The sequence below is a fragment of the Actinomycetota bacterium genome (assembly GCA_030776625.1).
Classification (GTDB): domain Bacteria; phylum Actinomycetota; class CADDZG01; order CADDZG01; family WHSQ01; genus MB1-2.
Window position 1 is genome coordinate 1 of sequence record JALYHL010000004.1, and the last position, 57,671, is coordinate 57,671.

Below are 57,671 nucleotides of genomic sequence, written 5' to 3' on the forward strand. Positions count from 1 at the left end.
ACGTCGCCCTCCGAACGGTCCGCTCAAACCCGTACACGCCACCGCCTCCGTTGTTGCACGGTTGCGCCGCCGGCAGCCCCTCCGCTCGTTGCACAGCTCTGCGCCCGGGCGGGGTGATCTCTATGGGCAAGAGGAGCGGGTCGGGTTCCGGAGGGCGCCTCGGTTTTGCGCCCGGAGTGTCCCGGCCCGGTCCTCCACCCCGGCCTGCGCGAGCGCTCCGGAGCGGGGGCCAAGAAGAAGGGGCCCCCGGAGGGGCCCCTTCTTGGAACTGTGGTGCTCGGCGTTTAGAGCTTGCCGGTGTAGCGGATGATGTCGATGCCTCGGGTGTAGTCGACCGCGTAGACGAGGCGGTCTTCCTTGTCGGTCGGCACCCAGTAAGACGCCGAGGTCGAGCCGCCGAAAGGCACGAAGTAGCCGGCCTCGCTGATCTTGCCGTTCGAGGCGACGTCGAGGAACCGGGTCCCGTGCTCGTAGAAACCAACCGTCACGAGGCCGCCGTTCTTGAAAGAGCTGTGCGCCTCGAACCAGTGGGCGGAGCAGCCGAGCGCGTTCACCGCAGGCCGCCCGTCCTGATAGGTCCCGTTCTCGACCGCGTACGTGTCCAGCAGCTTGAAGCTGTTGCCGGAAGGAGTCCAGGTCTGGAACGGGCCGTTGTTCTTGGGATCGCAACGAGGCTTGAAGTTCTTCTCGCCTTGCAGCAAGACGAACTTGTCCTTACCGCCGCGGGGCCACTCGCCGGAGTGGAACAGCCACGCGGGGTTCGGGTGAGCGGAGCGCGCCACCAGCTCGGGACTCGTCGGCTTGCGAACGTCCAGGATCTGGAAGCCCTCGCTGATCGTGGAAACGAGGATGAACCCGTTGCGGAACTCGGTCACGTCGTGGCCGCCGCCCGTGATGCCCACCTGGGCGTGCCAGTTGTTCTTGTCAGAACGCGCCACCGCCAGCCTCGGCTTCGTGGGATTGCGCAGGTCGACGATCGTGCCGTCGGAGCCGTAGACCCACTTGCACTTCAACACGCAGGAGGCGGTGTGGTCACCGGCGCCCTCCAGCGAGGCGATGAGCCTGATGTTCGTCTTGTCCTCGACGTCCCATACGTGAAGGGCGTCGCCGGGCAACGACTCCGAGAACAGCATGGTGTTGCCGTCGGGAGAGACCGGCACGTCTTCGTTCTCGAACCAGAACCCGAAGTGCTCGATGTCGAGGAGCTTCGGGTTGACCGGGTCCGAGATGTCGTAGACGGAGACGTTCTTCCAGCTCGTGAGGTACATGTACTTTCCGTCGATCGTGACGCCGGTCGAGGTGCTCGACTCGAACGGGACGTGGCCCACGAACTCAACGGTGTCGCTGGCGAAGCCGCCCGCGGTCGGACCCGCAGATGCGGAAGACAACAGGCCGACCAGCAGCGCCGGCACAGCGAGTAGAGATAGAAGCCGTTTCATGGTTTTCCTCCCTGAATGTGTGGTCTGGGAGGGATTCGCCACGGGACGCGGCGCTCCTGCTCGCCCGGTTGGCCGAAAACGCTTCAGCGGGCGCGGCGGACGCGTGAGCGGCTGCGTTGCATCACAACAGTGGCGCCGTAGGCCAATGACATCAGAAGCGTTGCACCGGCGAGAACGAAACCGTGCGACGGCTCCTCCCGGCGGTCGCGCAGGCTCGACATCGCGTATTCCTCTTGGGCCTTCTGTCGCATCGCGTGCAGGGCGTGCACGAACGCGAGCTGTGGTTGCTCCTGCTCCTGGGCAGCCATCGACGCCTGTGCCTGAGCTTGCGCCTGCGACTGGGCTTGCGCCTGCGTGGACGAAGCGAGCTCCGTGATCGGCGGCGGGGGCCCCAGCGGCACCAGCGGGATCAGACCCAGAACCCGCTCGAACGGGAACGGTAGGGGCAGCTCGTCGTCGTCTGCCTGCGACTCGACGAGGGAGCGACAGACGACCGTGGCGGTGGTGGACAGCGCCGGTGCGATGCCCTGCGTCGTCAGCTTGACGTCGAACCTCTCCCCCGCCTGCGACAGCGGGCACCGGAACGTGACGTCGAAGGTGAGCCGGTTCGAGGACTGCAGGACCATGCTCGCGTACACCTCCGGCGTCACCTTCTGGGTCACCTCCTCGCCTCGCGCGACGGCGAGACCCACCGAGGCACGGGTCCTGATGGACTCGACGAGGTTGACGATCGAGGGGACGAGGCTGGCGCCGTTATCGAGAGACTCGTTGTCTACGGTGCAGACGAGGGGCGCACCGCCCGCGACGTCCGCCTGGCCGTCGCCGTCACAGTCCACCCCTCCCTTCGGAGCCCTCGCACCGGTGGCGCGGGCCATCGCCTGCATGTCGCCGGTCGCTTGCGCCGTGCCCTTGTATGCCAGCGAGATCCCGACCTGCTTGATGTTCTGTGCATTCAAAGCGGCGGCGACCTCGTCGAACTTCGGCAGATCCGGCGGCGTGTTGTCTCCCGGATAGGGCTGGTCCATGAACTCCTCGTCGGAGACCAAGAGCGCGACGCGCAAGGCCTCCTTCCTGAAGGTGGCGTTCGTCCCCGCCGGTACATCGGGGCCTGCCGGGCCTGCGGGCTCGATGTCGGCTCCCGCCGCGCTCGCGGTGTGGAAGAGCGCCCCCAGCTGCGCGTTGTAGTAGCCGCCGCCGTCGGGCTCGACGTTGTCCAGCGCCGCCTCGATCCCCGTCGTGCTCGAAGCGATGTCCTGGCGTTGGCGGTAGACGAAGTTCGGCTCGTAGAGGTCGGTCCCGCGCGGGCCGACTCTCGGCGGCTCTGCGTCGGGGTAGGCGCGGTACTCCGCCATCCCGAACTGCACGTCAACACCGGACTGGCCAAGCCGAGTGATGATGTCTTCCAACGCCTGGCTCATGCCCGCGAGGAACCTCGCCATGCTCGAAGAGGTGTCGAACACGAAGTAGACGTCCAGCGGAGTCTTCGTCCGCGGCACCGTCAAGCGGTACGGCACCGTCTTCGAGTCGCCTGCATCGATCTTGATGACGCGTTCGCTCGGCGTGAGCTCGCCGGGTCGAGGGTCGGGCGGATCGAGAGGATCCAGCAGCGAGATGTCCGGAAGCACCAGCGTGTCGGGGGGCGTCCGGACGTCGGCTCCTAGGGGGCCAGAGTAGATCTCGATCGTCGAAGGCGTGAACCCGTAGAACGCAGGCGTCGCCGTGCGAGCGGCGATCAGCCCCGTGATCTCCGGGGTCAACGCGTTCGCATCGACCCACGAGAACAGGTTCGGCGCGTACACCCAGACCCGTCCGACCGAGCTGATCAGACGGCTCTCTTTGACGTGACCGTGCGCGATCGAGGTGGGGGTTCCCGGCGAGCTGATCTTCAACCAGTTCTTGCCGCCGTCGTCGGAGATCAATCCGCTCCCTTGGCCCTGCTTGAACGCGATGATGCTGGCGTCGCCAGCTTGGTGGAACACGTCGACGGGCCCCGTGGCCTCCCCCGCGAACTCCTGCTCGGGCGAGAAGGTGCGCCCTCCGTCTTTCGAGCGATAGAGGCCGTCGACCGCTCCTACCCACAGCTCTTGGGCATCCATGGGGTCGACCTTCACGTCGTTGATCCCGCCCTCGATCCTGCGGGTGAAGTTGTTCCGCGGCGTCCAGGACCCGCCCCCGTTCTCGCTGCCGTAGAGGAGCTCGGTTACCCCCTGGACCGCGACGGCCAGGTAGAGCGTGTCGGGTGCACTGGGGGCCACCCGCAAGAACGCGGGGTCCCCCGCGGGAGGAAGCCCGGCGGATGCGTCGGTCCACGTCGTCCCCGCGTCGTCGCTGCGCAGCACCTTCGGACGCACCAAGGGCCCCGCTTGCTCGCGGATCATGAGGTAAAGGCGCGCCGCTGACGCCTCGGCGACAACGATCGCCTCGATCGTGTTCTCGCCCGCCCCTCCGAGGGCTCCGGCGTCGCCGGGCGCGTACGTCTCTTTCCAGCTACAACCCCCGTCCGTCGAACGCATGACGACGGTGCCGTTCGTCGCGAACATCTGAGACGGCCGAGCAGGGGTGATCGTGAAACCGATCAGGCTGCTGCCGCCATCGCTGAAGCTGGGGGCATCCAGCGTCGTCCAGCTACCGCGGACGAGCCCGCACGAGGTCTGCGCGCTGGCGGTTCCCAGGGCGAAGGGCGCGACGAGGACGAGGCTCGCCAGGAGCCCGACACCGATCCTCTTGACGCTGTGGCCCATATAGCTGCCCAACACGCTCATCTCGTCTGCGATTTCCTACGGGTAAGGTTCTCCGGGCGGGGGGGCGTCCCTCCGGGGGGAAGGAGGTGGCCAGCTTGAGAGCTACTGACGGTGCGGACGGGGCCGGGGACCAGCGACAGGAAGGCGTCGTGATCGACCTCGAGCGGCTGGAAGCGCATGCGAACGCGCTCTACCTCAACCGGTTCGTGGAGTACGTGAAGAAGGTCCGGGGCGAACACGGCCGCTTCCTGACGCTGCGAGCGGGCGACGAGATCGCCATCAAAGCCGCCGGAGATGGCAGCGCAGAGTCCCTCCACCACATCACCGCCGCCAGCGAAGAGGTCTAACAGCTCGGCTACTTCTTGCCAGCCGTCCGCGCCGCGGTAGCTGCGGTGGCGCGGCCATTGCCGTCGCGCGAGGTGAAGATCGTTCCCAACGCGACGTCGCTGCGCGGGACCTTGTGCAGGATCTCCTCCAGGGGAGCCCCCTCCAGCGTCTCGTCCACCTCGAGTCGCTCCGCCATCTCGTTCAAGGCGCTTCTGTTGGCGTCCAACAGGCGCCGCGCCTGGGTCTCCGCCTCCGACAGCAGCCGCCGAACCTCGTTGTCGAACTCGACATGGGTTTGGTCGGACAGATTCGCGAAGGCCGACTCGCCGCCGAGGTACTGGTCGACGTCCCCGATAAGCAGGCGAGCGCGGCCCAGGGCGGGGCTCATCCCATAGCGCCCGACGATGTCCCGGACCAGGTCCGTCGCCTGCTCGAGATCGTTCTCCGCGCCGGTCGACGGTTCCCCGAGCACCAGCTCCTCTGCCGCCATCCCGGCCATCGCCACGACCACGCGAGCGAAGATCTGATCGCGCGTGAGGAGAAGCGTCTCGTCCTGCCTCTCCAGCCCGGTGCCGCCGATCCCTCGCGCCCTGGCGAGGATGCTCACACGGTGGAGGTCGTCCGCACGACCTAGGGCGGCCGCAACGATCGCGTGCCCGCTCTCGTGGTAGGCCGCCCGGCGCTCTTCCTCCGGCGTCAGGACGCGGCCGCGTCGCTTCGGTCCGTGCAGCACGCGCTGGATCGCCTCCTCCAGCTCCGGCGTCTCGACCGTCGGCTTCCCCTCGCGCAGCGTCAGGAGAGCGGCTTCGTTGATCACGTTGGCGAGGTCGGCGCCCGAGAACCCCGGCGTTCGTTTGGCGATGTAGCCCAGATCGACCGCGACCGCCATCGGCTTGCCCTTCGCATGCAGCTCCAGGATCGCTTTCCGGCCCGCTGCATCCGGTTGGTCGACCGTGATGTGGCGGTCGAAGCGGCCCGGGCGCAGGAGCGCCGGGTCGAGGATGTCGGGGCGGTTGGTCGCACCGATCACGACCAGGCCGGCGCTGACCTCGAAGCCGTCCATCTCGACCAGCATCTGGTTCAGCGTCTGCTCGCGCTCGTCCGACCCGCCACCCTCACCGTGACCACGCTTGCGTCCGGCGGCGTCGAGCTCGTCGATGAAGACGATCGCCGGCGCAACCGCCCGGACCCGCGCGAAGAGGTCGCGAACACGGGCGGCCCCGACGCCCACCAGCGACTCGACGAACTCGGCCCCCGCTACAGAGAAGAAGGGAACGCCGGCCTCTCCGGCCACCGCCTTCGCCAGCAGGGTCTTGCCACACCCGGGGGGGCCGAACAGCAGCACGCCCTTCGGCGGCACTGCGCCGATCTCCTCGTACCGCTTTGGGTTCGTGAGGTAGTCGACGACCTCTTTCAGCTCGATCACGGCTTCCTCGGCACCGCCGACGTCGGCGAACGTGGTCGCACTCGCCTTGCCACCCTTCTTGCCCTTCTTGTCCATCGAGCCGAAGGTCATCACCTCGCCGATGGCTGAGCCGCCACCCTTTCCGGCGGTGAACAGCAGCCCGAAGAAGCTGGCCAGGATGAGCAACGGAAGGAGGTAGGTCGAAACCGCCCTCACGATCGTCTTGGACGTCTGTGGGTCGACCGTCACGGTCGCGCCCGCCGCCGTGACGACCTCGGCCAGCACACCGAAAGCTGCGTCGCTGGATGGATAGGCGAGCCAGTAAGTGCCCTCGCCGATGGGCGCAACCGACGGCTCCTCCTCGACAGCATCCGCGCGAGCGCCACCGTCGTTGCCACCCGCGGCTTTCCCCTTGCCGCCAGCAGCGCTGCCCGCTCCTCCGGCACCGTTACCCTCACCGCCCTTGGCTCCGGCGCCCTTGTCCCCGTCACCCTTCGCCTTCCCCGGCTCCTCCGGCTCGAGGGACTCCGCCAGGAAGGTCCCGACGAGGTGGTTGTCCTCGTCGCGGAACTCCGCCGTCTCGATCCGCTTCTCGTCCGCGAGCGCGCTCAGCTGGTCGATCGAGATCTCGAGCCCCTCCGGCTTCGGGGTGAGGTACCTGAGGGAGGCGGCGAACGCAGCAAACAGAAGGAGCACGATGACCGACAACGCGATCGTCGTCCGGCGGCCCGTCGACTTCCGCTTCGCGGAGTTGCGCCGGCGCCGGCGCAGGTTCCAGTCGTCGAAGCGCTTCTTCAGACCCGCGAGCGGTTGAGTTCCCGCCGTGGTCGTGGACCGTTCAGCCATCAGCTCCGACCTTCCGTTCCAGATGTTGGTCTCAAGAGGCTACTGCCTTCGCCTCTACTATCGGGATAGTTGAAGGGCCAGATTAGGCATCGGACGGCGTCCCCCTCTTCGGCCGCCTGACCGCTATCAGCCTGCTACCGCAGCTCGGAGGCGTGCGAACTCGGCCGCGAGATCGTCTGGCTGGTAATGCGCGTTCAACCCGCTCGGGTTCGGCAACAGCCACACTCGCGTAGCCCCGATGCGAGCCTCCTGAGGCCCGACCCGCGCGCTCGCATCGCCGAAGCCGATCCGGTACGCCGTGAGCCCCAGCGGCGCGAGCCAACGCGGGCGACGATTCAGGACCTTGCGCCGAAGGCGCGCCGCACCTCGCCGCAGCTCGTCCGCCTCCAGCTCGTCGGCGCGAGCAGTGGTGCGCGCGACGATGTTGGTGATCCCGAGGCCGAGCGTGAGGAGGTCCCGTTCCTCGAACGGGCTCAGGAGACGAGGGGTGAAGCCGCCCCTGTGCAGCGCCGGCCAGAATCGGTTCCCCGGCCGCGCGAAGTGGTGCCCGACGGCCCCGGAATAGAGGCCGGGATTGATCCCGCAGAACAGAACGTCTAGATCGTCCGCGATGACGTCGCGGATCTTCTTGCCGTAGGCGGCCGCGAGCTGTTCCTTGGTCGGCCGCCACGCCTGTCCGACGGTTACGCCTCGGCCCCCGCTTCCACCGCCTCGAGCTTCTCGCTCGCGTGCTGCCACGCCTCCTCTAGCGAGGTGACGCGGTCGCGGGAGGCCTCGTACTCGCGCGAGAGCTTCGTGATGTCGACATCGGTCGAGTACACGTTCGGGTCGGCCAATATGGCCCCGATCCGATCTATCTCGGCGCTCGCACGCTCGAGCTTCTTCTCGATCGTGGCGACCTCCTTGCGAAGAGCGCGGGTCCGCTCCCGGGCCTGTGCATTCTGCCGTCGTCGCTCCTTCGCCGCGGTCGCGTCGGGCGGTGCGCCGGTCCTGGGCGGCGGCGATATCGCGAGCTCTCTCTGCCGCTTGGAGAGGTAGTAGTCGTAGTCGCCGTCGTACACGGCGATCGTCCCCTCCACCACTTCGACGATGTGGTCCGCAACGCTTCTGATCAGGTGACGGTCGTGCGTGATCAGCACCAGCGCGCCTTCGTAATCCTCGAGCGCATCTTCTAAGACGTCGCGGCTCGCGATGTCGAGGTGGTTCGTCGGCTCGTCGAGACACAGGAGGTTCAAGGGTGACACGAGCATCTTCGCCAGCGCTACACGCGTCCGCTCGCCGCCCGACAAGACGCTGATCGGCTTGTCCACGTCGTCGCCCGAGAACAGGAAGCGTCCCAAGAGGTCGCGCGGCTTCACGTTCGCGTCCCGGGGGATCGACGCCTGGAGCTCCTCGATGATCCGCTTGCTCGGATCGAGCGCCTCGATCTGGTGCTGCGCGAAGTAGCCGAGCCTCGTCTTCGGGCTGACGCGTCGCTCGCCTCCGGTTGGTTCGAGCACGCCGGCGATCAGCTTGAGGAGCGTTGATTTCCCGGCGCCGTTCGGACCTACGATCGCGATCTTGTGGTGTCGCTCGATCGCGAGCGAGAGCTTCTCGTAGACGTTCTTGTCTCCATAAGAGAACGCGACGCCGTCGAGCTCCAGCACCACCCGCGACGCGGGCGGAGGCTTCGGGAACGTGAGCTTCATGTTGCGTCGTGATCTCGCGACGGGTTCCACCTTCTCGGTTCGCTCCAACGCCTTGATCCGGCTCTGCACCTGACGCGCCTTCGACGCCTTGTAGCGGAACCGGCTGATGAACTGCTCGGTCTGAGCGCGCTCTCGCGCCTGGTGCTTCGCGGCCGCTTCCCGCTGCAGCGCCACCTGCTCCCGTTGTTGGACGAAGGCCTCGTAGTCGCCGGTATAGGTGATCAGCTGCTGACGGTCTATCTCGACGACCTTCGTCGCGATCGTGTTCATGAAGTCACGGTCGTGAGAGATCAACAGGATGGCGCCTTCATAGGCCACGAGGAATCGCTCCAGCCACTCCACCGACTCCACGTCTAGATGGTTCGTCGGCTCATCGAGCATCAACAGATCCGGCTTCGACAGCAGCAGCTTGGCGAGCGCGATCCTCATCAGCCAGCCACCGGAGAACGTTTCGGTCCGCCGCGCCAGATCGTTGTCGCTGAAGGCGAGCCCGCCGAGGATCTTCTTCGCCTCGGCCTCCAAGCTGTAACCACCAAGAGCGGTGAACCGATCTTGCATCGCGCCGTACTCGCGCACGAGCTTGTCGCGCTCCTCACCTGGCGGCAGATCGGCCATCTCGTGCTCCAACACCTTCATCCGGTGCCCCGCATCCGTCACCTGCGATCCCACCGAAAGGACCTCTTCCAACACCGTGCGGCCACGGAGGTCGTCTGTCTCTTGTGGGAGGTATCCCATGACCACATCGGAGGCGATCGAGATGTCGCCGCGGTCGGGCGCCTGCAGGCCCATCAGCATCTCGACCAGCGTGGTCTTGCCGGAGCCGTTCGGCCCCACCAACGCCACGCGGTCGCGCGCCCTCAGCTGCAGGTCCGCCCCGCGGAAGAGGTCACGCGCGCCGAACGACTTCCAGACTCCTGAGAGGGTGATGATCATGACCGGCTCGACTGTAGCCTTCGTGTCCTCCGGAGGAGGTCATCTTGGATCACGTGGTCATCAGGCAGCTTGCACATCTCACCGGGAGCGGTCGATCGCCTCAGATCGGTTACGCGGTCGAGACGCGCGACAGGCCGGGCCCCGCGCACAAGAACGGGGCTTTTCCGAACGACGGGGTATGGGTGCAGCTCCGCGGCGGGCTGATGGTCGCGAAGGCGCGGGTGCAGCTTTGCTGGATCGGCGAGTACTCGCACATCAACGAGGTGCGCAGCCGGACCAGGGGGGCCGCGATCCATGACGTGGCCGCGTTCTGGAGTGGCCGCCCCCGCTACGGCTACGCCGCGGTCGCCTCGCTGCAGCATGAGGCGTGGGTGGAGCCCTTCTGGGCCGGCCCTCGGACCTACGGATACGAGTGGGTGCTGTTGGAGGATGACAAGAAGCGGGCGAGCTGGCTGGACAAGAAGCCGGCGCCCCGATCGAGCACGGACCTGATGCGCGAGTTCACCGAATGGAAGGCAGCTAGGAGCTAGCGGTGCCCTTTCTCGAGGCCTGTCGCTCCAGCTCCGCGTTCAGCTCGCCACCGATGAGAACGGACACCGACGTCAAGAACAGCCACAGGATCAAGACAACGACGCCCGCCATGCTCCCGTAGGTCTTGCCGTAAGAGTCGAACTCGGTGACGTAGAAGCCGAACCCGATCGAGACGATCAACCACAGGAGCGCCCCGACGATCCCTCCGGTGCTCACCCACGTCCACCTCGGAGACTCGCGATTCGGGCCCAAGTAGTAGTAGAGGCTGAACATGACCATCACCGCGACGACCGTCAGGATCCACCCGATCACGATGAACACCGTCGACTCGCCGAACGTGAAGATCGGAGACGGAACGCCGCCCAGAAGCCCGGTCGCGAGGATCAGGGCGAACCCCACCAGGCGTGCCTTTACGAACTTCCTCTCCTCCGCCACGTCGTAAGCAACGTTCAGCCCTTTCTGCAACGCGACCATCCCCGACGAGGCGCTCCAAAGCGCGACCGCGATACCGACCAGAGCCGCAACCAAAGAGGCCGAGCCGGCGGGGCCGCGGGCGTTCTCGATAGCCGTTGCGATGATGTCACCTGCGCCCGACGGAAGCGTGTTCCGGACCGACGCCTCGATCGACTCGTACATCGACTCAGGGGCGCTGATCAACCCGAGGACGCCGATCGCGGCGATCACCGCGGGAAACAGCGCAAGGAACCAGTAGTAGGCCATGCCCGCAGCGATCAAAGTCACCCTGTCGTCCTTGATCTCCTTCAAGGTCCGCTTCGCGGTGGCTTTCCAGTCGAGTGGATCGAGGTCGAGCGGTGAATCCGGGCCGGGGCTCCCTTCCGCCTGCACCGGGATCCCGCGCCCGGCCCCGGCGGAGCGGTTCTGCTCCGCGCGCGCGGAGGGCGACCGCGAGGAGGGTCCGGCGAACGCCGCACGAGCCCGCGGACCCGATGGCGGTGCTCCACCCTGGCGCGACCGCAGGCCCGAGATGACGAACTTGAAGGTCAACAGGCGGGCTATGAGTTTGATCATGGGTGCTCATTACCCGCGGCGCCCGCGGGTAAGCGCGCAGCATCCCGATCGATCGGACGGGGCGGTGCGAAGTGACCAGAGCTCGGCCGTGAAGTCCCCATCCGGCCATCGCGGCCCCGTGCGTAGACGAGGCCGGAACGGGGAAAGGCATCGGGGACAGACGATCTAGACAAGGAGGAGCGGAGTGGCCAAAACGGCGCGCGACATCATGACCCCCTCGGTGGAGTGCATCGGCGAGAACGACACCGTCCTCGACGCCGCGAAGATGCTGGCGAAGCTGAACGTCGGCTCGATGCCCATCTGCGGCGAGGACAACCGCCTCAAGGGCATGCTGACCGACCGCGACATCGTGGTGAAGGTCCTCGCCGAAGGACGTGACCCGGCGACCACGAAGGCCGGCGAGCTGGGACAGGGCAAGCCGGTCACGATCGGGGCGGACGACTCGATCCAGCTCGCGATCCAGACCATGGCCGATCACAAGGTCCGGCGGCTGCCGGTCATCGACGGTCACGACCTGGTCGGCATCGTCAGCCAGGCCGACGTCGCGAAGAATGCCGAGGACGATGACATCGGCCGGCTCGTCGAGGTGATCTCGACGGGCGGTTAGGCAGTCGCGCAGACGCGCTTCCAGAGGCCCCGGCATTCTCCCGGGCCTCTGACGCGTCCGGCTGTGTCGCGGGTTTGATCGGCAAACATCCCGAAAATCGGGACATTTGCCGAGCAAAAGGCTAGGTGGGGGTGGGCTCCGCCTCGAGTTCTTCGGTCACAAGCCGCCGCTCGAAATGCGCCGCGAGATCGCGCCCCGACAGGTTCTCCCTCTCCAGGAGCAACCTCGCGAGCTGGTCCAGGTCGTCGCGGTGCTCGCCGAGGATCCCGCGCGCCCGCTGCTGGGCTTGGATCAAGATGCTCTTTACCTCGCGGTCGATGGCCACCTCGGTCTCGTCCGAGACCTCCTCGGTGCGTCGGAAGGCGGGAGACAGGAAGCGTGGTCCGTTGTCGGCGATGTTGATCGGGCCGACGCGCGGCGACATCCCGAACTCCATCACCATCCGCCGCGCGATCTCTGTTGCCTTCTTCAGATCGTCCTGCGCTCCGGTCGTGGCAAAGCCGAAGACGGTCTCCTCCGCAGCCCGGCCCCCGAGAAGGACGGCGATCCGGTCGTGCAGCTCCGGCTCCGACATCAGGTATCGCTCCTCTTCCGGCAACTGCTGCGTGTAGCCGAGCGCGCCGATCCCGCGCGGGATGATCGAGATGCGGTGCACGGGGTCAGAGTGGTCGACGAAGTAGGCAACCAGCGCGTGCCCCAGCTCGTGGAACGCGACGAGCTTGCGCTCCTCATCCGTCAGCACTTGTGACCGCCGTTCCAGTCCCGCCACGACGCGGTCGATCGCTTCCTCCAGCTCGAGCATCCCGACGGTCGTCTTGCCGCGCCGCGCAGCCAGCAGCGCGCCCTCGTTGATGACGTTGGCCAACTGCGCCCCGGAGAAACCCGGCGTCCGCCGGGCCAGCACCTTCAGGTCGACCCCGGGCTCCAGCGGTACATCGCGGGCGTGGATCTCCAGGATCTGCTCGCGCCCCTTCACCTCTGGAAGGTTCACCTGGATCTGGCGATCGAAGCGGCCCGGACGGAGCAACGCGGGGTCGAGGACCTCGGGACGGTTCGAAGCGGCGACGATGATCACGCCCGTGTTGGCCTCGAAGCCGTCCATCTCCGTCAAGAGCTGTTGCAGCGTTTGCTCCTGCTCCTGGTTCGAGCCCATCTGATAACCCGCGGCCCCTGAACGGGACTGCCCGATGGCGTCGATCTCGTCGATGAACACGATCGCCGGCGCGCGGTCACGCGCTTGTTGGAACAGGTCGCGCATCCGTGCCGCGCCGAGGCCGACGAACAGCTCGATGAACTCCGATGCAGAGATGTAGAAGAAAGGAACCTGGGCTTCGCCCGCAACGGCTCGCGCCAACAGCGTCTTGCCCGTGCCGGGCGGACCGACGAGCAGGACCCCCTTCGGGATGCGCGCCCCGACCTTCTTGAACTTGTCGGAGTTTCGCAGGTAGTCGACCAGCTCGGCCAGCTCGGTCTCGACCTCGTCCACGCCTGCGACGTCATCGAAGGTCGTCTTCATGTCCGTTCGGTCGTAGAGCTTGGCCTTGTTCTTACCGAGCGACAGCGGACCGCCCGCTCCCCCACCGAGATTGCGCAGCCGCCTGAAGATGAAGAAGTAGTACAGGAGGCCGATCAAGAACAACGGCAGCAGGGACACGAGGATCCCACTGAAGGCGCTCGGCTGGGCGCCGGTCACGTCGACACCGGCTTCGTCGAGGCGCCGGAAGAGCTGATCACTCTCGAAGGTGGGAGGAAGGGTCGTGGTGAACTCCTCTTCCGCGGCGCCGTCGCCCTCAGGTTGCAGCACGCCTTCCACCGTTCTCTCGGAGATCGTGGCCTCCTTGACCTGGCCCGCTTCGACGCGGTCGAACAGCTCGGAGAGAGACAGCTCGGTGCGCTCCGCAGACCCGAGTCCGCCCTGCAGGAAAGAGAACAGGAGGAGGCTCCCAAGGATCCACGCGAGGGTCGTCCATCGTTGGCGCGCCGGATCCGGCCCGGGCGGCCCCTTTGGGCTGGCCTTCTCGCCCTTGGGCGGCTGGCTCTCTTGTTGCTTGCGGAATCGGTCCCTCAGGGAGTCCATCTCGGGACCGAGCTTAGTGCCGGTGCGAGCCTTAGCTCTCCCCCACCAGATCGTCTGGCCGCGGCGTCCGCCGTCCCCCCGCGCCAGGTGTGGCGACGAGCCGGGGCTTCTGCTCGAGGCCCTTCAAGCCGTTCCACGCGAGGTTCACGAGATGCGCCGCCACGACATCGCGGCGCGGCTTGGCGGTGTCCAGCCACCACTGCCCCACCAGCCCGACCATCCCGACCAGCGCCCGCGAGTAGAGGGGCGCGAGCTTGACGTCGAACCCACGGCGCTTGAACTCGTTCACCAATACGTATTCCACCTGCGACGCGATGTCGCCGATGACGCTCGCCAGCGTTCCCGTTGAAGACGGCAGAGGCGAGTCGCGAACGAGGATCGTGAAGCCGTCGGGTTCCTCCTCTATATAGGTGAGGAACGCGAGCGCTGCCTGCTCCAGCAGCTCGCGCGGCGTCGTCCCGTCCAGCGCCTCCGTGATGCGACCCAGCAGGTGTTGGACCTCGCGATCCACGATGACCGCGTACATGCCCTCTTTGCCGCCGAAGTGCTCGTAGACGACCGGCTTCGACACGCCCGCGGTCTGAGCTATCTCCTCGATGGACGTGGCGTCGAAGCCCTTGGATGCGAAGCGGGAGCGCGCCACGTCCAGCAACTGAGCGCGCCGCTGTTGGCCGGTCATCCGCACCCGCTTGCCCTCTTCAGCCACGGCGCCTGTCTACTCGACGGCCGGCCTCACCGCCTCCAGCTGCTTCTCGGTCACCGTTCTGACGTCCCACACAACCCCCGCCTTCTCGAGAGCGCGGATCACGCCGGCGGTCAGGTCGACCTGGCGCCGACCTATGCCATGGACGGCCGAGACCGGGAAGGCGTGGTGGTTGTTGTGCCAGGACTCGCCGAAGCTGATGAGTGCCAGAGGCCAGTTGTTGGTGCTGTGGTCGGTCGTGTCGTGCGGCCGCTTGCCATAGAAGTGACAGATCGAGTTGACGCTCCAGGTGACGTGGTGCAGCAAGAAGATCCGGACGAGGCCGCCCCACACGAAGGCGGTGAGCGCACCCGACCAACTTCGGGTCACGACGAGTCCGATGATCCCGGGTCCGACGAACGACAGCGTCGCCCACAGCGGGAACAGCGAGTCGATCCTGCGGATGGGCGACTCCTTCATGAGATCGGGCGCCCACCTCTTCAGCTCGGTCACCTCTTCGTCCCAGAACCAGCCCATGTGCGCGTGCCACAGCCCCTTCAGAACCCCCCGGAGGCCGGGTCCCTCATCCAGGTGCGGCGAATGCGGGTCGCCGGGTTGATCCGCGAAGGCATGGTGGCGGCGATGGTCGGCCACCCACTTGATGATCGGACCCTGGATCGCCATCGAGCCCGCCACCGCGAGCAGCGCCCGCAGCGCCGGCGTGGTCTTGAAGCTCCGATGCGTGAACAGCCGGTGGAAGCCGACGGTTACCCCGAGACCGGTGAAGACGTAGGTGAGAAGGAACAAGGCTGCGTCCAGCAGGGACAGCCCCCGGCCCCACAGCGTCCAGGCCGCGAACGCGACCCCGAGGAGGGGGACGACGGTCACGAGCAAGACCAGGCGTCGCTGGAGCTTCAGGGCGGGACCCTGTAGCTCCACCACCCCCGGGATCACGTAGGGCGGCCGCGCTGGCGGCGCCTCTTCGTCGAGCATGGCGTTCGTCACGGGACCTCCTAGGCGTCGCTTGTTACCTACGGTTCCGTAACTTACGGTACCGTAGGTTTAGCGTCAAGCGGAGGTGCCGGCGATCAACCCAGGCGCGACTTAGCCTCTCTCTTCGAGGTGCGGGCGCGCTGACTCGCGTCGAGAACGACCTTGCGCAGCCGGACGCGGCCCGGCGTCACCTCGACGCATTCGTCCTCGCGGATGAACTCCAGCGCCTGCTCCAGCGACATCTCCTTGTGTGGGATCAACCGCACGAGCTCCTCGCTCGTCGACGAGCGCATGTTCGTGAGCTTCTTCTCTTTGGTGGGATTGACGTCCATGTCGTCGGAGCGGGCGTTCTCGCCGACGATCATCCCCTCGTACACGTCGGTCCCGGGCGCCACGAACATCGTCCCCCGCTCCTGCAGGTTGAGCAGCGCGTACGAGGTGGTCGGCCCGGATCGATCGGCGACGAGGCTCCCGGTCGGGCGCGTTCGGAGGTCGCCGTGCCACGGCTCGTACCGCTCGAACACGTGATGCAACAGCCCGGTTCCGCGGGTCTCGGTCATGAACTCGGTGCGGAAGCCGATCAGGCCGCGGGCCGGGACCAGGTACTCCATCCGCACCCATCCGGTCCCGTGGTTGACCATGTTCTCGAGGCGGCCCTTGCGTAGCGCCAGCAACTGCGTGACGACGCCCATGAAGTCCTCGGGCGCGTCGATCGTTAGTCGCTCTACGGGCTCACACAGCTTTCCGTCGATCTCCTTCGTGACCACCTGCGGTTTGCCAACGGTCAGCTCGAACCCTTCCCGGCGCATCATCTCGACGAGGACCGCGAGCTGCAGCTCGCCGCGGCCCTGTACCTCCCACGCATCCGGACGCTCCGTCTCAAGGACACGTATCGAAACGTTTCCGACCAGCTCTTGGTCGAGCCTGTTCTTTACTAGCCGCGCGGTCAGCTTGTCTCCGTCGCGGCCGGAAAGCGGCGACGTGTTGATGCCTATGGTCATCGAAAGACTCGGGTCGTCGAAGTGACTGACCGGCAGGGGGCGCGGGTCCTCCGGGTCCGACAAGGTCTCACCGATGGTTACGTCGGCCAGCCCGGCTATCGCGAAGATGTCACCGGGCCCGACCGTGTCCGCGTCGACGCGATCCAGCGCCTCGGTCACGTATAGCTCCGTGATCTTCACGTTCTGGATGCTTTCGTCGGCGCGGCACCAGGCCACCTGCTGCCCGCGCACGAGCTTGCCGTGGAACATCCGGCACAGCGCGAGGCGACCGACGTAAGGAGAAGCGTCGAGGTTCGTCACCAGGGCCTGCATCGGGTGGTTCTCTTCGTAGGAGGGGGCCGGGATGGTCTCGAGCAACAGCTCGAACAGGGGCTTCAGATCGCTGCCCTCGATCCCCTCCTCCAGCGAGGCCCAACCCGCCCTGGCGTTGCAGTAGACGATCGGGAACTCGATGTGATGCTCGGCGGCGTCGAGATCGAGGAACAGCTCGTACACCTCGTTGACGACATCTTTGATGCGAGCGTCGGGACGGTCGACCTTGTTCACGACGAGGATGACCGGGAGATGACCCTCCAGCGCCTTGCGCAGCACGAACCTCGTCTGGGGAAGGGGGCCTTCACTCGCGTCGACGAGCAGCAAGACCCCGTCGACCATCGTCAGCCCTCGCTCTACCTCGCCCCCGAAGTCCGCGTGACCTGGGGTGTCGATGATGTTGATCTTCACGTCCCCGTACCGGACAGCAGTGTTCTTGGCGAGGATGGTGATGCCCTTCTCTCGCTCCAGATCCATCGAGTCCATCACGCGCTCGTTGACGTCTTGGTGCGCGCCGAAGACGCCGGACTGCCACAACATGGCATCGACCAGCGTCGTCTTGCCGTGATCTACGTGGGCGACGATCGCAACGTTGCGAACGTCATCGCGTGTGGGCATAACCACAGCTCCTTGCAGGGGTTGTAGCGAGTGTAAAGGCCGCTGAACCGCAGCTGCGTCGGGAAGGAAGTGCCGGCGGGGACGTTGACGCTTCTATGGACGATGCCCGGACGACCTTCGAGCAACTGGTTTCAGAGGCTCTCGACTCACTCCCGGAAGACATCGTCGAGATGATCGAGAACGTCGACGTCGTTGTCGAAGCCGAGCCGCCCGTCGCCTACCTCCAAGACCTCCCTCGGGGGCACACCCTCTTCGGGCTGTACCACGGCGTGCCTCTGACGAAGCGCGGCGACTACGACCGCGTCCTTCCGGACAAGATCTCGATCTACGAGGGTCCGATCACGAGAAGCGCCCGGTCCGACGACGAGATCCGCGAGCAGGTTCGTCGCACGGTCATCCACGAGATCGGCCATCACTTCGGCATCGAAGAGGAGCGTCTGCACCAGCTCGGTTGGGGCTGACCGGGACCATCTCACGCAGCGCGCCCGCGCCGCGCGGGGCTTAGAACTGGAAGTAGATGAACGGCTGCGCCGCGCCGCCGCTCCAGATCACGACGCTGATGATCAACACCGCGTAGGCCAGGCCGCGCAGCGCGGGATGCCACCGCAGTACGGCCTCGTGATCGTGCGTGACGCGCTGTGACAGATCCAGGATCAGGATCGCCAGCGCCGAGAAGCCGACGATGATGACGTCGCCGAGATTGACCGGCCCGGGACGGAAGCTGAACATGCCGTAGATGTAGTCGGCGGCCTGCGTGAAGGTGGCGGCGCGGAAGAACACCCACACGACGCAGACCAGCGCGAAGGTCCCGGCGATCTTCGGGATCTGCCGCCACTGCAGTCGCTCCAGCTGTCCTCGTGGCACATAGCCGCCCATCGCTCGGTGGATCGACAGCAGCAGACCGTGAAGGCCACCCCAGATGATGAAGTTGTACGAGGCGCCGTGCCACAATCCCCCCAGGAGCATCGTGATCATGAGGTTGCGGTATGTCACGAGGTTGCCCTTCTTGTTGCCGCCGAGTGGCACGTAGAGGTAGTCGTGCAACCAGCTCGACAGCGAGATGTGCCAGGTCCGCCAGAACTCGGTGATGTTGCGCGATAGGTACGGCTGTTCGAAGTTCCGCGTCAGCTCGATCCCGAGGAGCCGCGACAGCCCACGCGCCATATCCGAATAGCCCGCGAAGTCGCCGTAGATCTGCAGGGCGAACGCGACCGCGCCGATCATCAACGTGACGCTTCCGGCCTCGGCCGCGGAGTCGAACGCGAGATTGGCGACCAGGGCGACCGCGTCCGCGACCGCGACCTTCTTGAAGAACCCCATGAGGATCAGAAAGAGCGCAGAGCGCACCTTGTCGAAGCTGGGCCGAGTGCGCGGCCTCTCGATCTGTGGAAGCAGGTGCTTCGCCTGTTGGATCGGACCGGCAACCATGTGCGGGAAGTACGCAACGAAGACCGCGTAATCGATGATGTCTCTAGTCGGTTCGACCCGCCGGCGATACACGTCGAACGAATACGTGATCGACTGGAACGTATAGAAGCTGATCCCGATCGGCAGGATGATCTCCAGCAGAGGCGGGTGTGGCCTCATCCCGATCAGGTTGAACAGGTCGACCGCGGATTCGACGAAGAACCCGTAGTACTTGAACACCGCGAGGATCGTGAGGTTGATGCTGATGGCGCCGATGAGGTAGCGCTTCCGCATCGCCTCGTCATCGTGCCGCCCGATGCCCAGTCCCGCCACGTAATCGACCAGCGTCTGGAACACGAGCAACGACAGGAAACGCCAGTCGAACGCCATGTAGAAGATGTAGGAGGCGACGAGCAGCAGGATGTTCTGCCCCCGCAGGCGCAGCGTCCAGTAGAGGATCAGCACCGCGGGGAAGAAGATGGCGAACTCTATGGAGTTGAACAGCACCACGACCTCCGCTGAAGATCCGCCCCGGCGAAGTACGCGCCGACGAGCGGGAGTCTAGTCATCGTCGCGACCCGCTCGGCAGGAAGATCGGGTCTCCCTCTTGACGCTCGAAGGCAGCGAAACGCTGAGTGGGGCGGTCAGCGGGACCAGCGGGGGCTAGGCGTCTACCGTTCGAGCGAGATGCGTAGCAGGTCGAGCGTGTGACGGAACAGCGACCGCCTAGAGCTCGAGAAACTGAGATCGATCTCGCCCTTGGAATTCACGAAGCCGGCCGGGTTCAGCAAGGTGATGTGGACGTTCTTGCTGTTAGCGATGCTAAAGGTCAGAGCCTGCCCCGACCTGCGCACGACCTTCAGTCGTCCCGATATCGGGCTCGCCGCCGCGATCTCGATCGTCAGAGCCCGCGCCGAGCGCGCGTCGCTCTTTGTGACGGGGATCCTCATCCCGTAGCGCGCCCTGTAGACGCTCCGGTCACGGTCCGCTTTGATCGACAACCGCGCCCCGTCGGTGGACCTGAGCGACGCGACCGAACCCGACGTCTTCCGTCCAACGTCGATGCGCAGGGAGCGAGGGGCGTAGCTTGGCCCGAGGTCCCCGTCGGGCGCATCGTCCGATGATCCATCCCCGGATGCGGCTGCGAACGCGGTGTTGGAATCGACAGATTCGAATCGGTTGAAAGCGCGCACTCGGTAGTAGTAGGAGGCGCTCGTCGCGCCCGCATCCACGTACGAGCTCGATGCGGCGTCGACCTGACCGATCAGGGCGAACGCATCGCTCGGCGACATCGAGCGATAGACCCGATAGGCGGTGGGATCCGCCGACGGCGACGCCTTCCAGTTCAGGGTGACGTCACTGCCGGCGCTGTTCGCGACCAGGTCGCTCGGCGGCGCCGGTGGAGCGTCTGGGGCCGGCGTGACGTAGAGATCCGCGGTCGTTACTTCTCCGGGGTCTCCGACCATCTCCACGGCGACACCGCTGGCGGCGCCCGAATGCATCTTCGTGTCGGGGTTCGTAGTGTCGTTGACGCCACGCGCGCCGAGAGCACCGGGGAAAAGATCCCCCTGGTCAGCGAACACTCGCTGAGCTCCGACGGCTCCGAGCTCGTCGAGACCGTCCGCCTGCACGAGCTCGACCGCCCGCCGTGACTCATCGTCGTTATGACCATGTGTCTCGTCGACGTGCCACACCGCTAGACCGCCACCGGGGAAGTCGGCCGCCCATCCGGTCGGCTCCCGGTTCTCGACCAGGAAGTACTCGGTGGCCTGCGCCGCGCCGCCCGGCGCCAGGCGGTAGACGCCGTCGAACTTGCCGGAGCGCGCGCGGTCGCTTGACGGGATGGCGACATCGGTCATATCCGTCTCGACGTTGCGCGCGGTCGCCCATCCCAGCTGCAATTTCGACCACGCCGACAGCGGCGTCGGGCGCCATGGACGCGCGCCGGTGAAGCCCCACGCTCCGGTACCCATCACGTCCCACTGCCCCACGCCACCGGCGCTGGACATATCGGTGTCGTAGAGGTCCGGCAGCCCCAGTGCATGGCCGAACTCGTGCGTCCACATCCCGATCGATATCAGGCGCTCCGCTGCCCCCGGCGCGCCCAAAACCTTGTTCATGTGCTCCTCGGGACCGACGACGAAGTCCTTCACGGCTACTCGCATGCCGTTGGCGCAGGTGTCGTCCGTGGCGAATGCGGAGGGTAGCTGCCAGCGGATCGACCAGATACCCGATCCCGCCTCCTCCGCACCCGCTCCCGCGTGTGCAACGAACACGGTGTCCACGAGGCCGTCGCCGTCGGTGTCGCTGTCGCAGAAGTCCATCTGAGCATCGGCGGCCGCGACCGCGTCCGTCACGAGCGTCCAGTCGTTCGGCTGCGTCAGCTGGTAGCCGTGACTCGACCCGACGTAGTCGGAGTAAGGGCGCGGCATCCGCAGCCATGAGGTGACCTCTCCGGTCACGTCGAACAGTCCACCGGATTGGTCCCGGTAGTAGTCGCGCATCGATCCCGCGCCGTGCGGCCAGTCTGGCTCGAAGAACATCGACTGGTAAGCCGCCGGGCTATGCAGCGAAGCTTCGGCCGGGTTGTCGGTGAAGTCGGCCAGGATCACCGGAACATGAGCAGCCGTCCCCACGGCCGCAGCGGTGAACGACTGGCCGTCGGTCGCACTACGCGAGTGACCGTAGGACGCTCGGTGGCCGCCTTCGGCACCCTCGGGAAGATCCAACGGGTGCATCCCGCGCGACTCCTGGGTCGACGAGTCCGAGCTCTCGGAGGCAACGGCATCCTGTCGACCCCCGAGCGGCGCGATGAGAAGAACCAGCGCGGTTGTGGAGGCGATGAAGCCGGAGGATCGCATTTGGGATGTATCGGCAGGGTGCACCCGGTGGTGTAGTCCCGGGTGCCCGGCCCCCCTCTGCCGGGGGGCAGAAATACCCAAAAGTGGCGTTTAGTGGCAGGATTGCGACGGACGGTAGCGAACCAGGTGAAGGACCGCGGCCCTCGTTCGGGGGAAGTAAATACTCGAAAAGGGGCTTTGGTGGGAGGAATTGGCAAAGCGGCAGCGAAACAAGAGCGAAACAGGTTCGTCACGCGGGCGTTCCACGGGCGATCGGTACCAGACCAAGGAGGTTGGATGTGAGAGGGAAGAGAACCCATCTGCGGCTGGCGCTGGTCACCGCGGCCGCGCTGCTTACAGGACTGGTGGCGATCACCTCGTCATCGGCGGGCCATAACGACACGACGCTTTCCGCCGAGGTGCTGCGCGCCCGGGGATACGCGTTTGGCGTAAGCACCCTTGACGACCGGGAACAACCCGTTAACCCGCTCCCAGAGGTCGAGGCAGAGGTTCCGCCCTCCGAGGATCAGGAGCAGGTCCGAGCCGAAAGCGACCAGGACACGGGGGCCAGCACCGCCTCCCCGCTCCCCTCCGTGGTCGTCGGGAACGTGGAGGCGGATGCCTGCTTGGACCCCGGCGTGTCCGCGAGGTTGCAAAAACGGATCAACGAAGCGCAGATCCGCTCGCATCCTGGTCTGACGCCTGAGGCCGACACGGACGACGAATTCAACGATGACGTGGAACCCGCCCCCGGCCCGCAAAGGCCCGAAGAGGACCCCCGGCGGGAGGAGGTCCGGTATCCCGAAGGCTTCCCGGCGACCGCTCGCTGTGTGAGGCCGGTCACCGCGCCGCAGGCAACTCCAACCGGCACGGCGACCGCGAGTCCGACCGCGAGTCCGACTGCGACTCCGACCGCGACTCCGACCGCGACTCCGACGCGGACTCCGCCTCCCAACTGCGAGAGCCTCACCACGGCCCAGAGAGACCCGGCCAACCCCGCATTCAGCCCGACCTGCCGCGCCACGCTGCCCCTGTGGAACGGACGCGGCTACGCCCGAACGAACGCGCCCGCATTCGGGGACGTGCAGGCCGAGGCCGTTGCCCGTTGCAACGAGACGAACGAGCTCGAGGTGGCGGCGGCGGTCACCTACGGCGCCATTGCACCTGCTAACACGACCCAGCCGAACCAGCCACTAACGACCCCCGTCGGGTCATTCGCCTCCGGGACCTTCTTTGAGACCAACTGGGACCCCAGGACGAACACGACCACCGACGGGTCCGACACGGTCTGGGTCAACGCGCTGCACCTGATCACCTCGACCGGCGAGGACGTCATCATCGGCCACGCCGAGGCAACCGCCGACTGTCTAGAGGATCCCGACGACGACGGCGTGCTCACCACGCCCGGCGTCGGCTCGACGAACGCACCGGACAACTGCCCGAACACGAACAACCCCGACCAGACGGACACGGACGGCGACGGCCTGGGCAACGCGTGTGATCCCGACGATGACAACGACACGGTGCCGGACCCGCAGGACAACTGCCCGCTCGTGCACAACGAGGACCAGGAGGACCTTGACGGCGACGGGATCGGAGATCGCTGTGACACGGACGACGACGGCGACGGCGTGCCCGACGATCAGGACAACTGCCCGAGGGTGTTCAACCCCGACCAGAAGGACTCGGACAACGACGGCATCGGCGATGCGTGCGACACCACGGCGCTGCCCGATCGTGACGGCGACGGCGTGCCCGACAGCCAGGACAACTGTCCGACGGTGTTCAACCCCGACCAGAAGGACACCGACAACGACGGCATCGGTGATGCCTGTGACCCGAACCCGGGACCGGCGGGGCCGACCCAATGCAGCGACGGCGTCGACAATGATGGCGACGGTGTGATCGACCTCCAGGACCCGAACTGCACCGGACCCGATGACAACGACGAGAGCGGCTTCATCCCGGCGGCCTGCCGTGTCCAGGCGGGTCAGGAGCCGAGCGGGCGGGTGATCGTCGGCACCAACGACGCCGACCTGATCACCGGTACCGATCAGGACGACCTCATCTGCTCCCGAGGCGGCAACGACATCGTGGAAGCGGGTGATGGGGCGGACCTCGTTGTTCTGGGCAAGGGTGATGACACAGCGGACGGCGGCCTCGCCAAGGACTCGATCCAGGGTGGCCTCGGCTCCGACACCATCAACGGCGGTGGCGGCCAGGACATCATCACCGGCGGCGCCGACAGCGACCAGCTGAAGGGGAACAAGGGAATCGACACCCTGCGCGGCGGCAAGGATCGCGACACGCTGCAGGGCGGCAGGCAAGACGACGTCCTGCGCGGCGGGCCCGGGAACGACTCGCTCCGCGGCTACGAAGGTGACGACATCATCAACGGCGACCAGGGCAAAGACAGCTGCATCGGCAGCAAGGGCCGCGATTCCTTCCGCAGCTGCGAGCAGAGCGACCAGAACCGCCGCGACAGACGCAGGAGGTAAGCAGTAGTCGGACTTGAGCTACAGGTCCGCTAGGTAAGGAGTTTGGAGGAGGGGCTGGATCGACCAGCCCCTCCTCTGCGCGCCAGCCTCAGCTGCCGCTCACAGGCGGCCGAGATGTCAGCCTCGGCCTCGTCCAGGACGACCTGGCGGCTCTCCGGCAGACGGAGGTCGATCTCGATCGCGATGTTGTCGCTGACGAGCCGCCGCCGATTGGGCGGAGACGTGGGCTAAGGAGCCAGAGCGTCGCGGGGCTCAGCTTCCTCCGCAGCATCTCCCGGGCGGCGGCGCCCAACGTCCGGTCAGGCCCCGGCGGCCCCACCCAGCGCGGAGAAGGCGGACTTGACCGCAGCGAGGTCTTCCCGCAGCGGGTCGAGGGCGGCCGGATCCAGGTCCGCCTCACCTGAGGCGATGGCTTCCTCGAGCTCCCGGCACCGGTAGGCCACCCGAGCCGCTCCAAGCGTGCCGCTTACGCCCTTCAAGGCGTGCACCTCTTGCTTGAGCGTTGCAACATCCCCCTGGGCGATCGCCGTTTGCAGCACTTCCAGTCGTCGCGCGCTTTCGGTCAGGAACAGCTCCGCCATGCGGGTGAAGAGGTCCGATCCGTGATCTTCGCCCAGAGCGCGGAGCTGGAGCACTATCTGCGGGTCGAGGGTCGGCGGCTCGCCGGGAACGTCTACATCATCGGCTCCTTGACCATCTGCCGGATCAGCGGCGTTCGATGGCACCCACCGCGCGAGCACGGAACTGAGTTCGTCCAGTTTCACCGGCTTTGAGACGTAGTCGTCCATCCCCACGGCCAGGCACTTCTCGCGCTCACCTGCCATAGCCGCCGCGGTCATCGCGATGATGGGGGTACGGGTCTTGCCGCGTTCGGCGTTCCGGATCTCTAGCGTGGCCTCGTAACCATCCATCTCGGGCATCTGACAATCCATCAATACGGCCCCATACGGGATGCGCGACAGTGCCTCGACCGCCTCTGCTCCGTTCGCGACGATGTCTGTGCGGTAGCCAAGCTTCGCCAACATCGCGGCCGCAACCTTCTGGTTGACCTGGTTGTCCTCTGCAACGAGGACCCGAGGACGCGATTCCGCTCTCGCTTGCGTCAGCGTTTGTCGCGTGATCAGCCGAGGCGGGACGGGGACGCCGGCACCGATCACCGTGGCGACGCAGTCATAGAGGTGCGATTGCCGCACCGGCTTGGTGAGGTAAGCGGCAAAACCCGCGTCGCGCGCCGACTCCGCGGACCCCCTGACTCCTGACGAGGTCAGGAGAACCAGCGGGAGCGCGCCGATCAGCCGATCGGCGCGGATCGCTTCGGCGAGCGCCAGTCCATCCGTGCCGGGCATCTCCATGTCGAGAAGAGCGATATCGAACGGCCTGCCGGTCGCCGCGGCCTCCCTCAGCAGCGCGAGGGCGGAGTCGGCGTCGGGAGCGGTAGCAGAGCTCATCCCCCACGACGCCACCTGGTGTTCCAGGATCTCGCGGTTCGTACGGTTGTCGTCCACGACCAACACGCGCAACCCGTGCAGGTGACGCGCAGCCCGCTCCTTCGGAGCCCGCTCGGATCGTTTCGCCAAGCGAACGGTGAAGGTGAACGTGCTTCCCTCCCCCGGCTGGCTGTCGACCTCTATGGTCCCGCCCATCATCTCGACGAGCTGTTTAGAGATCGCGAGCCCGAGTCCCGTCCCGCCGTGGGTACGGGTGGTAGACGAGTCGGCTTGGGAAAACGGCGTGAAGAGTCGAGGCAGAAGGTTCGGAGCTATCCCGATCCCGGTGTCGGTCACGTTGAAGCGCACGAGGACCTCCTCGGGACCTTCCTCCGCGACGTCGGCGTCGACCACGACCTCTCCGGTCTCGGTGAACTTGATCGCGTTTCCGACAAGGTTAGTGAGGACCTGCCGGACGCGGCCGGGATCACCTCGTACAGCGCGTGGCACAGCCGGCCGAAGGCGCGTCACCAGTTCCAGACCCTTGCTATGAGCCTGTTCGGCCAGGAGGTCTGCGACCTCCTCGACAACCGTTCGGAGGTCGAAGTCGAGGATCTCGAGGTCGAGCTTGCCGGCTTCGATCTTCGAGAAATCCAGGATGTCGTTGATGATGGTCAACAACCCCTCACCCGAACGCCGGACCGTCTCCGCGTACTGGCGCTGCTGCGGGTCGAGCTCCGTGTCGAGGAGGACGCCGGTCATCCCGATCACACCGTTCATCGGCGTACGGATCTCATGGCTCATGGTGGCGAGGAAATCCGACTTCAGGCGGCTCGCCTCCAGTGCCTGGTCCCGCGCCTCTTGAAGTTCCCGCTCCAGGCGTTTGCGCTCGCTGATGTCCCGCGCAATCGTCGATGCCCCCGCGATGTTGCCTGCGGCATCCCTGATCGGAGAGATCGTCAGCGACACCGGGATCCGGGTGCCGTTCTTGTGGACCCGGACGGTTTCGAAGTGCTCAACAGCCCGGCCTTGCCGGATGCGTTCGAGGATCTTGTCCACTTCACCCGCCCGATCGTCCGGCACCAGCGTGGCGATCGACTTGCCGACGATCTCGTCCGGGCGATAGCCGTAGAGCCGTTCGGCAGCGGGATTCCAGCTCAGCACGATGCCGTCCAGTGACTTACTCAGGATGGCGTCGTCACTGGAATCGACGATCGCCGCTAGGTGAGCGCGCAGGGTCTCACCGTCTAGATACTTCACTGCGGCCTACCTAAGAGCAACTGCCGTCTATTTACAAGAGGCGGAGCGGGCGATGTCTGCACGTCGGACCTAGCTTCGCTCAGCCCCGTAGCTGGGTGGATCCCCGTTGACCGACGATCACACCAGGTCTTCGTCGCCGTCGTCGCCGTCGTCATCTGAGCTCTCCTCGATGCTCCACTTGAGCTGGAACTCGATCTCTTCCTCATCCGAGCCACGCTCGTGCTCGATGCTGAACTCCGCGCGCGCGGGCACACGGATCCGCTCCCCCGCGACCTGGATCCGGAACGGCTCGCCCGATTCCAACGCGTCAGCCAGCCGCCGGAGCTTCGCGACCACCTCCGGCATCGAATACATCTTCTCTACATCGCGGTCCTCGGCCACATTCGTCTCCTCTCATCGCCGCCCGCCCCGACCACACAAGAAGGTGATGCTTCGGATGGTCGCACGGTGGGCGGTGCTGGGATCGAACCAGCGACCCCTGCGTTGTAAGCGCAGTGCTCTCCCGCTGAGCTAACCGCCCGGGAACCTTCTAGCAGCGATAGTAGAGGCGTCGCGGCGAACGGTGCTGCGTCCAACTACGGGATCAACCGAGCCGCGCCCGCTCCCGCTCCACAAGCACCCGCCGCAGGATCTTGCCCGATGGTGACTTGGGGATCTCCTCCACCACCTCGACCTGGCGGATCTTCTTGTGTGCCGCCACGCGCTCCGCCACCCACGCCATCAGCGCGTCAGGATCGATATCACCGCTCGCGACGACGAACGCCTTCGGGATCTCACCGGCTTCTTCGTCCGGCACCGGGATGACGGCGGCATCGGCAACGGCCTCGTGCCCCAGCAACAAAGCCTCCAGCTCCGCAGGGGGAACCTGGAACCCTTTGTATTTGATGAGCTCTTTGAGTCGGTCGACGATGAAGAAGTAGCCGTCGTCGTCGACGTAGCCGATGTCACCCGTGTGCAGGAAGGCATCGGCATCGATCGTGTGAGCCGTCGCCTCCTTGTTGTTGAGATAGCCCTTCATGATCTGGGGGCCTCTCACCCAGAGCTCGCCGCGCTCGTTCGGCCCCAGCTCTTCACCACTCTCCACGTCCACCAACTTGGCCTCGGTGTTGGGAACGAGGTGTCCTATCGATCCCGCCTTGGCCGTCGCGTCGTCGTCCGCGGTGACGTGCGTGACCGGCGACGTTTCCGTCAGTCCGTACCCCTGGACGGCGCGGCATCCGAGCCGGTTCTCGACCGCCTGTTGGAGCTCCTCCCCAAGAGGCGCCGCGCCCGAAAGGATGAGCTGCAGCTCAGAGAGATCGAACTTGTCGACCAGCGGGTGCTTCGCCAGCGCCAGCACGATCGGTGGGACCAGGTAGGCGCGCGTGATCTTGTGCTCCTGCATGATCTGGAGGAACTGCTCGAGATCGAAGCGCGGCATCGTGACGATCGTGGCGCCGCGAAACAGTCCCGCGTTCATGATCACCTGCTGCCCGTAGATGTGGAAGAACGGCAGCACGCCCATCAGGCGATCGCTCTCGGTTGTGCGGTGCAGCTCGAGCGTCTGACAGATGTTCCCGACGAGGTTCCTGTGCGTGAGCATCACGCCCTTGGGCAATCCCGTCGTCCCGCTCGAGTACGGGAGCGCGACGAGGTCGTTGTGCACGTCGATCTCGACTGCGGGAGCTTCGCCGCCGCCCTGCATCAGAGACGCGAAGGGCGTCGCGCCCTCTGCTTCGCCGAGCACGAACACCTCTCGCACGTTGGACTGGGCGGCGGCCTTCAGCGCGACCTCCAGTAGCTGCGGGATCGTCAAGAGGTACTTCGCGTCCGCGTCGTTCAGCTGGAACGTGAGTTCGTCCGCCGTGTACAGCGGGCTGGCTGTGGTGTTGATGCCGCCGATGCTGGCAACTGCGAGATAAGCGACGACGTATTCCGGGACGTTCGGCGAGTAGATAGCGAAGACGTCGCCCTTGCGGAAACCGCGCTCGTGCAGACCGGCCGCCACCATCTTCACGCCGGCGACGAGCTGCCCGTACGTGAGGGTCCGCCCGCTGGGGCCGTCGATCAACGCAGCTTTTTCGCCGAGTTCGGCCCCCTTCTTCAACACGAACTCGCCGAGAGGAACCTCGTCGATCGCGGCGTCGGGGTATGGGCTCGTGAAGATCATGTCGCCTCCTGTGCCGGGGATAGCGACGACAGTACCCGCATGACGGACCTAGCTCGGTATGTAGTGCGACTGCATCTATCACCACGCGACAGGAGCCCGCCGAAGCGGGCTCCTGTGTGAAACGAAGGTTGGCTCTAGCGACCCGCGATCGTCAGCGGGCGGGACGTGCCTTGGCGGTGGTCGTCGTCCTGCTTCGGCCACACCGCCTTGTACGTAGCCTTGCCCCTGAACCCGACGACCTGCTTGATGACGGCGGAGCAAGCCTGGCTGAGCTTCGCCATCGCGACCTCGACGAACTTGTCTTCCCCCTCGAGCTTGCGCATCAGCTTGATGTTGGTCCCGCCATGCCCCTTGCAGCGACGCAGGCTGGTGCGGAACTTGATCGTCTGCCCCTTGTTCGCCGTCTTGTCGTTGACGCCGAGGCGAACGCGGGGCCCGGGGATCTCCTTGTATCTCAGGATGTCGATCCCTCGGGTGTAGTCGACCGCGTAGACGATCTCGTCGTTCACCCAGTAGGTGGCCGAGGTCGATCCTCCGTAGGGGTAGAAGAACGCCTTCTTCGTGATCTTCCCGGTCACCTTGTCGACGTTCAGGAACCTCGTCCCGTGCTCGTAGAAAGCGATCACCACGAGGCCCCCGTCGTTAAAGCTCGAGTGCTCCTCGAACCAGTGGGCAGAGCAGCCGAGGGCGTTCGCGGGCGGGTCACCGTCCGCGATAACGCCGTTCGTCACCTTGTAGGTGTCGGTGAGCTTGAAGGTCTTGCTCGTCTGCCAGCCGCGGGTGTCGTAGGTCGCGAACGGTCCGATCTTCTCCTGACACTCGGGGTTGAAGTTGTCCTCTCCCTGCATCAGGATCCAGCGGTCCTCCCCGCCCCGCGGCCACTCGCCCGAGTGCCATAGGTAGCCGCGCTCGCCTCTCGGCAGGTTGTCGTTGCCGCGGGCGACCACCTTCGGGTTAGCCGGGTCCGTCACGTCCACGTACAGGGGCGGGCCGTCGATCGGCGACACCAGGATGAAGCCGTTCTTCACCTCCGTGACGTCGTGACCACCGCCCTGCAGGCCGATCTTGGCGTGCCAGTTGTTGTCGTCGGTGTCGAGCGCGATGACCTTGGGGTTGGCCGGGTCACGCATGTCGACGATGCTGCCGTCGGAGCCGTAGGTGTAGGTGCACTGCAGGACGCAAGAGGTGGTGTGGTCACCAGCACCCTCTACCGCTGCGATCTCCTGGATGTTGCTCTTGTCTTCGACGTCGTAGACGTGCAACACATCGTTCGGAAGCGATTCCGAGAAGAGCAAGAAGGTCTGGTTCGGCGACACCGCTACGTCCTCGTTCTCGAACATGAAGCCGACCGGCAACTGGTCCAGGAGCTTCGGGCTCTCCGGGTTCGAGATGTCGTAGGTCGAGATGTTCTTCCAGCTCGTCGTGTACATGAACTTGCCGCGGATCGTGGCACCGGTCGAGGTGGATTGCTCGAACGGGACAAAGCCGACGTACTGAACCTCGTCGCCGGAGGTGATGCCTCCAGGCGTGGGTCCCGCTACTGCTACCGCACCGCCGCCGCCGGCGGTCAGCCCGGACAGAGACAGCGCCAGCGCCATTGAGCCGATCAGGAGTCTCTTCACAGACGTTCCGCCCTTCTTGGATAAGCCATTGCCAGGTTGTCAATAGGGTCTAACGTCCTATTTGGCGTTTTCCTTCCTTTTCCTGCCTCTGTGGCAGGCCAGAACGACAGGTGGTAGATGCGCAGGACAAAGATCGTCTCGACCCTCGGGCCCGCAACATGGGACCGCGAGAGCTTGGCGTCGTTGCTGGAGGCCGGGGCAGACGTGGTGCGGCTGAACCTAGCTCACGCGGATCCTCCGACGCACATACGCGTCGCGGGAGCAGCGCGATCAGAAGCGGCACGGCTCGGTAAGACCATCGGGATCCTTGCGGACCTGCCCGGGCCCAAGATGCGAACGGGCCCGATCGCAGCGGACGAGGTCGCGCTGGAGCCCGGGCAGCGTTTCACGCTGTTCCACCGCTCCAAAGAAGGTGACGCCTCGGGAGTGTCGACGACGGTGCCTAACCTCGCCGAGCTGGTGGCACCGAACGACGAGATCTTCCTCGCGGACGGAGCGGTGATCCTGAAAGTGATCTCCACCGATTCGGGCGACGTCCACACCGAGGTGGTTCGTCGCGGGTTGCTGCGCTCGCGCAAGGGGATGCACGTCCCGAAAGCGGAAGCACGCATCGAGTCATTCACCCGTGACGACCAACTCTCGCTGCAGACGGCGGTGGAGGCGGGGGCGGATCTGATCGGCCTCTCGTTCATCCGGGATGCGAGAGACGTTGCCAAAGCACGTAGCGGGCTGTCCTCGGTCTCGAGCTCGACGCAGCCTCTCCTCGTCGCGAAGATCGAGACGCGCTCGGCGACCGAGAACCTCGACCAGATCGTGGCGCTGTCGGATGCGGTGATGGTCGCTCGCGGCGACCTCGGGATCCAGCTTCCGTTCAAGGACGTTCCCCTGCTGCAGAAAGAGATCATCCGGACCTGCAACCGCGCCGGCGTCCCCGTGATAACGGCCACGCAGATGCTCGAGTCCATGACGCACGGGCCCTTGCCGAGCCGGGCGGAGGTGAACGACGTCGCCAACGCGGTGCTGGACGGGACCGACGCGCTGATGCTGTCGGAAGAGACCGCGGTCGGGAGATTCCCCACGGAGACCGTTCGCACGATGGCGGACATCGCGGAAGCCGCAGAGCGCCGCGGGCGGTCGCAGCTGGCGGCGATCCAGCACGAAGAGGCTGAGGACCCCGTGTCGTGGGCGATCGCTCGCGCGGCGGTTCATGCCGCCGAGGAGCTCCAAGTCGCGACGATCGTGTGCCCTACACGCAGCGGTGCGACGGCAAGGCGGGTTGCGGCTTTCCGGCCCAGCATGCCGATCCTGGCCCTCGGTCACGAGGACCGCACCGTCAGACCACTCGCTCTGGTATGGGGAGTCGTCCCCAAGACCCTGCCGTTCCTGCCAGAGGAGCTCGCCCCTGACGAGACCGTCCCGCGCGCACTAGAAGCGGCAAGATCAAGCGGTCTTGCGCAGCCAGGTCACTTGGTCGCGGTCGTAGCGGGAGGACCCGAGCCCCGTGCTGGAAGCACCGACTTCGTCAGGATCGTCTCCGCTTGAGCTTGGAATGCTGACACGCCCCACGGGGTTGCCCCTAGATAGGGTAGAGAACCGAACTCACCCACGATTCGGAAGGAGAGGAAATGGCGTACTCACTGCCAGATCTCCCGTACGACTACTCGGCGCTCGAGCCTCACATCGACGCCAGAACGATGGAGATCCACCACACGAAGCACCACCAGACCTACGTGGACAAGCTGAACGCGGCCATCGAGGGCCACGACAACCTTCAGTACGACCACGTGGACGAGTTGCTCAAGAACTTCGACTCGGTGCCGGAGAACATCAAGGGTGCCGTTCGGAACCACGGAGGTGGGCACTCGAACCACACGCTGTTCTGGACGATCATGGGGGCCGACCGCGGCGGCGAGCCCACCGGAGAGGTAGCTGCAGCCATCTCCGACGCCTTCGGTTCCTTCAAGGAGTTCCAGGAGAAGTTCAACGCGACCGCGACCGCCCACTTCGGCAGCGGATGGGCATGGCTCGTCCTGGACGCAGGGAAAGCGGATGTGATTAGCCTGCCTAATCAAGACTCACCGCTGATCCAGGGTAAGACGCCGATCCTGGGTCTAGACGTGTGGGAGCACGCGTATTACCTCAAGTATCAGAACAAGCGTCCGGACTACATCGAGGCGTGGTGGAACGTCGTCGACTGGGATCAGGTCAACCAGAGGCTGACGCAAGCCCGATAGTCGAACAGGCGCTAATGAAAAGAGGCCGGGCAGAGCGCCCGGCCTCTTTTTCGTTCAGTAGGTACGAGCTACGCGCAGGTCTTTGCGCCCTTCACGGGGATGCACTTGAACTCGAGGGAAGAGGAGAACTCTGGGCTGTCGTAGAGGACGCGTGCGAACAGCGGAGCCAGGACAACTCCGGCCGGGTCGGGGATGTCGACGGCCACAGCGGGGCTGATCTGCACGATCACGCTTCCGACCGCCGTGAAGTTCACGCGTTTCATGACGGCTTCAACGGTGCCTTCGCCCGGCGGTAGATCGACTACGACCTCTCCGGCCGGCTTCGGGTAGTCAGCAGCACCCGTCGCGGGCGAGTTGCACAGCGACATGCTGACGTCGGGCCAAACACGCACGACCACCTGGCCGGGTGTGCCGACCGTGGAGAACGTGAACTTCATGTCGCCCTTCACCTGCCCGGCGAGCTTGCCGCTCCACACCGGGAACAGGTTGTTGCCGGCACATTCGGGGTTCGGCCCTACCACGTAGTTGGTGATCTGGCGCGACTTCGGCTGGCCGGCCGCGGGTTCCGTCGTATCCATCGGCAGGTATCCCTCCGCCAACACCGAGAAGCTGTCGTTCTCGCCGAACGCGCTCGCACCGTGGAGGAAGAGCTTCGTCGGAACAGGCTTGGCCTTCTTGGCGGTAGCCGTTCCCGCCAGCGCAGCGACGACGAGGGTCAGAGAAAGGACGATGCCGAACGCCTTGCGCATGATGGCTCCTTCTAGCGATAGAGGTTACCCGCACAGGTTCGCCCGGGGCGGATGCGTTCCTGCCCCCGTTGGACTTCCGCCGCTGCAAAACGAGAAAGAGGCCGGGGCCCTTCGGCCGCGACCTCTTTCAAAGTGGTGCGTCTGTTGTTACGGGAGGTTGGAAAGAGTCGCCTTGATCGTGCCCTGAGTGCCGAACGCTCCGGGGCAAACGACGTCGCCGAAGGCCCAGGGGAAGACGATCAGCGGGAAGCCGGGCTCGATCTGGAGCGGCTCGTCACCGGTCGTCCCGCAGAAGTCTCCGTAGGTCGTCTCGGTTCCGAAGGTCTCGGGGTCGGTGTCCTGGCCCAGCGTGAAGGCCACGGCAGTGCCGGAGGCGTCGTCGATCTCCATCTTCACCCAGCTCTCGGTCGAGCCCGTCGGGATATCGCCGCAGCTGTTGGTGGGCCGGAAGCAGACGCCCACCGTGCTCGGAGAACCGAATGCAGGTGCCTCGTAATTAACCTCGGCTACCCTCTCGACACGCTTCGGCTTCTTCTTCTTCTTCCCCGCCTGGGCGGGAGCTACGAGAGCTCCTGCTAGCAATCCCAGTGACAACGCTACAGCGATGGCCTTCTTCATCGTGTCGCTCCCCTAGTCGAGTGGTCTCTCCCAGATGCAGGATTCGTCCCTTTCCACCACTTTCCTGCGCCCCTAGATCTCTTCTTCGGTGACGACGTCGATTCCCGCCTGAATGAGCAGGGCCGCGGTTACGCCGTCGCCCGCCGTGGCAGTGCGAGAGAAGGTCCCGTCATAGATGCAGCCCTTACCGCACGAGGGGCTGCGACCCTTCAGGATGGCCGTCGTGGCGCCCTCGCGCCGAGCCGCCTCCAGCGCCAGCTCGGCACCGAGTACGTAGGCCTCGGTCACGTCTCGTCCCGCGCGGGTGACCACGCGGGCCCGGCCCGCCAGAACATCGTGGCCGTCTCCGCCGATGATCTCGGCCGCGGGTCGTGGGGTCCCGAGCCCGCCGTCCTCCTCCGGGCATACGAGCACCGCCCGTCCCTCTGCAACCAATCGGGACACCTCGTCGTCTTTATTCGAGGAACCGTCGAAGCGGCAGGCCCTTCCGGCAAGGCAAGCAGACACGAGCACCGGCCCGGGCTGGCCAGAAAGGGACTTTTTCGACACGAGGTAGGACAGGTTAGGAGCTACGGGAGCATGGGACGGAGGAATATCGAGCCCGCAGCGGGCGTTTTTGGCTCCGAAAGCCAACAGAATGGGGCTTCCTCTACGGGAGGGATTCCCTTACCATGGGAGAACAGTTACTCGAAGACAAACAGCTTCTGATGCCTTCCATCCTCTCGGACTGCATCGGCGCCCGGCCAGCCGCAGCGCGGCAGCCCTCCGGGGCACATCGCCGGCCGATGACCGAGGGAGAGACGAAGCAGAGGCGGGCGCATGCTCACCTCTTGCGGGCATGAAGTGCGAGCACTCAACGAGAGAAAGAGGTTGATGCACCTTGGCTACTGCGACTCGCTCTTACGAATCCTCTAGGGAAGAAGCAGCACATGAGGATCTCGTACGGCAGTACCTGCGGGAGATCGGACAGTACCCACTCCTGACGGATGTCGAAGAGGTCGAGCTGGCCCGCGCCATCGAAGAGGGCGAGAAGGCCCAGCAGCGGCTCGACGCCGGCAAGAAGATCTCCGACAAGCAGCGTGTGACGCTGGAGGTCAGGGCGCGTGAGGGTGAGGTAGCCAAGAAGCGGTTCATCCGCTCGAACCTTCGTCTCGTCGTCTCGATAGCGAAGAAGTACTCGGCCGCGGGTCTTCCGCTCCTCGACCTGATCCAGGAGGGCAACCTCGGCCTGATGCGCGCGGTCGAGAAGTTCGACTACCAGCGAGGCTTCAAGTTCTCGACGTACGCGACGTGGTGGATCCGCCAGGCGATCACGCGGGCCATCGCGGACAAGGCGCGCACGATCCGGATCCCCGTTCACATGGTCGAGACGCTGTACCGCGTCCGCAAGGTGCAGTCGGAGTTGCTCGAGAAGCACGGGCGCGAGCCGACGATCGACGAGATCGCAGAGGCGTCGGACCTCACGCCCGACAAGGTGCGCGAAGCGTTCCGGGTCCTTCCGGAGCCGGTGTCTCTGCACGAGCCCGTAGGAGACGAGGACGCCGAGCTCGGTGACTTCATCGAGGACGAGGACGTCGAGGGACCCTTCCAGGCAGCCGCCGTTGCGCTACGCCAGGAGGACCTGTGGAACATGCTCGGTTCTCTCTCCGACCGGGAGCGCAAGGTGCTGGCGCTCAGGTTCGGTCTGGTCACGGGCGAGCCTCGGACGCTGGAAGAGGTGGGCAAGGAGTTCAACCTGACCCGTGAGCGGATCCGGCAGATCGAGGCGAAGGCTCTGTCGAAGCTTCGTCACCCGAGCACCCCGGGCAAGCTCCGGGACATGGTGACGATCTAGCCGTTCTACCTGAACACGGGGCCCTGGCGGCCCGTTCAAAGGTATATAAAGACGGCGCACCCACGGGTGCGCCGTACTCGTTGGGCCGGCAAGGTGCTGGGATAGCCTTCATCCATGGTCACTACAGTGGTTCTTGCCGTCTGCGACATCCACCAGATCCCCGAAACCGCGCAGCAGATCGCGGACCTACAGGACGTGAGCGAGGTCTATTCGGTGGCGGGCGACTACGACCTCGTGATCATGGTCCGCGTGCGTAACCACGATGACCTGGCGCAGGTGGTGTCCGAGCAGATCGCGAAGGTGCCGGGCGTGATCCGGACGCAAACGCTGGTCGCCTTCAAGGTCTACTCGCGCCACGACGTCGACGCGATGTTCTCCGTCGGCTTCGAAGAAGAACTCTCCTAGGAGCTCCCGTTGGACGCGCTCGTCGCGCACTATCACGAGGTCGGTCTGAAGGGGCGCAATCGCGACTTCTTCGAGCAGCAACTCGCGGGGAACCTGAAGCGAGCGCTGCGCGGAACCGGCTATTCCCGCGTCCGGCGGGGCTTCGGCCGCATCGTCGTCGACTTCGACGAAGGCTCGCCCGTCGTTGAAGCCGCCCACCGCGCTGCCCGCGTCTTCGGCGTCGCTTACATCGGATGCGGCAAGCGGATCGAACCGTTGCTCGACGAGATGGAGCGGGTGGGACTCGCGCTGCTGCGGGAGGAACCTTTCGGATCGTTCGCCGTTCGCTCCCGGCGTACCTATTCCAGCTTCGAGATGAAGTCGCAGCAGATCAACGTGGAGATCGGCCGCCGGTTCCAGGAAGCGACCGGGGCCCGGGTCGATCTCACGAGCCCGGACGCGACGATCTGGATCGACCTCTTCGGCGGGGCGGCCCTCATCTACAGGAAGCGCCTGGAAGGCCCGGGCGGCCTCCCGGCGGGCGTGTCGGGAAAGATGCTGGCGCTCCTTTCGGGTGGCATCGACTCCCCCGTCGCGGCCTGGCGCATGGCGCGTAGGGGCGCCGAGGTCGAGATGGTCCACTTCCACGGCCGGCCCTTCACCGATCCGTCCTCGATCCGTCAAGCATCCGAGCTGGCGGAGGCGCTGACGAGATACCAGCTGCAAACCGTCCTGCACCTTGTTCCGCTCGGAGACATACAACGAGAGATCGTCACGAACGCGCCTTCGAGCCTGCGCGTGATCCTCTACCGGCGCATGATGATGCGCATCGCCGCGCAGCTCGCGAAGGAACGCGAGGCCAAGGCGCTGATCACGGGTGACTCGCTGGGTCAGGTCGCCTCACAGACGATCGAGAACATCACCACCGTCGACTCGGCTCTCCCGGTCGCCGACGGACTGGAGATCCTTCGACCACTCGTCGGGATGGACAAGCAGGAGATCGTCGACGATGCGAAGAGGATCGGCACCTACGACATCTCAACGCGCAAGTACCAAGATTGCTGCGTGTTGTTCGAGCCTCGCTCCCCCGCCACCCGCGCCTATGCGGCGCAGGCGGACAAGGCGGAGGTCTCGCTGGACGTCGAGGCGCTGGTGGGAAAAGCCCTGGCCGACATCGAAACGAGAGTCCTCGAGCTGCCAGGCCCTTAGAACTTCTTCTTCATGGCCTTGAGCGAGTGCGTCAGAACCTCGCGCACGCCGCTCATCTTCGTGGACATCTCGCGCGCGGACAAGATGTCCGCTATCGCGCGTAACGATGTCTGCGTAGCATCGTCGTACGGGTACCACCACAGCCGACCGAGAGATACGAGCGGAGTGCTCGCGACATGCGTCGGCACGGTGAACTCCTTCAACCCCAGCTCCCCGTTCAGCCGTCCATATCCCGACTCCCCCACCCCACCCCACGGGCCCCACGGCGCCGCCGCGGTCTCGCCATGGAGGTTTGCGGTGACGGTGCCGGCTCTCAACTTCTCCCCGATGCGGGAGGCTTTCTTCTCGTCTCGCGTCCAGACGGATGCCGTCAGGTTCACCCCGTCTTCGTTGGCGCGACGTACGGCCTCTTCGTCGTCTCGCACGCGGGTCACCGATAGAACCGGCCCGAACGTCTCCTCCTTCGCCACGTCCATCTCCGGCGTGACGTTGTCGAGCACCGTCGGCGCGTACCAGAGAGAGCCGTTCTCGTTGGCGATCCCGGCCTCGGGTCCACCGGCCAGCACGCGCGCTCCCTTGGACACGGCGTCGGCGACATGGCGCTCGACGATCTCGAACTGACGCTTGAAGGTGAGTGTCCCGACCTCGTCGCCTTGCCTGACGTCACTCAGCTTGCTCAAGAGCTTCTGTTCGAACTCATCCGCCACCGCGTCGGTGACGTACGCGCGCTCCACGGAACAGCACGTTTGCCCCGCGTTGAAGAAGGCTCCCCAGGCGATCCCCGCGGCCGCCCGGTCCACGTCGGCGTCCGACAGCACGAGCGCGGCATCCTTGCCGCCAAGCTCCATGACGACCGGGGTCAGATGCTTCGCCGCGGCCTCACAGATCCTGCGACCCGTGGCGGGCGAACCGATGAAAGAGATCTTGTCGCACCGCGCGTCGACCAGAGCTGCTCCCACATCGCCGCCGCCCTGGATGACCGTCGCGACGCTCGGCGGCAGGGGCTCGAGCAACTCCCGCAGTAGTTCCCCGCAGGCCGGTGTCACCTCCGACGGCTTGATCACGACGGTGTTGCCGGCAAACAGCGCTGGTGCGAATGCAAGGAAGCAGTTCGTCATCGGGTAGTTCCACGGCGTGATAGCGCCGACGACGCCGAACGGCCTCCACTCGATGTGTGACTTGACTCCCGCCAGCGGTCCCATCACCCGGCCCACCCTCTGCGGGCGCAGAGCCTTGGCCGCGATCTTCTCGAAGTAGATCAGCATCATCACGACCGGCAATACGTCGTGCGCCAGCGCCTCGGCGCGCGGCTTCCCGCACTCAGCCGACACCGTTTCGACGATGTCTTCGATCCGATCATTGATGCGATGGCGGACCTCGCGCATCATCCGGGCGCGCCCCGCGGGATCGATCGCCGCCCACTCGGGTGCCATCTTGCGCGCTCGCTCGACCGCCAGGGCAACCTCCGCCACGGGCGTGACCGGAATCTCTCTTAGCACCTGGCCGGTTCGCGGGTTGAAGGACTGCAGCATCGGAGCCGAAGTGTCGCTGCTGGAGGTCATCGTCGCGTCCACCTAGATCACTCCTTCATCGAGAGGGGCGCCGGACAAGCGTCAACAACGTTACCCCGTTGGCCTCGCTCACCCACCCGAGCTCGCGGGGACGAAAGACGCGGAAAGGCCGCCGCCCGGTGCCGGGGCGACGGCCTTTCCCGTGCCAGTAGGACTGGTTGTTACTTCTCGATAGGTACGCCGACGAGGCTCCCGTACTCGGTCCACGAGCCGTCGTAGTTGCGGACGTTCTCGAAGCCGAGAAGCTCGCGCAGCACGAACCACGAGTGCGAGGAGCGCTCGCCGATGCGGCAGTACGTGACGACATCCTTGTCCGCGGTGATCCCCTCCGCCTCGTACAGAGCCCTCAGCTCCTCGGGAGACTTGAAAGTGCCGTCATCGTTGACCGTCTTGGACCAGGTGATGTTTGCGGAGCCTGGGATGTGGCCCGGAACCTGTGCCTGCTCCTGCGGGAGGTGCGGAGGTGCCAGCAACTCGCCGCGGAACTCCTCTGGCGAACGGACGTCGACCCAGGCCTCGCCACCCGAGGTGGCGCGAGAGATGACCTCTTCACGGAAGATCCGCAGCTCTGGTTGCTCCGCGCCGATCTCGTACGTCGTCGCGGGCCGGTTGGGTTCGTCCTGGCTGAGGAGGCGGCTCTCGAGCTCCCACTTCTTGCGTCCGCCGTTCAAGAGCTTGACGTTGTCTACACCGCGGTACTTGAACAGCCAGTACGCGTAAGCGGCGAACCAGTTGTTGTTGCCGCTGTAAAGAACGATCGTGTCGTCATTCGAGATGCCTTTCTCGCCCAGGAGTCTCGCGAGCTGCTCGGAACTGATGAACTCCCGGCGAGGAAGATCGTGCAACTCGTTCTCCCAGTTGATCGCGATCGCGTTCGGGATGTGGCCCTTCTCGTAGGCCTGGATGTCCTCGTCCACCTCCACGACGACGACGGAGTCGTTCTCCAGGTTCTGCTCGAGCCAGTCTGTCTCGACCAGCGCGTCCTTGTTCGCGTACTCGGTCACGTTGTTTCCTCCTTCGACTCACCCATCAGTTCCCGGACCCTTCCAAGCTGTGACATGGCGTCGGTCAGCATCCGTTCGAGCATCCGGATCTCGACCTCGAGCTCGTTGCGGTGCTTCTTCTGGACCGGATCGACCTCGGGCAGCGAGCCGGCCTCGCCCTCCCAGGTGAAATAGACCTTGGCGGGGCGGCCCTTGCTGCGGCGGCGGGTCTCGGTGGCAAGGAAGCCCGCCTCCACCATGAGGTCGAGGTGTGCCCGCGCCACGTTGGGATGGATCGCGAACGCCTCTGCGATCTCCTTGACCGTCTTCGCCCCGCTGCGCAGCAGCAGGGACAGGATCGCGGCGCGGGTGGGAAGAGAAAGGACCTTGGCGGTCCTAGTTGCGGCGTCGTCTCCCAGCTCGGGCATCTACCTGTGATACCACATTCGTCACCTTAAGCAAGTAAGAATAGGACTAAGTCTCGCCTCTCACTTTGCACCGTCGAAGATCTTGCGCCCCCCCAGCGGCCGGTCGAGCTCCACCCGCACAACTTTGAGCACCGCGAGCTCGATGCAGGCGACGTCTTTCGCCTGGGGGTCGCTCCCCTCGAACAGCGTGACCACCACCCGCTTCTGGTCCTCTTCGACCTCGACGTGATCCAGCACGTTGCAGGGCTCCACCCCGCTCCAGTACTTGAGGTCGAGCCCGGTTGCACCTTTGGGCAGGAACGACTCCCACGGGACCTTTCGGAGATTCGCCATGCCGGGTCGGGGGGTCACGCGCTCACGCCCGTCGGCGAGGTCGTGGACGCTGCTCCCCGGGGCGGGAGAGACGGACACGGGCTCGTCCGGGCCCGCGGTCGTCGGGGCCGCTCCTCCTCCCGCTGGAGGCTGGTATCCGCCCCCGGTCTCGCCGGAGACGCCGCAGCCCGAGACTCCGAGCGTCCCGATCACAAGAAGCAACCCCACCCTCATCACGTCGAACCTCCTCGTGGTTTCTTATTCGACGCGTCAGCAGAAACGAACGTTCCTAGGCAGATGCCTCGTTGTTCTCCGCGAGACCCTCGAGCAGCGTGTTCCACCCGAGAAGCGCGCACTTGATCCGCACCGGGTACTTCACGACGCCCTTCAGCGACACTAGATCGCCCAAGGCATCCGGATCTCCATCTTCCTCGCCCGCCATCATGCGCTTGATCGACTCGGTCACCTGGCGCGCCTGCTCGACACTCAGTCCCTTGACCTTCTCGGTCATCATCGAAGTACTGGCCAGGGAGATGGAGCAGCCCTTGCCATCGAAGGAGATGCCATCGAGCTCTCCGTCCTCGAACTTCAGGAACAACTCGATCTCGTCGCCGCACAGGGGGTTGTTGCGCTCGAGCAAGACGTCGTGAGGGTCGAGCCGGCCTTTGTTGCGCGGGTCCCGGTAGTGATCGAGGATGACTTCCTTATAGAGCTCCTCCAGGCTCACGCGAACCATCCTTTCGATTTCTCCACGGCATCTATCAAAGCATCCACGTCTTCCACGGTGTTGTAGACGTAGAAGCTCGCTCGCGCCGTAGCGGGAACACCCAATCGCCTCATAAGCGGCTGAGCGCAGTGATGCCCGGCGCGGATGCAGACGCCCTCTTGATCGACGATGGTCGACATGTCGTGCGGATGGACCCCGTCGATGTTGAAGGAGACGACGCCGCCGCGGTCGTCGGACCGACGTGGGCCATAGATCGTGGCACCGACGGAGTCGAGACGATCGAGCGCGTACGCGGTCAGCTCCAGCTCGTGCTCGCGGACGGCCTCCATCCCGAGCCCCTCGAGGTAATCAACCGCGGCCCCCATGCCGACCGCTTGGGCGAGGTTCGGCGTCCCGGCCTCGAACTTGTAGGGGATCTCGTTCCAGGTCGCCCGATCCGCCCACACCTCGCGGATCATCTCGCCGCCTCCGTGGAAAGGAGGCATCTCTTCCAGCAGCTCCTCGCGCCCGTAGAGCACCCCCGCGCCTGTGGGGCCACACATCTTGTGCGACGAGTAGGCGAGGAAATCCGCATCGAGCTCGTTGACGTCGAAGCGGAGATGCGGAGCGGCCTGGGCCGCGTCGACGAGCACTCTGGCGCCCACCGCATGGGCGGCATCTGCCACCGTCCGCACGGGATTGATCGTGCCCAGCACGTTGGACATCAGGCTCAACGACACGAGCTTCGTCTTCTCGGTGACGTACTCCTCGAGCAGGTCCGTTCTGAGGCGCCCCTCGTCGTCGATCGGCAGGTGGCGAAGGATCGCGCCCGTCTCCTGGACGAGCAGCTGCCACGGGATCAGGTTCGAATGGTGCTCCATCTCGGTGATCAGGATCTCGTCACCCTCATGGACGGTCTGGCGCGCCCATGTGAAACGGATCAGGTTGATCGACTCGGTCGTCCCGCGGGTGAACACGATGGACCGGGAGCTGCCGGCACCGATGAAGCGAGCGCAGGCATCGCGCGCGCCCTCGTAGCCAGCCGTCGCCTTCTCGCTCAACTCGTAAACAGCGCGGTGGACGTTCGCGTTCTCGGTCTCGTAGAAGAGCTGGATGCGGTCCAACACTTGGCGAGGCTTCTGTGACGTGTTGGCCGAATCCAGGTACACGAGGCGCTTGCCGCGCGTCTCGGTCTCGAAGATCGGAAAGTCCTTGCGGACGACCGACGCGTCGAAGCTCAAACCTTCTGCCCCTCCACCTCGGCGACCTCTTCGTCGCTCAACCCTGCGTCCTTGGCAAGCCCCGCGTAACCCTCGGCCTCCAACTGCTCGGCAAGCTCGAAGCCACCCGACCGCACGACCCGCCCGCCCATCAAGACGTGGACGGTCGAGGGACGGATGTAGTTAAGCAGCCGCTGGTAGTGCGTGATCATCAATATGCCCACGTCCGGGCCGGCAAGCTTGTTGACGCCGCTCGAGACGTGCTTCAGAGCGTCGATGTCGAGCCCCGAGTCGGTCTCGTCCAGGATGGCTAGCTCCGGCTGCAGGACCGCCATCTGCAAGATCTCGTTGCGCTTCTTCTCGCCACCTGAGAACCCCTGGTTCACGTACCGGTCCACCAGCTCGGTCGGGATCTCGAGCAGGTCGACCTTCTCCTGCAGGTACATCCGGAAGGCCATGGCGCTCTTCTGCGCGTCGGGGTGGATGGCGTTGTACGCGGTCCGCAGGAAATTCACGACCGATACGCCCGGGACCTCCGTCGGATACTGGAACGCTAGGAAGATCCCGCGCTGCGCGCGCTCGTTGGGCTGGAGGTCCAAGATGTCCTCGCCGTTGTAGAGGACCTTTCCTGCCGTCACCTCGTACCCCGGCCTTCCGGTAAGTACGTAGGCGAGCGTCGACTTGCCCGACCCGTTCGGACCCATGATGGCGTGGATCTCGCCCTTGTCGAGCGAGAGGTTCAGGCCCTTCAGGATCTCGCGGCCCTCGACCTCCACGTGCAGGTCCTCTATGTGAAGCAGCTTGTCGCTCATCGGCTTACTCCTTATTTCTCGGCCCGAGGACCGACGAGAACCACGTCGCCCTCTACCTTCACTGGGTAACTAGCGACGGGCTTCGTCGCGGGCAGGATGCGGACGCTTCCGTCGACGACGTTGAAGCGCGAGCCGTGGAGTGGGCACTCGACCTCCAGCTCCTCGCGGTCGAACTCTCCCTCGCTGAGGAAGGTCTCCTCGTGGCTGCAGTAGTCGTTGATCGCGTAGACGTCGAGGCCGACGCGATACAAGCCGACCACGTCGCCGTGGACCGACACCTGCTTGACGCCTCCGTCCGGAATCTCCCCTAGCGTCGCCACCGCTGCGAACGCCATCAGACGGCCACCTCGAGGTGCTGCGCGCCCTCGACCTTCGCCGAGATCGCGGCCGACAGCTCGTCACGCACCTGCTCGACCCGGATCCGGTCGAGGACGTCGCGGAAGAAGCCGAAGACTACCAACTTCTGCGCCGTGATGCGGTCGATGCCCCGGCTCATCAGATAGAAGAGGTGCTCCTCCTCCACCGGCGACACCGTCGCGCCGTGCGTGCAGCGGACCTCGTTGGCCTCGATCTCGAGCTGAGGGATCGACCGAGCCAGCGCCTCCTCAGAGAGGATCAGGTTCCGGTTCGCCTGGTACGCGTCCGTGCCCTGCGCCCCTTGCAGCACCTTGATGAGCCCCGAGTACTCGGAGCGCGACCGCTCCTTGAGCGCGCCTTTGTAGAGCAGGTCGGACGTGGCGTGAGCCGCGTTGTGCGATTGCAGCGTCCGTTGCGCGAAGTGCTGATCGGTGTCGGCGAAGTAAAGCCCGAGCATCTCTGAGAAAGAGCCCTCACCCTTCAGGACCGACTCCACCTGCGTGCGCGCGAAGGTGGAGCCCAGGTTCACCGCGAGGCTGCGCACGGTTACATCACGGTGGCCGGTGAAGCGCTGCGTCTGGAAGTGGTGTACGGAGCGCCCCCACTCCTGCAGCGAGATGTAGTTGACGACCGCGCCTCGGCGCGCCTCGACCTCGACCACACTGGCACACAACGCAGGATCCGCGAACTCGGCGGACGAGAAACGGTCCACGAACGTCAGAGCCCCCTGCTCCTCGACCACGATCGTCGTGTGCGGGAATACGGAACCGCCGGCGGCCACACGCCGGATCGCCTCGAGAGGGATCTCCACCTCGACCTGACGCGGCACGTAGATCAGGACGCCATCCGAGTGGAACGCGCCATGCAGAGCCGTGAATCGGTGCTCGTCTACCGGGACCTCGGTGAAGAAGTGCTCCCTCAACAGGTCCGGATGCTCGCGGGCCGCGGTGGCGAAGTCGGTGAAGACCACCCCCTTGGCCCGCAGCTGATCCGGCAGCGCGGGAGCGGTCAGCGAGGTCTCGGGAGCCTGGAAACGGGAGAAGTCGAAGCCGCGGACGTCGACGTACCGCCACTCCTCGCCCTTCGGATCCGGGTCATCCAGCTTCTCGAAGATGTCGAAGGCTTGGATCCGCCGCTCCGCGAGCCAGCCGGGCTCGCCGGTGGCGTCGGCGAGGGCCGCTACGGCTTCTCGTGTGAGGTTCTGAGGCATCGGAAAGAAGGTCTCCAGCGTTTGTGAACGATTTCACAACCTTATCAGTTAGGGCCGCCTAACCAGCGGCTGGCGGCGCAGCGGAGCGGCGCGTTTACCCTGCTCAAGTGGGTGAACGCGGTGGAGAGACATCTCATTCCGCGACCCCGCTCCCCGTGGCGGCGATCGCGCTCGCAGCGCTGTTGTGGGCGATCGCGGCGGTGGTTGCCCGGGACCTCTTCGACGCCGGAGTCCCGCCGATCCACCTCGTCGAGGCCCGAGCCGTTCTAAGCGCGCTGGGGCTCGCCTTGCTGCCCGTCACCTGGCGTTCGCGACGGCGCCGAAGACCGGACGCCGGCAGGATCGTCATCGCTCTTGGCCTCTCGATCGCCCTCGTCAACGCCGCCTATTACACGGCGATCGCGAGGCTGGCGGTCGCGGTCGCGATCGTCCTGCAGTACCTCGGTCCCGGCCTGGTAGTGGCCTGGAACGCGCTGGCTCGACGGCGACGCCCCTCGGCCCGCGTCGCGACCGCGGTCGTGGTCGCCTTCGTCGGCGTCGTCCTCGTCTCAGAGGTCACCGGCGGTGACTTCGGTGCGGTGGACCTGATCGGGCTCGGCGCCGGTCTTGCGAGCGCGGTCTTCTTCGCCGCCTACACACTCCAGAGCGAGGAAGCGGCGGCGGTGTTCGGACCGATCGGCGCGGTGTTCCGCGCGTTCGTGGCCGCTTCGGTCTTCTGGTTCCTGTATCAGCTCCCGCAGGGCTTACCGAGCACGCTGTTCGACCCTGCAAATCTCCCCAGTGTCGCTTTCGTCGGGATCGCCGGAACGCTTATGCCGTTCCTCCTCTACGTGTGGGCGATCGGCCGCATCCGTTCCGAGCGGGCAGTGATCGCGGCCACGCTCGAGCCGCTGTTCGCCGGCATCGTGGCGTGGGTGTGGCTGGGACAGATGTTGTCGCTCGTGCAGATCGCGGGGGGAGCGCTGATCCTGGGAGCTGTCGTGTGGCTGCAGCTGGAAGCCGCCCCCAACGAACCAGCGCGCGTCGCCTAGGTCTCCAGCCCCTGCGCGAGGTTGCCGATCCGGTGCCCCGTGTAGGGGGCGAACTTGAACCCATGGCCGCTGCACGGGGACGCGACCACGATCGGCCCGTGGCGCTCGATGATGAAGCGTTCGTCCACGGTGTTGGTGTAGAGACAGGTCTCGATGTGGTGCGGCGTCGGATCGACATGGGGAAGCCTTCGCCTCACCCACTCGCACACCACCTCTACCGACCTCGGGTTCGGCACCGGCTCGCTGTCGGGGTCCACCTCGGGGCCGGCGATGTGTTGAGCGGCCTTGACGCCCTGGTCCGGACTGGGGAGGCAGTAGGTCGCGGGAGCGTCCCATTCCACGACCGGTGGCGGCGGGACGCCATCGAGGGCGAAGTACGCCACCGTCTCGCGCGTGACTCGCACCGGCAGCTCGATACCCGCGGTGCGCAACAGGTTCCGCGCCCAGCCGCCGGCAGTGACGACCGCTACCCGGGCGCGGTACAGACTGTGATCGGTTCGAACCTCGACACCTTCAGCGTGTGCGTGAAGCGCGACAACGCGCTGCGAGTAAGCCACCTCGGCCCCGCGACGCTGCGCGCTCCCGAGGAATGCCGCCACCGACAACTCCGCCGCCACCACGCCCGCATCCGGCTGGAAGAGCACGGCCTCCCCGGGCGCCAGAGCTATCCCGGGAAAGCGGCGGCCGAACGCGCGACCCTCCTCTAGCTCGTAGTCCGCACCGCACTCTTCCAATGCGGCTGCGTTAGCCGCGACACCATCACCGATGTCGAGGCCGCCCGACTGCGCCAGGAGCCTTTCTCCCACCTCGGCCTCCAGCTCGCGCCACAGCTTCAGAGCTCGTTGCGCCATCCGCACCCAGCGAGCGTCCGGGTAGGACAGCCGGAAGATCCGCGTCCGCCCGTGACTCGAGCCGCGTCTATGCGCGGGTGTGAACTGCTCCAGAACCACCACGTCGCGGCCCGAAGGAGCGAGCGCCCACGCCGTCGCGGCCCCCATCACGCCCGCGCCGACGATCACAACGTCTGCTTCGCGGACGAAAGTCATGGCAGCTACCTCATGCCATGTGCTGCTTTAGGTCAAGTGACTCCTGCCCTCGTTGGGAACGATCACTTCCACGCCGGTGAGGTCAACCTGCACGTCGGCGGCGGGGAAGTAGACATCGAATGTAGTGCCGCGGTCCTGATGAGAGTCAAAGGTGATGTGCCCACCCGCCCTCTTCACGTGCGCCGCCACCGTCGCCAGCCCGAAGCCGGTCCCGCTTCCCTTCTCCTTGGAGGTGAAGAACGGCTCGAAGATGCGATCGCCGGTCGCAGGAGGTATCCCGCATCCCGTGTCTCGCACGCTCAAACGGACGAACCGTCCTTCCGCGAGGCCGAGCAAGCCGCTCAGGCGCTCGTCCACAACCACGTTGCAGGTTGTCAGCGTGAGATCACCGCCGTCCGGCATCGCGTCGCGCGCGTTGAGGACCAGGTTCATGATCACCTGCTCGAGCTGACCGATGTCGACCTTGATAGGCGACAACCGCGCCGAAAGCTCGGTCGTGACGCGTACCTGCTGCGGGATCGTCCGCCGCAGCAACTTCTCCATGTCCAACACGACCTCGTTCAGATCGATCACGCGTGGCTCGGCCGCGTCCCGGCGGGCGAACGTGACCAACTGTCGCGTGAGCGCTGCCGCCCGTTCCGACGCCTCGAGGACTTGATCGATGTCGTGCACGATCGGTGCGTCCTCCGGTAGCTCCGCGCGGACGAACCCGGCGTAGTTCTGGATGACCCCGAGAAGGTTGTTGAAGTCGTGAACGATCCCGCCTACCAGCTGCCCCAGCGTCTCCACCTTCTGCATGTGCGCGACCTGCAGCTCCAACCGCTCCAGGGCCTCCTGCACCCGCTCCTGGTCCCCGACCGCCAGCTCGGCCAGCTTGCGAGCCGTGATGTCCAGGACCATCCCTTCCATGAACGCGTTTGCGCGATCGGCGTCGTTTACGACACGAACGTTCAACTGCACCCAGATGAGCTGCCCGTCAGCGCGACGCACCTGTGCCTCGTATCCGGTGACGGCTCCGCGCTCCCGAAGGATGGAGATGAGCTCCTCTCGCCGCCGCGGGTCGACGTAGATGCTCCGAAGGTCTCTGATCGCGCGCTGAGCGGCCTCGGGAGAGTCGTACCCGAGGATGTGCGCACCCGCCGGGTTGATCGCCAGCAGCCGCCCATCAAAGGAAGACTGGTAGATCCCCTCTACCGCGTTCTCGAAGATGCCGCGGTAGCGGTCCTCGCTCTCCGCGATACGCCGCTCACGATCGACTCTTTCGGTGATATCAAACGCGGTGCCAACAACACACGTGCCGCCACTCTCGTCGGTCACGAATCTCGCGTGACACTGGAGGGTCCGCTCTTCTCCCGACCGCAGAACGATCCGATTGTCGAACTGCAGGTCCTTTCGGGCCGCCAACGCCCGACCGACGGCGGCATCCACGGAAGCCCGATCGGCTGGATGTATCCGTTCCAGCCACACCTCGTAGGTGGGAACATCGTGGCGAGGATCCATGCCGAAGATCCGGAAGAGCTCGTCGGACCAAGTCAGCTCTCCGGTCGAAAGCGACCAGGTCCAGCTGCCGACACGGGCCACCTGCTGAGCCTCCCTGAGCTCCCTCTCGCTCTTCGCGATCCGATCCTGAGCTTCCTTTCGCTCGGTGATGTCTCTGAACACGAGAACGCCGCCCACCACTTCGCCGTCGTCGACAATGGGCGTGCAGGTCAACGAGATCGGGAAACTGGTCCCGTCCTTCCTCCAGAAGAACTCCTCCTCCGAGTGATGGACGCGGTTCAACACGAAGGATTCGTGGATGCTGCATTCGTCGGCCCGGTACACAGATCCATCCGGGCGCGAGTGGTGCACCGTCTCGTGGGCGGGACGTCCCACCAACTCCTCCGGTTGCCACCCCAGGAGCGCCGCCCCGGCTGGGTTTATGAAGGTGATCCTGCCGTCGGTATCCGTCCCGTAGATGCCCTCGCCGGCGCATTCCAGGATGGACTCCTGAAGTCTTGAGAGGTGAGCGAGACTCTCCTCGGCCTTCGCCAGCTGCGCGGCAAGATCCTCGCCCTCAGGCCAGCGCACGCGGTCGCGCTCGATGCGGCTCATCCGCCTACCAGCGAAAGCGTCATCTCCACCCTCCGGCCGCCGCCCTCTATCGGTGGGTCCACCGGCGTGGGTATTCGGCGCGGAGGTGCAAGCTACCTGCTCGCGTCACATAGCTGTTACAGAACCTGCCTGGTGTGGCGAAAGGGGGAGCTAGCCGACGGAGCCTTCCATCTGCAGCTCCACCAGACGCTGGAGCTCAACCGCATACTCCATCGGCAGCTCCTTCGTGATCGGCTCGATGAACCCCCGCACGATCATCTGCATCGCCTGCGTCTCGTCCAGGCCCCGGCTCATGAGATAGAAGAGCTGCTCGTCCGAAACCTTGGAGACGCTCGCCTCGTGACTGACCGCGGCGGACTCCTCTTCGATCTCGATGTAGGGGTAGGTGTCGGAGCGCGAGTAGTCGTCGAGGATCAAGGCATCACAGATGACGTGGCTCTTCGCGTGCGCGGCGCCGTCCTCGATCCGGATGAGCCCCCGGTAGCCACCACGGCCCCCGTCCTTGCTGATCGACTTCGACGTGATCGAGCTTTGCGTGTTGGGAGCAGCGTGGATGATCTTGCCCCCGGCGTCCTGGTGCTGGCCCTCACCCGCGTAGGCGATCGACAGCACCTCGCCCTTCGCATGCTCGCCGAGCAACCACACGGCCGGGTACTTCATCGTCACCTTCGACCCGAGGTTTCCGTCGACCCACTCCATGATGGCGCCCTTGTGGGCGGCGGCGCGCTTGGTGACCAGGTTGTAGACGTTGTTCGACCAGTTCTGGATCGTCGTGTAGCGGCACCGGCCGTGGTCCTTCACGATGATCTCGACGACGGCGGAATGAAGCGAGTCGCTGGAGTAGATCGGAGCCGAGCAACCCTCGACGTAGTGAACCTTCGCGTTCTCGTCGACGATGATCAGCGTCCGCTCGAACTGACCCATGTTCTCCTGATTGATGCGGAAGTACGCCTGGAGAGGGATCTCAACCTCGACGCCCGGCGGGACGTAGATGAACGAGCCCCCAGACCACACGGCGGAGTTGAGGGCGGCGAACTTGTTGTCGGCGGGCGGGATGATGGTGCCGAAGTACTGCTTGACCAGATCCGGATGCTCGCGCAGCGCCGAGTCCATGTCCGTGAAGATGATCCCCTGCCGCTCGAGCTCCTCCTGGGTCTTGTGGTACACGACCTCCGACTCGTATTGCGCGGTCACGCCGCCGAGGTAGTTCTTCTCGGCCTCCGGGATCCCGAGCTTGTCCCAGGTCGCCTTGATGTCCTCCGGCATGTCGTCCCAGGAGGTCACCTGGTTCATCGGCTTGATGTAGTAGTAGATGTCGTCGAAGTCGATGCCCGAGAGGTCCGCGCCCCAGGTGGGCATCGGCTTCCGGTAGAAGACGTCCAGGCTCTTGTGGCGGAACTTCCGCATCCAGTCGGGCTCGCCCTTGCGATCGCTCATCATGTCGAGGACCTCGTGCGACACGCCCTTGCTGGGAGCCTCGTCGTAGCTGGTCGCGTCGTGCCAGCCGTACTTGTAGTCGCCCTTCAGGGCACGGACCTGCTCGTTCTCTTGCTGGATCTTCAGGTCGTCGGCGTCGGTTGCCACGTGTGAACCCTTCCTGTCGCGGTGCTCGAGGTTTCCTCAGCTTACAACGCCAGGTTAGGGCAACCTAATCCCGTTTATCCAGCTCAGACGGCTTTCTCAGGGCTTGGCAGGTTTGCCGCGGGAGGGCTTGTACTTTGCGCGGGCCTCCCCGATCACCTCTTCGAGGAGGGTCGGCCGGTCGGTCATGATCCCGTCAACGCCGATGTCGATCAGCCACTCCATCTCGCGCCGGGTGTTGATCGTCCACACGTGGACGGCGAGCCCGTTGGCATGAGCGTCGGCGACGAAATCCTCGCTCACCACCGGGACCCCGCCGAATTCGATCGGGACCTGGAGGGCCTGGTGATGACTGGGGCTTCCCGGCAGTGGGCCCCGGCTGCTGGCCCAGAAAGCCCCTGCCTCGCCCGTTCCAGTGGCGGTATCAACCTCGGGAGCGTGGAGGGCGAAAGCTTCGACGGCGTGGTCCAGGAACGAGACGACGATCGTGTCGTCGGAGCGGTCGAACTCCCGAAGGAGAGCGGCGAGCTTGTCCTCGTACGGCCTGGTCTGCGGCGCACTCGCCTTGATCTCGATGTTGATCAGGTCGCGAGGGAACTCCTTCAAGACCTCGCGCAGGGTGGGGATGCGGAAGTCATTGGGCTCGAAACCGACCAGTTCGTCCGGCATGGGCCGCTCCCCTGTGGCGAGCCCGCGGTAGGCGTAGGAGTCCGCAGGCTCGTCGGGACAGGTGCCGCAGCCGGGCACGAACCAGTAGGCGGCATCCAGGCGCTTGAGCTCGCGAACGGTCATCTCGTCCACCTGCCCGGAGCCGTCCGTCGTCCGGTCGACCGTGGCATCGTGAATCACGACGAGCTCACCGTCGGCGCTCGCGTGAACGTCCAGCTCGAGGACGTCGGCTCCCTTTTCCTTGGCGGTCTTGAAGGCGAACAAGGTGTTGGAGGGAGCCTCTATCTCGCCGCCCTGGTGCGCGATGTTCAGCACCTTGCGGTCGAGCCATTCGTTGTCTGCATCGACGCCGGGAGAGACTGCCGCGCCGGCCGGAGAGCCGAGCAACAGGGCGACCAGAGGTAGCAGGAACACTTTGCCGAGACGCAACTGAGACACCTCCGGTAGATGCGGTCTAAGCAGTAGAGGTTCGGCGTTCACCGCCGACCCCCTCTGCGCTCGTAGGTGAACCTTGGATGAAGGTGGAGGAAGTCGGCGCTAGGTCTTTGCGGAACGCGGGTCCGTCGGCGCCTTGGCTAGGTCCCCGAGGTCTACGTCGTCCTGCTCGCCGCTGTGGAAGCCCGGCCCCTCGTCGAGCACCTCGAAGGACTCCGCGTATTCGAATCCTCCCGTGGCGCCGGCCGCGGCGGAGAACTTCCGCACGAACGCCGCGATCCGCTCTGCGTCGTCTCCGACCTGGCTGTGGTGACACATGAGCGCTGCGATCTTGCGGTCGATCGTGGCGGTGATATCGACCAGCCGCGGCTTGAGGCCGGGGCCGGCGATCCACAGCTCGCGGAGAGCCCGCCATGGCTCGAGCCCCTCGTCGAGGAGCTCGGGGAAGTGACCGGGGGTCGTGCCTGCTGTCATCGACACATCCAACGAGGCCTGACCGATGGCCCGATGATCGGGGTGATTGATGAAGCCATCGATCGTGGGTGTCGGATCCATGACCATGAACCGGTGCGGCCGGTACCTCCTGAAGACGCGGGCGATGTCCTTGCGAAGATCCAGCGTGTACTCGACGTAGCCGTCGCGGTAACCCAACCACACGACCTCCTTGATCCCGAGGATGTCGGCGGCACGCTGCGATTCCTCGACCCGGACCTGGTGCAATCGTCCGCCCATCAGCCCGGGATCCTGCGTTCCCGTAGAACCGTCTGTAGTGATGCACAGCGTTATCTCGGCTCCGGCATCGGCCCACTTCGCCAGCGTCCCGGCCGAGCCGAACTCCATGTCATCGGGATGAGCCGTGACGACTAGAGCACGCCAGCTCACGCGGTACGCAGGATCAGCACGTCCGTCGGTGCGTGATGAGAGATCCGGTGAGGCACGTTCCCCAGCATGAAGCGCTTGGCCCCGCTCATGCCGACGCTCCCCACGGCGATCATGTCGAACGCCTCCTGCTGCGCGAGCCGTATCAGCTCTTCGGCAGGGTTACCTTCCACGGCTCGCGCCTCGGCGGGGGACCCCGCCGCGCTCGCGTGCTCCAGCGACCGCTCCAGGATGTCTTCGGCCTGAGCCGCTCCGGCCACCCGCCACCGGAACTCCTCGGGCACGGACTGCACGTCTCTCCCGACGTTCCACTGCGCCACCGGGTCGGCCGGGTCGGCTCTGAGTTGTTGAAGCTCCTGCTCGGTCGGAGGCTCGAACACGCACACAACGGTTGCCACAGCACCTATACGTGTCGCGAGATCCGCCGCCATGTCGACAGCTCGCATAGCCGTAGGTGACCCGTCGGTGCCGACGAGGACCTTCCGGTAGTCCGCGATGTGTCGAGGTGGCTCGGTCTTCACGATCAGAACGTCGGTCGGCGCGTGGTGAGACACCTTGTTCGGAACGCTCCCCAACAAGAAGCGGCGAGCCCCCGACATCCCCACGCTTCCCACGACGATGAGGTCGGCGTCCTGAGCCTCCGCCTGCGCCATCAGGACCTCGGCGGGAGGGCCTGGAGCGGCGACGGCCTTGGCGCCGTAGCGATCCGCGAGGGCGTCCAAGCTATCGGCGCCCGCGCCTGCGTGAACCAGCACGAGGTCTGATCCGAGGCGAGACGCGAGTGCCGCGGCCCGGTCGGTAGCAACGTGCGCCGTCGGCGACAGGTCGGTTCCCACCAGCACGCGCTTGTACATCGTTCTCCTAGCTCTCCTGCGGCTCACTATGCGGCCGGATCGCGAGGGTGCACCGAGCGACCGCGACCGGAACCCCTCGTTCGTCTGCGATGTCGACGTTCCAGACGTGGATGGTTCGGCCCTTGCGGATCGGGGTCGCAGTGGCGCGGATCGTGCCACCCCGCCGGGCCCGCAGGTGACTGATGTTCAGATCCGTCCCCACCGCGTACTCCCGTTGGGGGTCACTGCTGATGTAGGCGCCGATCGATGCTGCCGTCTCCGCCAACGCAGCGGTGGCCCCACCGTGCAGGAGACCCATGGGCTGATGGACGCGCGCCGTGACATCGAGCTCCATCACGACGCGATCCGGAGATGCCTCTAGGGCGCGGATACCCAGGGTCTCCAGCAGGGTGTTCTCCGTCGCCAGCGCGGCTACATCGCTCATCGACGGGATGCTACAGGGAGACCTCCGCCTCAACCCTGTGACTTCGGCGGCTCCTCGTCGCGGCTACGAGCGACCTCGCTGCTCGCCGGGGCCACCGGCCACGAGCACACGGGGCAGAACATCTCTGGCTCCCGGATGAGGTAGAGGAGCCGCCTGCAGCTATCGCAGAAACAAGCGTCGACCGGCGCCGCAGATGGGTCGCGCTCTTGCACGGCGGGCCGCGTCATGCGACGCCGACGCCGGCACGATCGCGAGCCCCGGCCTTGCGCGTCCTCTTGTCCATGTACATCGCCTCGTCCGCGGCCGCCAGCAGCTCTTCGGTTGTCGAGCCGTCCTCCCCCGCGATCGCGACGCCGATGCTTACGCTCAAGCGGTGCTCCGGGGCGGCAGGGAGACCCTGCTCTTGAAGCACCTCACGGAGTCGGTTGGTCATGATCTGAGCGCCGGCGCGGTCGGCGTCCTTCAAGACCACGACGAATTCGTCGCCACCGAAGCGGGCGACGCAGTCGGTCCCGCGGACAACCCTTCGAAGACAGTTTGCCACCGTTTGGATCGCGAGCGATCCCGACTGATGGCCGTACTTGTCGTTCAACGCCTTCAGATCGTCGAGATCGATCAGGAGGATCGCAAAGTGGCTGAAGTGCGTCTCCAGCCTCCCGATCTCTTCGTAGAAGCGAGTGACGTTCGAAACCTTCGTCAGTGGGTCCGTGGACGCGAGTTGGCGAAGCCCGGACTGGACCGAATAATGAGCCTCCGCGAACGCGCCGAGAAAGGCGGCGGTGAGCCCGTACAGAGCGAAGCGTGCGAGCACCACACCCGCGATGACGCTCGGGTCGAACCCGCCTGTCGAAGCACCCGCGTAGAGAGCCACGAGCCCCGACGCCACAACGGCAGTAACGACGCCCTGGCGCAGCCCCGCGGCGATCGACGCAATCGCGACCGGGACGATGAACATCCAACCGGGATCTACCCCCATCGGCGTCGGGATCAGGCTGAACAGCGAGGCCAGGACCAGAAGAGCACCGACCACGCCTAGCCTGGTGGAGCGCTCCTCGAGGAGCACCCGTACCTGCTCGGTGACGAACGAGGTCAGGATGCGACGACCTGCAGCAGCTTCCGCAAGCGGGGTCACGGGCGCATACATGCTGGTCTCCTGACTTGGACTAGCTCGATGTGACTAGTCAGCTACAGGGCTATCGGCATCACCCGGCCCGAGCTTTACAACACCTTCCTAGGGATCGGCGTGTGGAGATTCAGGAGGGTTCGCGGCGGCGGTGGACCGTCTCGCAGCTCGCAGCTACCCGGTCGCTCCGATCCGCCTCGATCGTGTCGTTGCCGGGGCCGCACCGGATTCGGTCGCGACCGCCGGCCGCCGAGTAGATCAGGTCGTCGCCGGCGCCACCGGACACGAAGTCGATCCCGGGTCCGGGCAGGAACTCGTCGTTCCCGGAGCCGCCATAGAGCTCGTCCGCCCCGCCGCGGCCCCCGAGCGCGTCGTGGCCCCACTGCCCGTCCAGCATGTCGCGGCCGTACCCCCCGTTCAGACGGTCATTCCCGTCTCCACCGAACAGCCCATCGGCTCCGCCCTGCCCCCGCACCTCGTCGTCGTTGGTGCCGCCGTCCAGAGAGTCGTCGTCGGCTCCGCCCAGCAGGGAATCGGAGCCGCCGGCGCCCCGAAGGTCGTCGAAGCCACCGTCGCCGAACAGCGAGTCAGCCGCCCCCTCGCCGTCGATGATGTCGTTGCCCCCGTCACCCACCAGCGCGTCCGCGCCATTGCCGCCGAAGAGGCGGTCGTTGCCGGTGCCCCCGCTCAGCCGGTCGTTGCCCTGGCGTCCGACGACCATGTCGTTGCCCGCATCGCCGGGGTGTGTGTCATCACGGATCGAGCACACGATCTCGTCGTCGTGGGAGGTACCGGTGGTGCAACCTTCAGAGGCCACCGCCCCCGCCGTTGCCGGAAGCAACGCGCACAGAAAGATGCCGGCCAACCAACGCATCGTCTCGCTCCTTCGTCGAACGCCAATGACGCGCTCGACGCTAGGAGCGGGGAAGCTCGCCGGCTGTGGCGCCGGCCACTGCCAGGAGCGCTCGGTTCAGGCGATCGCCTGAACCGCCGCGCGTCTCTACCAGGGACTGGAGAAGCGGGGGCTGGATAATGGCAGCGCTACTGGACCTACACAGCCCCAAACCGGCGGCAGCAGGCGGACAGGCCTGCGGTTCCGCGACCAGATAGGAGGACCACACTGCTTACCCGCGACGTTGCGAAGGGGATCCACAGGATCGAAGACGCGTACACGAACTGGTACCTCGTCGAAGACGGAGGAAGGCTCACGATCATCGATTGCGGCGTTCGCTCGTCCTGGAGCTCGCTCGGCGAGGCGCTCACCACGCTTGGCCGAAGCCATGACGACGTCGACGCCGTGATCCTGACGCACGCTCACTTCGATCACATCGGGTTCGCCGAACGCGCGCGTAAGGAACTAGGGGTTCCGGTGTGGGTGCACACGAACGACGTGCCGCTCACGCAGCACCCCGCGCAGTACTCGCACGCAACCGGCAGGCTGCCGTACCTCTTGAACCCGCGCAGCTTCCCGATCCAGGCGGCTTTATTGAAGGCACGAGCGTTCTGGCCGAGTCCCATCGCGGAGGTGACGCGGTTCACCGACGATCAAGGAACCTTGCCGGTGCCGGGGACGCCGCAGATCGTCTACACGCCGGGCCACACGCTCGGGCACTGCGCCTTCCACTTCCCCGACCGCGACACCGTCATCACTGGCGATGCGCTCGTAATGCTCGACCCGTATACCGGTGCGAGTGACGGACCACAGATCGTGTCCGGAGCCGCCACCGCGGATCGTGAGCGCAACCTCGAAACGTTGGACGCGATCGCGGAGACGGGCGCAACGCTCGTGCTTACGGGCCACGGGGAGCCATGGGCGGGAGGGGCGGCGGAAGCCGTCCGCCTCGCGCACGAGGCAGCGCCCTCCTAGGGCCGCAACTAACCTGCAGAAGGCACCGAATTCCGCCCACATCTACCCGGGAGGTTGACGTGGACTTCGAGCACAGCCGGAGGTCGCAAGAGCTACAGGTGAAGCTCCGCGCCTACATGGAAGAGCACATCTATCCGAGCGAGCGCGTGTACGCGGAACAGGTGATGTCTCAGGAAGATCCCCATGTCCAGCCGCCTGTCATGGAAGACCTAAAGCGCGAGGCCCAGGCGCAAGGCCTCTGGAACCTGTTCCTGCCGGACGAGGTGCACGGCGCGGGACTCGGCAACCTCGACTACGCGCCGCTCGCCGAGATCATGGGCCGCAGCCCCCTGGCGCCGGAGGCGACGAACTGCGGTGCGCCCGACACCGGGAACATGGAGATCCTCCTCGAGTTCGGGACCGACGCTCAGAAGGAGCGGTGGCTCGACCCGCTGCTGGCCGGCGAGATCCGCTCTTGCTTCGGGATGACCGAGCCACAGGTCGCTAGCTCGGACCCTACGAACCTGGAGAGCACGATCGCCGTGGACGGAGACGACTACGTGATCAACGGGCGCAAGTGGTGGACCAGCGGCGCGGCCGACCCTCGCTGCAAGGTGTGTCTGTTCCTAG

50 protein-coding genes, 1 tRNA gene and 1 pseudogene (1 of these 52 running past the window's edge) are annotated in these 57,671 nt (G+C 65.6%); 13 read left to right on the forward strand and 39 right to left on the reverse strand.

All coding sequences use genetic code 11. The features are described 5' to 3' along the window. Positions 1 to 284: 284 nt before the first annotated feature. Entirely contained in the window at positions 285 to 1,439 is a 1,155-nt protein-coding gene (locus M3N53_07630; protein MDP9068199.1) for a hypothetical protein, read from the reverse strand. A gap of 83 nt (positions 1,440 to 1,522) precedes the next feature. Next, complete coding sequence (locus M3N53_07635) at positions 1,523 to 4,201, reverse strand: hypothetical protein (protein ID MDP9068200.1); 2,679 nt, start codon at positions 4,199 to 4,201, stop codon at positions 1,523 to 1,525. A gap of 74 nt (positions 4,202 to 4,275) precedes the next feature. Between M3N53_07635 and M3N53_07640 the strand changes: the two genes are divergently transcribed. Further along, a complete protein-coding gene (locus tag M3N53_07640) occupies positions 4,276 to 4,527 on the forward strand; it encodes a hypothetical protein (GenBank protein ID MDP9068201.1) in 252 nt (83 codons plus the stop codon). Positions 4,528 to 4,535: 8 nt separating this feature from the next. Here M3N53_07640 and ftsH (M3N53_07645) read toward each other — a convergent pair whose 3' ends face one another. From ftsH (M3N53_07645) to M3N53_07655, 3 genes are all read right to left on the reverse strand, one after another. Then, complete coding sequence (gene ftsH / locus M3N53_07645; protein MDP9068202.1) at positions 4,536 to 6,758, reverse strand: ATP-dependent zinc metalloprotease FtsH; 2,223 nt, start codon at positions 6,756 to 6,758, stop codon at positions 4,536 to 4,538. 126 nt (positions 6,759 to 6,884) lie between these two features. Continuing rightward, positions 6,885 to 7,382, reverse strand: coding sequence for a G/U mismatch-specific DNA glycosylase (gene mug, locus M3N53_07650; GenBank protein ID MDP9068203.1), 498 nt, complete (start codon positions 7,380 to 7,382; stop codon positions 6,885 to 6,887). A 59-nt stretch (positions 7,383 to 7,441) separates the two neighbouring features. After that, positions 7,442 to 9,379, reverse strand: a complete 1,938-nt coding sequence (locus M3N53_07655; GenBank protein MDP9068204.1) for an ABC-F family ATP-binding cassette domain-containing protein — start codon at positions 9,377 to 9,379, stop codon at positions 7,442 to 7,444. Between the two features lie 44 nt (positions 9,380 to 9,423). On the opposite strand from M3N53_07655, the gene M3N53_07660 reads away from it, so the two are divergent. After that, positions 9,424 to 9,909 carry a hypothetical protein gene (locus M3N53_07660; protein ID MDP9068205.1) on the forward strand — a complete coding sequence of 162 codons (486 nt, stop codon included), beginning with the start codon at positions 9,424 to 9,426 and terminating at the stop codon, positions 9,907 to 9,909. Here the strand turns inward: M3N53_07660 and M3N53_07665 are convergent. Then, entirely contained in the window at positions 9,899 to 10,939 is a 1,041-nt protein-coding gene (locus M3N53_07665) for a YihY/virulence factor BrkB family protein (GenBank protein ID MDP9068206.1), read from the reverse strand. The genes M3N53_07660 and M3N53_07665 overlap by 11 nt on opposite strands. Before the next feature lie 208 nt (positions 10,940 to 11,147). Here M3N53_07665 and M3N53_07670 point away from each other — a divergent pair, with 208 nt between their 5' ends. Further along, on the forward strand, positions 11,148 to 11,546 hold the full coding sequence (locus M3N53_07670; GenBank protein ID MDP9068207.1) for a CBS domain-containing protein: 399 nt from the start codon (positions 11,148 to 11,150) through the stop codon (positions 11,544 to 11,546). A gap of 121 nt (positions 11,547 to 11,667) precedes the next feature. On the opposite strand, the gene ftsH (M3N53_07675) is transcribed toward M3N53_07670, so the two are convergent. The 4 genes from ftsH (M3N53_07675) to typA all read right to left on the reverse strand — a co-directional run bounded on the left by ftsH (M3N53_07675) (position 11,668) and on the right by typA (position 17,229). Continuing rightward, positions 11,668 to 13,623, reverse strand: a complete 1,956-nt coding sequence (gene ftsH, locus M3N53_07675; protein ID MDP9068208.1) for an ATP-dependent zinc metalloprotease FtsH — start codon at positions 13,621 to 13,623, stop codon at positions 11,668 to 11,670. 31 nt (positions 13,624 to 13,654) lie between these two features. After that, positions 13,655 to 14,302, reverse strand: coding sequence for a TetR/AcrR family transcriptional regulator (locus tag M3N53_07680; GenBank protein ID MDP9068209.1), 648 nt, complete (start codon positions 14,300 to 14,302; stop codon positions 13,655 to 13,657). 36 nt (positions 14,303 to 14,338) lie between these two features. Then, positions 14,339 to 15,310 (reverse strand): acyl-CoA desaturase, encoded by a 972-nt coding sequence (locus M3N53_07685; GenBank protein MDP9068210.1) that lies wholly within the window; start codon positions 15,308 to 15,310, stop codon positions 14,339 to 14,341. Positions 15,311 to 15,393: 83 nt separating this feature from the next. Next, a complete protein-coding gene (gene typA / locus M3N53_07690; protein ID MDP9068211.1) occupies positions 15,394 to 17,229 on the reverse strand; it encodes a translational GTPase TypA in 1,836 nt (611 codons plus the stop codon). A 95-nt stretch (positions 17,230 to 17,324) separates the two neighbouring features. Between typA and M3N53_07695 the strand changes: the two genes are divergently transcribed. Then, a complete protein-coding gene (locus tag M3N53_07695; protein ID MDP9068212.1) occupies positions 17,325 to 17,690 on the forward strand; it encodes a metallopeptidase family protein in 366 nt (121 codons plus the stop codon). A 40-nt stretch (positions 17,691 to 17,730) separates the two neighbouring features. On the opposite strand, the gene M3N53_07700 is transcribed toward M3N53_07695, so the two are convergent. Both M3N53_07700 and M3N53_07705 read right to left on the reverse strand, forming a co-directional pair. Beyond that, positions 17,731 to 19,143, reverse strand: coding sequence for an MBOAT family protein (locus tag M3N53_07700; protein MDP9068213.1), 1,413 nt, complete (start codon positions 19,141 to 19,143; stop codon positions 17,731 to 17,733). Between the two features lie 164 nt (positions 19,144 to 19,307). Further along, positions 19,308 to 21,497 carry a M6 family metalloprotease domain-containing protein gene (locus tag M3N53_07705; GenBank protein MDP9068214.1) on the reverse strand — a complete coding sequence of 730 codons (2,190 nt, stop codon included), beginning with the start codon at positions 21,495 to 21,497 and terminating at the stop codon, positions 19,308 to 19,310. Between the two features lie 278 nt (positions 21,498 to 21,775). On the opposite strand from M3N53_07705, the gene M3N53_07710 reads away from it, so the two are divergent. Then, a complete protein-coding gene (locus M3N53_07710) occupies positions 21,776 to 23,974 on the forward strand; it encodes a thrombospondin type 3 repeat-containing protein (GenBank protein ID MDP9068215.1) in 2,199 nt (732 codons plus the stop codon). 299 nt (positions 23,975 to 24,273) lie between these two features. Here the strand turns inward: M3N53_07710 and M3N53_07715 are convergent, their stop codons facing one another. The 5 genes from M3N53_07715 to M3N53_07735 form a co-directional block, all read right to left on the reverse strand. Then, the gene (locus M3N53_07715) at positions 24,274 to 26,661 is read right to left on the reverse strand and encodes a response regulator (GenBank protein MDP9068216.1); all 2,388 of its coding nucleotides are present in this window, start codon (positions 26,659 to 26,661) and stop codon (positions 24,274 to 24,276) included. A gap of 117 nt (positions 26,662 to 26,778) precedes the next feature. Further along, complete coding sequence (locus M3N53_07720) at positions 26,779 to 27,015, reverse strand: amphi-Trp domain-containing protein (GenBank protein MDP9068217.1); 237 nt, start codon at positions 27,013 to 27,015, stop codon at positions 26,779 to 26,781. Positions 27,016 to 27,109: 94 nt separating this feature from the next. Next, positions 27,110 to 27,181, reverse strand: a tRNA-Val gene (locus M3N53_07725). Between the two features lie 63 nt (positions 27,182 to 27,244). Next, complete coding sequence (locus M3N53_07730; protein MDP9068218.1) at positions 27,245 to 28,810, reverse strand: 4-coumarate--CoA ligase family protein; 1,566 nt, start codon at positions 28,808 to 28,810, stop codon at positions 27,245 to 27,247. Positions 28,811 to 28,944: 134 nt separating this feature from the next. Continuing rightward, positions 28,945 to 30,432 (reverse strand): hypothetical protein, encoded by a 1,488-nt coding sequence (locus tag M3N53_07735; GenBank protein MDP9068219.1) that lies wholly within the window; start codon positions 30,430 to 30,432, stop codon positions 28,945 to 28,947. A gap of 117 nt (positions 30,433 to 30,549) precedes the next feature. Here M3N53_07735 and pyk point away from each other — a divergent pair, with 117 nt between their 5' ends. Further along, entirely contained in the window at positions 30,550 to 31,974 is a 1,425-nt protein-coding gene (gene pyk, locus M3N53_07740) for a pyruvate kinase (protein MDP9068220.1), read from the forward strand. An 83-nt stretch (positions 31,975 to 32,057) separates the two neighbouring features. Continuing rightward, the gene (locus tag M3N53_07745) at positions 32,058 to 32,666 is read left to right on the forward strand and encodes a superoxide dismutase (protein ID MDP9068221.1); all 609 of its coding nucleotides are present in this window, start codon (positions 32,058 to 32,060) and stop codon (positions 32,664 to 32,666) included. 68 nt (positions 32,667 to 32,734) lie between these two features. Here M3N53_07745 and M3N53_07750 read toward each other — a convergent pair whose 3' ends face one another. The 3 genes from M3N53_07750 to M3N53_07760 all read right to left on the reverse strand — a co-directional run bounded on the left by M3N53_07750 (position 32,735) and on the right by M3N53_07760 (position 34,582). Next, the gene (locus tag M3N53_07750) at positions 32,735 to 33,415 is read right to left on the reverse strand and encodes a hypothetical protein (protein MDP9068222.1); all 681 of its coding nucleotides are present in this window, start codon (positions 33,413 to 33,415) and stop codon (positions 32,735 to 32,737) included. A 147-nt stretch (positions 33,416 to 33,562) separates the two neighbouring features. Continuing rightward, positions 33,563 to 34,033: a hypothetical protein gene (locus tag M3N53_07755; protein ID MDP9068223.1), complete on the reverse strand. Its 471-nt coding sequence runs from the start codon at positions 34,031 to 34,033 to the stop codon at positions 33,563 to 33,565. Positions 34,034 to 34,105: 72 nt separating this feature from the next. Further along, positions 34,106 to 34,582: a DUF523 domain-containing protein gene (locus tag M3N53_07760; protein MDP9068224.1), complete on the reverse strand. Its 477-nt coding sequence runs from the start codon at positions 34,580 to 34,582 to the stop codon at positions 34,106 to 34,108. Between the two features lie 331 nt (positions 34,583 to 34,913). Between M3N53_07760 and M3N53_07765 the strand changes: the two genes are divergently transcribed. The 3 genes from M3N53_07765 (at position 34,914) to thiI (ending at position 37,460) form a co-directional block, all read left to right on the forward strand. Continuing rightward, entirely contained in the window at positions 34,914 to 35,867 is a 954-nt protein-coding gene (locus M3N53_07765) for a sigma-70 family RNA polymerase sigma factor (GenBank protein ID MDP9068225.1), read from the forward strand. Positions 35,868 to 35,981: 114 nt separating this feature from the next. Then, entirely contained in the window at positions 35,982 to 36,272 is a 291-nt protein-coding gene (locus M3N53_07770; GenBank protein ID MDP9068226.1) for an Lrp/AsnC ligand binding domain-containing protein, read from the forward strand. A gap of 9 nt (positions 36,273 to 36,281) precedes the next feature. After that, positions 36,282 to 37,460: a tRNA 4-thiouridine(8) synthase ThiI gene (gene thiI, locus M3N53_07775; GenBank protein MDP9068227.1), complete on the forward strand. Its 1,179-nt coding sequence runs from the start codon at positions 36,282 to 36,284 to the stop codon at positions 37,458 to 37,460. On the opposite strand, the gene M3N53_07780 is transcribed toward thiI, so the two are convergent. From M3N53_07780 to sufD, 9 genes are all read right to left on the reverse strand, one after another. Further along, positions 37,457 to 39,034 carry an aldehyde dehydrogenase family protein gene (locus M3N53_07780; protein ID MDP9068228.1) on the reverse strand — a complete coding sequence of 526 codons (1,578 nt, stop codon included), beginning with the start codon at positions 39,032 to 39,034 and terminating at the stop codon, positions 37,457 to 37,459. The two genes, thiI and M3N53_07780, sit on opposite strands and share 4 nt — an antisense overlap. Positions 39,035 to 39,192: 158 nt before the next feature. After that, entirely contained in the window at positions 39,193 to 40,035 is an 843-nt protein-coding gene (locus tag M3N53_07785) for a sulfurtransferase (GenBank protein MDP9068229.1), read from the reverse strand. Further along, positions 40,032 to 40,442, reverse strand: coding sequence for a helix-turn-helix domain-containing protein (locus tag M3N53_07790; GenBank protein MDP9068230.1), 411 nt, complete (start codon positions 40,440 to 40,442; stop codon positions 40,032 to 40,034). The genes M3N53_07785 and M3N53_07790 overlap by 4 nt, the downstream gene beginning before the upstream one ends. Before the next feature lie 60 nt (positions 40,443 to 40,502). Further along, entirely contained in the window at positions 40,503 to 40,988 is a 486-nt protein-coding gene (locus M3N53_07795; GenBank protein ID MDP9068231.1) for a hypothetical protein, read from the reverse strand. Between the two features lie 55 nt (positions 40,989 to 41,043). Further along, the gene (locus M3N53_07800) at positions 41,044 to 41,490 is read right to left on the reverse strand and encodes an SUF system NifU family Fe-S cluster assembly protein (protein MDP9068232.1); all 447 of its coding nucleotides are present in this window, start codon (positions 41,488 to 41,490) and stop codon (positions 41,044 to 41,046) included. Continuing rightward, the gene (locus M3N53_07805) at positions 41,478 to 42,701 is read right to left on the reverse strand and encodes a cysteine desulfurase (protein ID MDP9068233.1); all 1,224 of its coding nucleotides are present in this window, start codon (positions 42,699 to 42,701) and stop codon (positions 41,478 to 41,480) included. Before M3N53_07805 ends, M3N53_07800 begins: the two co-directional genes overlap by 13 nt. Then, entirely contained in the window at positions 42,698 to 43,492 is a 795-nt protein-coding gene (sufC, locus tag M3N53_07810) for a Fe-S cluster assembly ATPase SufC (protein MDP9068234.1), read from the reverse strand. Before sufC ends, M3N53_07805 begins: the two co-directional genes overlap by 4 nt. Before the next feature lie 11 nt (positions 43,493 to 43,503). Beyond that, a complete protein-coding gene (locus tag M3N53_07815; GenBank protein ID MDP9068235.1) occupies positions 43,504 to 43,827 on the reverse strand; it encodes a non-heme iron oxygenase ferredoxin subunit in 324 nt (107 codons plus the stop codon). Continuing rightward, positions 43,827 to 45,059: a Fe-S cluster assembly protein SufD gene (sufD, locus tag M3N53_07820; protein ID MDP9068236.1), complete on the reverse strand. Its 1,233-nt coding sequence runs from the start codon at positions 45,057 to 45,059 to the stop codon at positions 43,827 to 43,829. Before sufD ends, M3N53_07815 begins: the two co-directional genes overlap by 1 nt. Positions 45,060 to 45,166: 107 nt before the next feature. Here sufD and M3N53_07825 point away from each other — a divergent pair, with 107 nt between their 5' ends. Next, positions 45,167 to 46,090 (forward strand): EamA family transporter, encoded by a 924-nt coding sequence (locus tag M3N53_07825; GenBank protein ID MDP9068237.1) that lies wholly within the window; start codon positions 45,167 to 45,169, stop codon positions 46,088 to 46,090. On the opposite strand, the gene solA is transcribed toward M3N53_07825, so the two are convergent. From solA to M3N53_07875, 10 genes and pseudogenes are all read right to left on the reverse strand, one after another. Then, the gene (solA, locus tag M3N53_07830; GenBank protein ID MDP9068238.1) at positions 46,087 to 47,136 is read right to left on the reverse strand and encodes an N-methyl-L-tryptophan oxidase; all 1,050 of its coding nucleotides are present in this window, start codon (positions 47,134 to 47,136) and stop codon (positions 46,087 to 46,089) included. The two genes, M3N53_07825 and solA, sit on opposite strands and share 4 nt — an antisense overlap. A 27-nt stretch (positions 47,137 to 47,163) precedes the next feature. Beyond that, positions 47,164 to 49,230, reverse strand: a complete 2,067-nt coding sequence (locus M3N53_07835) for a PAS domain S-box protein (protein ID MDP9068239.1) — start codon at positions 49,228 to 49,230, stop codon at positions 47,164 to 47,166. Between the two features lie 150 nt (positions 49,231 to 49,380). After that, positions 49,381 to 50,757: a Fe-S cluster assembly protein SufB gene (gene sufB / locus M3N53_07840; GenBank protein MDP9068240.1), complete on the reverse strand. Its 1,377-nt coding sequence runs from the start codon at positions 50,755 to 50,757 to the stop codon at positions 49,381 to 49,383. Positions 50,758 to 50,910: 153 nt separating this feature from the next. Then, positions 50,911 to 51,909 (reverse strand): glycerophosphodiester phosphodiesterase, encoded by a 999-nt coding sequence (locus M3N53_07845; GenBank protein MDP9068241.1) that lies wholly within the window; start codon positions 51,907 to 51,909, stop codon positions 50,911 to 50,913. Between the two features lie 108 nt (positions 51,910 to 52,017). After that, a complete protein-coding gene (locus tag M3N53_07850; protein ID MDP9068242.1) occupies positions 52,018 to 52,797 on the reverse strand; it encodes a PIG-L family deacetylase in 780 nt (259 codons plus the stop codon). Further along, positions 52,794 to 53,648 carry a universal stress protein gene (locus M3N53_07855; GenBank protein ID MDP9068243.1) on the reverse strand — a complete coding sequence of 285 codons (855 nt, stop codon included), beginning with the start codon at positions 53,646 to 53,648 and terminating at the stop codon, positions 52,794 to 52,796. The genes M3N53_07850 and M3N53_07855 overlap by 4 nt, the downstream gene beginning before the upstream one ends. Positions 53,649 to 53,655: 7 nt before the next feature. Next, positions 53,656 to 54,072 carry a PaaI family thioesterase gene (locus M3N53_07860; GenBank protein ID MDP9068244.1) on the reverse strand — a complete coding sequence of 139 codons (417 nt, stop codon included), beginning with the start codon at positions 54,070 to 54,072 and terminating at the stop codon, positions 53,656 to 53,658. 223 nt (positions 54,073 to 54,295) lie between these two features. Further along, positions 54,296 to 55,216 carry a GGDEF domain-containing protein gene (locus M3N53_07865; GenBank protein MDP9068245.1) on the reverse strand — a complete coding sequence of 307 codons (921 nt, stop codon included), beginning with the start codon at positions 55,214 to 55,216 and terminating at the stop codon, positions 54,296 to 54,298. A gap of 109 nt (positions 55,217 to 55,325) precedes the next feature. Next, positions 55,326 to 55,829, reverse strand: a complete 504-nt coding sequence (locus tag M3N53_07870) for a hypothetical protein (GenBank protein ID MDP9068246.1) — start codon at positions 55,827 to 55,829, stop codon at positions 55,326 to 55,328. Continuing rightward, positions 55,818 to 55,934, reverse strand: a pseudogene (locus M3N53_07875) (calcium-binding protein). Before M3N53_07875 ends, M3N53_07870 begins: the two are co-directional and overlap by 12 nt. Positions 55,935 to 56,315: 381 nt before the next feature. Here M3N53_07875 and M3N53_07880 point away from each other — a divergent pair. Further along, positions 56,316 to 57,062 carry an MBL fold metallo-hydrolase gene (locus M3N53_07880; GenBank protein MDP9068247.1) on the forward strand — a complete coding sequence of 249 codons (747 nt, stop codon included), beginning with the start codon at positions 56,316 to 56,318 and terminating at the stop codon, positions 57,060 to 57,062. A 59-nt stretch (positions 57,063 to 57,121) separates the two neighbouring features. After that, positions 57,122 to 57,671, forward strand: the 5' portion of a protein-coding gene (locus tag M3N53_07885) for an acyl-CoA dehydrogenase family protein (GenBank protein MDP9068248.1). The gene runs 704 nt beyond the window's last position; 550 of the gene's 1,254 nt are visible here — the first part of the coding sequence; the start codon lies at positions 57,122 to 57,124; its stop codon lies beyond the right edge, outside the window.

Excerpts from the sequence above, each read along its gene's own strand:
- M3N53_07630 (MDP9068199.1), bottom strand. The coding sequence starts at position 1,439 with ATGAAACGGCTTCTATCTCTACTCGCTGTGCCGGCGCTGCTGGTCGGC.
- M3N53_07635 (MDP9068200.1), bottom strand. The coding sequence starts at position 4,201 with ATGAGCGTGTTGGGCAGCTATATGGGCCACAGCGTCAAGAGGATCGGT.
- ftsH (MDP9068202.1), bottom strand. The coding sequence starts at position 6,758 with ATGGCTGAACGGTCCACGACCACGGCGGGAACTCAACCGCTCGCGGGT.
- M3N53_07655 (MDP9068204.1), bottom strand. The coding sequence starts at position 9,379 with ATGATCATCACCCTCTCAGGAGTCTGGAAGTCGTTCGGCGCGCGTGAC.
- M3N53_07665 (MDP9068206.1), bottom strand. The coding sequence starts at position 10,939 with ATGATCAAACTCATAGCCCGCCTGTTGACCTTCAAGTTCGTCATCTCG.
- M3N53_07670 (MDP9068207.1), top strand. The coding sequence starts at position 11,148 with ATGACCCCCTCGGTGGAGTGCATCGGCGAGAACGACACCGTCCTCGAC.
- ftsH (MDP9068208.1), bottom strand. The coding sequence starts at position 13,623 with ATGGACTCCCTGAGGGACCGATTCCGCAAGCAACAAGAGAGCCAGCCG.
- M3N53_07680 (MDP9068209.1), bottom strand. The coding sequence starts at position 14,302 with ATGACCGGCCAACAGCGGCGCGCTCAGTTGCTGGACGTGGCGCGCTCC.
- typA (MDP9068211.1), bottom strand. The coding sequence starts at position 17,229 with ATGCCCACACGCGATGACGTTCGCAACGTTGCGATCGTCGCCCACGTA.
- M3N53_07695 (MDP9068212.1), top strand. The coding sequence starts at position 17,325 with ATGGACGATGCCCGGACGACCTTCGAGCAACTGGTTTCAGAGGCTCTC.
- M3N53_07705 (MDP9068214.1), bottom strand. The coding sequence starts at position 21,497 with ATGCGATCCTCCGGCTTCATCGCCTCCACAACCGCGCTGGTTCTTCTC.
- M3N53_07720 (MDP9068217.1), bottom strand. The coding sequence starts at position 27,015 with ATGTATTCGATGCCGGAGGTGGTCGCGAAGCTCCGGCGGCTGGCTGAC.
- M3N53_07730 (MDP9068218.1), bottom strand. The coding sequence starts at position 28,810 with ATGATCTTCACGAGCCCATACCCCGACGCCGCGATCGACGAGGTTCCT.
- pyk (MDP9068220.1), top strand. The coding sequence starts at position 30,550 with ATGCGCAGGACAAAGATCGTCTCGACCCTCGGGCCCGCAACATGGGAC.
- M3N53_07745 (MDP9068221.1), top strand. The coding sequence starts at position 32,058 with ATGGCGTACTCACTGCCAGATCTCCCGTACGACTACTCGGCGCTCGAG.
- M3N53_07750 (MDP9068222.1), bottom strand. The coding sequence starts at position 33,415 with ATGCGCAAGGCGTTCGGCATCGTCCTTTCTCTGACCCTCGTCGTCGCT.
- M3N53_07755 (MDP9068223.1), bottom strand. The coding sequence starts at position 34,033 with ATGAAGAAGGCCATCGCTGTAGCGTTGTCACTGGGATTGCTAGCAGGA.
- M3N53_07770 (MDP9068226.1), top strand. The coding sequence starts at position 35,982 with ATGGTCACTACAGTGGTTCTTGCCGTCTGCGACATCCACCAGATCCCC.
- M3N53_07790 (MDP9068230.1), bottom strand. The coding sequence starts at position 40,442 with ATGCCCGAGCTGGGAGACGACGCCGCAACTAGGACCGCCAAGGTCCTT.
- M3N53_07795 (MDP9068231.1), bottom strand. The coding sequence starts at position 40,988 with ATGAGGGTGGGGTTGCTTCTTGTGATCGGGACGCTCGGAGTCTCGGGC.
- M3N53_07800 (MDP9068232.1), bottom strand. The coding sequence starts at position 41,490 with ATGGTTCGCGTGAGCCTGGAGGAGCTCTATAAGGAAGTCATCCTCGAT.
- sufC (MDP9068234.1), bottom strand. The coding sequence starts at position 43,492 with ATGAGCGACAAGCTGCTTCACATAGAGGACCTGCACGTGGAGGTCGAG.
- M3N53_07815 (MDP9068235.1), bottom strand. The coding sequence starts at position 43,827 with ATGGCGTTCGCAGCGGTGGCGACGCTAGGGGAGATTCCGGACGGAGGC.
- sufD (MDP9068236.1), bottom strand. The coding sequence starts at position 45,059 with ATGCCTCAGAACCTCACACGAGAAGCCGTAGCGGCCCTCGCCGACGCC.
- solA (MDP9068238.1), bottom strand. The coding sequence starts at position 47,136 with ATGACTTTCGTCCGCGAAGCAGACGTTGTGATCGTCGGCGCGGGCGTG.
- M3N53_07835 (MDP9068239.1), bottom strand. The coding sequence starts at position 49,230 with ATGAGCCGCATCGAGCGCGACCGCGTGCGCTGGCCTGAGGGCGAGGAT.
- M3N53_07855 (MDP9068243.1), bottom strand. The coding sequence starts at position 53,648 with ATGTACAAGCGCGTGCTGGTGGGAACCGACCTGTCGCCGACGGCGCAC.
- M3N53_07860 (MDP9068244.1), bottom strand. The coding sequence starts at position 54,072 with ATGAGCGATGTAGCCGCGCTGGCGACGGAGAACACCCTGCTGGAGACC.
- M3N53_07865 (MDP9068245.1), bottom strand. The coding sequence starts at position 55,216 with ATGTATGCGCCCGTGACCCCGCTTGCGGAAGCTGCTGCAGGTCGTCGC.